Raw genomic sequence first — 57054 nt, forward strand, 5'->3', positions numbered from 1 at the left:
CGAACTGATCCCACCACGCACGCTGCCGCGCACCAGCTCGGGCAAGCTGAGCCGGGCGAAGGCGCGGAATTTGTATCTATCGGGTGAGATCAAGCCATACGCAGTGGCGGCGTAATGTGCGGGCGCCCCTGGATTGCCAAAGCAATCCAGGGAGACGCCACGGCGGGCAGCGGGCCGGCGCAGCCGGTCCCGTCTGACGGCGTGGCGGAAGGGTGGAGAGGACACCCACGACGTCATGCCGGCCTTGTGCCGGCATCCAGGGTGCCGCTGATCCGAAACGGCTGAGTTCGTGGAGGGCTGGATGCCGGCACAAGGCCGGCATGACGCTGAAGGCTGCGGCTCGCCTCACATCTCTCGTCAACCCCGAGTTGATGCGTGATCCAGCGCGCCCCGCGAGCAACCGGCTGCGATGTTCGCGGCACCATGGATCCCGGATCAAACCCGGGATGACGGACCGTTTGTGGCTACGAAGCGCCTAACATCGCTCCGCAATCAAGCCGCGCGTTGATCCCCCACGCGCCGCCGTGCCCTCGCCTTGGCGGTCAGCACGATATGCCCGCGCTTCTCCTGCACCCAACCCTGGCGTGTGAGGGCATCAAGCGTCATCGGGCAATCGCCACGTGAAATCATCAAATGCGGCCCCGCGGCGCGCGCGGAACCGAGAATGCGTTCGAGCAGCTCGGCGGTGAGCCAAGCGCCATCATCTTGCTGACCCAATGCGACCCCCCACGGGTTTAAACGGCAGCGGTGCTTATCTTGGATCAAGGCAAACAGTGACTCGGCGCCTCGCGTCAAGCGATTCCGAGGTGCCGAGTGACTGGCCGGGCGGATTCTCCGCTGAATTGATTTCACGTGGTCGCTGAACGGCGTTGAAGTGCCATCATGCTGCAACAAACGGGCTGGTTTCAGCCGATTTGTTGCAGCTCGCGCTGGTCGCACCATCGAGAGCGCACGTCGAGTCGCCCCCGGCTTAAGAGACGCGATTCGCTACCAGATCATCCACCACCGACGGGTCGGCGAGCGTCGACGTGTCGCCCAGGCTCTCCACCTCCCCCTCGGCGATCTTCCGCAGAATACGCCGCATGATCTTGCCGGATCGCGTCTTGGGCAGGCCAGGCGCGAACTGGATCGCATCTGGGCTAGCGATCGGCCCAATTTCCTTGCGTACCCACTGCCTGAGTTCGGCAGCGAGATCGTCCGAGGCTGTCTCACCCGAATTGAGCGTGACATAGGCGTAGATGCCCTGCCCCTTCACGTCATGCGGCATCCCCACCACCGCCGCCTCGGCGACCTTGGGATGGAGCACCAGCGCGCTTTCTACCTCGGCGGTGCCCATCCGGTGCCCGGAAACATTGAGCACGTCATCGACGCGCCCGGTGATCCAATAATAGCCGTCCTCGTCGCGGCGGCAGCCGTCCCCGGTGAAATACTTGCCGGGATAGGTAGTGAAATAAGTCTGGAAGAAGCGCTCGTGATCGCCCCAAACGGTGCGCATCTGCCCCGGCCAGCTTGCGGTGATGCACAGGTTGCCGCTCGCCGCACCCTCCAGCACGGCGCCATTCTCGTCCACCAGTTGCGGATAGATGCCCGGCAGCGGCTTGGTCGCCGATCCCGGCTTGAGGTCGGTCGCGCCCGGCAATGGGCAGATCAGCGCGCCCCCCGTCTCGGTCTGCCACCAGGTGTCGACGATCGGTGAGCGTCCCTCTCCCACCACGTCGTGATACCAGCGCCACGCCTCCGGATTGATCGGCTCGCCCACCGTGCCGAGCAGCTTCAGGCTGACGCGGCTGGTGGCCTTCACCGGCGCATCGCCCTCCTTCATCAGCGATCGCAAGGCGGTGGGCGCGGTGAAGACGGTGTGGACCTGGTGCCGGTCGACCACCTGCCAGATGCGGCTGGCGTCGGGCCAATTGGGCAGGCCTTCGTACATCAGCGTCGTCGCGCCGTTCGCGAGCGGGCCGTAGATCACATAGGTATGCCCGGTGACCCAGCCGACATCCGCCGCGCACCAGAAGACGTTGCCTGGCCGATAATCAAACACGAGATCGTGCGTGTAGCTCGCCCATAGCAGATAGCCGCCGGTGGTGTGCAGTACGCCCTTCGGCTTCCCCGTCGACCCCGAGGTATAGAGGATGAACAACGGGTCCTCCGCGTTCATCGGCTCGGGCGGGCAGTCGGTGGAGACGCTCTCCGCCGCCTGGTGATACCAGATGTCGCGATCGTGCATCGGCACATCGTCGCCAGTCGCCTTGATGACGATCACCTTCTCGAGGCTCGGCGCCTGCGCCGCGGCGGCATCGACATTGGCCTTCAGCGCGATACGCTTGCCGCCGCGCCGCCCGCAGTCGGCGGTGATGACCAGCTTGGAGTCGCAATCCTCGATCCGCCCGGCCAACGCATCGGGCGAGAAGCCGCCGAACACCACCGAATGGATCGCGCCGATCCGCGCGCAGGCGAGCAGCGCAAACGCCGCCTCGGGGATCATCGGCAGGTAGATGGTGACGCGGTCGCCCTTGCGCACGCCCTGCGCCTTCAGGACGTTGGCGAAGCGGCAGACTTCGCGATGTAGTTCCGCATAGGTGAAGCGTTTCGGCTCTTCCTCGGGTACATCCGGCTCCCAGATGATCGCGACCTGATCGCCGCGCTCGGCGAGATGCCGGTCCAAGCAATTGGCCGCGACGTTGAGCACGCCGTCCTTGAACCAGCTGATACCGAAATCCGCCTCGTCGAAGGACCAATCACCCGCGACCGTCGGCGCCCTCACCCATTGCAGCCGCTTGGCCTGATCGAGCCAGAAGGCATCCGGATCGCTGCCCGCCGCCGCGTACATCGCCTCATAGCCGGTCTGATCCACCTTCGCCTCGGCGGCCCATTGCGCGGGCACGGGGTAAAGCTGCTGGTCGGCCATGCATAATCTCCTTTTGCGGCCCTGATGGCCGCTGGAGAGCCGGCTTGGCAACCGTCTTGGGGCCCACCGCGACGTAGAAGCTACCCTAGTTGCGCCTGAATCCCGTCGATCACGAACTGCACCGCCAGCGCCGCCAGCAGCACGCCCAGCAGCCGCGTGATCACCGCCTCGATCTTGTGCCCCAACAGCCGCATCAGCGGCCCCGCCGCCAGCAGCGCGGCAAGCGTCAGCAGCAGGATGGTTCCCATCGCCGCCAGCACCACCAATGTCTGCTCCAGCCCGTTGCTGCGACCCATCAGCAGCATCACAGTGGCGATCGATCCCGGCCCGGCGATCATCGGCATCGCCATGGGGAAGATCGAGACGTCCTCCGCCTCTTCCTCGGTCACCTTGGCGGCGCGATCCTCGCGGCGCTGGGTACGCTTCTCGAACACCATCTCCAGCGCGATCAGGAACAGCATGATCCCGCCCGCGATGCGGAAGGAGGCCAGCTCGATCCCGAGCCCATGGAGCAGCGGCTCACCGAACAGCGCGAAGACAAGCAGGATCAGCGACGAGACGACAATCGCCCGCACCGCCATCGCGCGGCGCTGCACCGGCCCTGCCCCCGCCGTCAGCCCGGCATAGATCGGCGCGCACCCCGGCGGATCGATCACCACGAAGAAGGTGATCAGCGAGGAGACGAAGAGTTCCAGCACCGGCGCGTCAAATCGCGGCCGAGAGCGTCACGCCGTCGCGCCGCGCAGCGGAGACGACCGTGTTGCGCAACAGCACCGCGATCGTCATCGGCCCCACGCCGCCCGGCACCGGCGTCATCGCGCCCGCCACCTCGGCGCAGGCCGGGTCGATGTCGCCGACCAACCCGTCGTCGGTGCGATTGATGCCGACGTCGATCAGCGTCGCGCCGGGCTTGATCCACTCGGGCTTCACCATCTTCGCACGTCCCACCGCGGCGACGACGATGTCGGCGCGCCGGACCACGTCTGGCAGATCGCGGGTGCGCGAATGCGCCACGGTCACGGTGCAGCTATCGCCGATCAGCAGTTGCGCCATCGGCTTGCCGACGATGTTCGACCGGCCGATCACCACCGCTTGCCTGCCGGACAGATCGCCCAGCACGTCGCGCAACAGCATCAGGCAGCCAAGCGGCGTACACGGCACGAACCCTTCCAGCCCCGTCGCCAGCCGTCCAGCGTTGACGGGGTGGAAGCCATCGACGTCCTTGTCAGGATTAATGCGCGTGATGATTGCGCTTTCGTCGAGATGCCCGGGCAGCGGCAGCTGGACCAGGATGCCGTCCACCGCCGGATCAGCGTTGAGCCGGTCCACCAACGCCTCCAGCGTCTCCTGCGTCGTATCGGCCGGCAGGCGATGCTCGAAGCTTTCCATGCCCGCGGCGACGGTCGCCTTGCCCTTGGAGCGGACATAAACGGCCGAAGCGGGATCCTCGCCTACCAGCACCACCGCGAGACCCGGCTTGCGCTTGGCTATGCTCGCAACCTCAGCCGCTGCAACTGCCACACGCTCGCGCAGCCCCGCCGCGAACGCCTTTCCGTCGATGATCCGTGCCGTCATGGTGCCGTGCCATAGAGGCTGGCGGCGACCCGCGCCAGCGCAGCGGCATCGCCTTCGACGAACAGTCGTTTGAGCCGCGCCGTCTCCCCGCCGGTGATCCTCACCGACCCGCGCGACACGCCGAAGGTCTTGGCCACCAGCGCAATCAGCGACGCATTCGCCGCGCCATCCACCGGTGCGGCCGCGACGCGCGCGGAAAGATGCTCGTCCGTTCCGCCGCTTAGCGCATCGCGTCCACAGCGCGGCGTCAGCCGGACCGCGATCGCGATCCCGCCATCCGCCGCCTTCCAGGCGCTCAGATGCCGCCCATCATCACGCTAGCCTCAACATTGTTGAGGATGATCGTCAGGATCGCGATGCCGATCAGCACCACCGCCGGCGCGAAGTCGATCCCGCCGGTATTGGGCAGGATACGGCGGATCGGGCGGTACAGCGGCTCGGTCAGCCGATCAAGCCCCATGTACAGCGAGCGCACGAAATTCGACTGCATGTTCACGACGTTGAACGCCACCAGCAGCGACAGCACGAACTGGATGACGATGACCCACCAGACCACGTTCAGCAGCACCTGCAGGATCTGGACGAGGGTAAGCATCAGCAAGGGCGGTCTCCGTTCCGGTGTATCATCATAATAGCACAGTTGGGCACGAGCGCGACCCTCATCAACCCTTGCGGATCAGCGTACCCGCGCCGCGCCGCGTGAAGATTTCCAGCAGCATGCCGTGCGGCACCCGCCCATCGAGCACCACCGCCGCATCGACGCCGGCCTCGACGGCGGCGACGCAGGTTTCCAGCTTCGGGATCATCCCGCCTGAGATCGTGCCGTCCGAGCGAAGACGTGCCACGTCGATCGGCGTCAGATCAGTGACCAGTTCGCCCTGCTTGTCGAGCACGCCCGCCACGTCGGTCAGCAGGAAGAACCGTTTCGCGCCCAGCGCTGCGGCGATCGCACCGGCCATTGTGTCCGCGTTGATGTTATAGGTATGCCCGTCCGATCCGATGCCGATCGGCGCAATCACCGGAATGATTCCGTCGTGGCTCAGCGTGTCGATGATGCGGCGGTCCACCGCGACCGGCTCGCCGACAAAGCCCAGGTCCACCTTGCGCTCGATACCCTGCAACTGATCGGGCTCGCTGCGGCCGACCTTCTCGGCCCGCACCAACCCGGCGTCCTTGCCCGAAATGCCTACCGCACGCCCCCCGGCGGCTGCGATCCAAGACACGATCTGCTTGTTGATCGATCCGGCGAGAACCATCTCGGCGATATGCGCGGTTTCCTCGTCGGTGACGCGCAGCCCATCAACGAAGCGCGACTCGACGCCCAACCGCTTCAGCATCGATCCGATCTGCGGCCCGCCGCCGTGAACTACTACCGGGTTGATGCCGACCGCCTTCATCAACACCACGTCTTCGGCGAAATCGCGCTGCGCCTCCGGATCGCCCATGGCGTGCCCGCCGTATTTCACGACAAAGGTCGCACCGGCATAACGCTGGAGATACGGCAGCGCCTCGACGAGCGTTTCGGCCTTGGCGAGCAGTTCGGGCGCGGGACTGTGATCGGTCATGGTGCGCTCGCCTAGCGGTTCGCAGGCGAAAGCAAAACCACCCTCGCCACGGTTCGCGAATGTTGACAATGTTGAGGCGCTCGCACGTTTTTCTCCAACAGCCTCAACATTCGCATCATCATGGAAACGGGTATCCCACGGACGCCGGCTGTAGGACAGGCCGTCAGCGATCCAGCCGCCGCCCCAGCGCCACGAAAGCGTAGATCATCGGCGGCACCAGCACGATCGACAGCGCCACTTTGGCAATCATCTGTCCGACCATCAGTTCGCCGATCGGGAACACGCCATAAAAGGCGATCGTCACGAACAGCAACGTATCCACCACCTGCGACAGCACGCTGGCGATCGCTGCACGCAGCCACAGCAGCCGCCCGCCCTCGCGCCCCTTCAGCGCCGCGAAGATCGTTACGTTGAGCGTCTGCGACGTGCCGTAAGCGACAATCCCGCCCATCCAGATGCGCGGCGTGCCCGTCATCATCAGGTCGAACGCGGCCAGCCGCTCCGGCTCCATGGCGGACGATGCCGGCACCGCAAGTACCACCAGCGTCAGCAGCAGCGAGACAATCAGCGGAACAAAGCCGATCTGCACCAGCCGATTCGCGACATGCCGACCATGCAGTTCCGCAATCGCGCTGGACGTGACGACCAGCAGCAGAAAGGCGAAGATCCCCGCCTCCACCGCCAGCGGCCCGAGCGCGACCTGCTTGTTGCCGAGCACCCCGGCGATGCACACCATGCCCCCGTAAAAAATCGAGAAGGCGAAGAGCGAGCGCGCGATCGGCGCGGGAGCGCGTGATTCCATCCGCTTGCCGGTACATCGCGCGTGCGCAAGGGGAAAGCCGGATGTTGGCCGTGCATCATCCCACTCGAACCGTCATCCCGGCCTTGAGCCGGGATCCAAGGCTCCGCGAGCGCCATGGCTCGATCCAAAGGACAGCGTTCGTGGCGTGATGGATCCCGGCTCAAGGCCGGTATGACGCTGGATGATGAGGACGGCCGCAACCATCCACTGTCCCGCTTGTCGAACAGCCGCCGCCTTCCCTATGAAGGCACACGGAAAAAACATCCGGCGGCAAGCTCCGCCCGTAGCGGGAAGTGTCGCAGTTGAGCCGTTTTCTCATCGGCATCGCCGGTATCATCGTGATCCTCGCGCTGGCGGTGGCGCTATCCACCGATCGCCGCGCGATCCGGCCGCGAGTGGTGCTCAGTGCCTTTGCGCTTCAGGTCGGCATCGCGGTGCTCGTCCTTTACGTCGATTTCGGCAAGCGCATCCTCTCGGGCATGTCCGCCGGCGTGTCGCACCTGCTTGGTTATGCCAAGGCGGGGGTGGATTTCCTGTTCGGCCCGCTCGCGTCACCTGAGATCGGCGGCAACAGCTTTGCCATCGCCGCTTTGCCGGTGATCATCTTCTTCGCCAGCCTGGTCTCGATCCTTTATTATCTCGGCGTGATGCAGTTGATCGTCCGCTGGCTGGGCGGCGCGATCGAAAAGGTGATCGGCGTATCCAAGGTCGAGAGCCTGTGCGCCGCCGCCAACGTGTTCGTCGGACAGAGCGAATCGCCTTTGGTGATCCGCCCCTATCTGGCCGGGCTCACCCCGCCGCAGCTGTTCACGGTGATGACCAGCGGCATGGCGGGCGTGGCCGGCACCATCCTTGCAGCTTATGCCTCGATGGGCATCCGCATCGACTATCTGCTCGCGGCCAGCTTCATGGCGGCGCCGGGCGGCATCCTGATGGCGAAGATCATCATGCCGGATCGGACCGTGCCGCCCGAAGGCGAACTGCCGCTCGGCGACCTGCCCGACCCCGACCGCGAGATCGAAGTGTCGGAAGCCCGGATCGCCGGGGCGAGCATCGCCGCCTTGCCGAACGAACTCACCCCCGGCGAGCCGATGCCGCAAGCGACGCATGACGAGGAAAAGCCCGCAAACCTGATCATGGCGGCGGCGCAAGGCGCGCAGACCGGCGTGCGGCTGGCGGTCGCGGTCGGCGCGATGGTGCTGGCGTTCGTCGCGCTGGTCGCGCTCGCCAACGGCCTGCTCGGCGCGTTCGGCGGGCTGTTCGGCCGGCCCGACCTCAGCTTTCAGATGCTGCTCGGCTATGTCTTTGCGCCGGTGATGTTCCTCATCAACGTGCCCTGGGACGAAGCGCTGCGTGCGGGCGGGCTGTTCGGCCAGAAGATCGTCCTGAACGAGTTCGTCGCCTATATCGATCTCGGCCGACAGGCGGATGTGCTGTCGCCGCGCACGGTCGCGATCGTGACCTTCGCGCTGTGCGGCTTTGCCAATTTCTCGTCCATCGCGATCCAGATGGCGGTGACCGGCAACCTCGCCCCCAACCAGCGCCCGATGATCGCCAAGCTCGGCATCCGCGCGCTGCTGGCGGGTAGCCTGGCGAACCTCATGTCGGCGGCGTTGGCGGGGCTGCTGATCGTTTGAACAGGCGCGGGCGCCGCAAGTCGCGCGACCTCGCCAACCGCTGCAACCTTCCGTCACCCTGAACTTGTTTGGGGGTCCACCGCTCCGCAAGCCCAGCCACCGCTGGTGGCGCGATGGATGCTGAAACAAGTTCAGCATGGCGGCTGCGTGGCACGACTGCTTACGCCCAAGGTCAGCCATGCAGTGGATCGGTACAGCGTTCCAGAACCCGCCATGCGGGCCTATCCCGGCCGTCTCTTTCACATTGAACGGCCGAGCTTAGCACGGAGCCGCAGATTGGCGGAGGACGCTAAACAATGGCGCCAAGCGCCCGGCTTTCGAGCTCTCTTAGAGACTGCCCCGCTGCTAGATCCATTGGCACGGATGTTGCTTCCTTTGATTTGTCGTCGGGGAGAACGTCTCGACCGAGTCAAAGGGGGGCATCGTTGAACAAATATCATAGCGCCGGGAGCGGCATCGCATTGGGTGACCGCCGCGTTCTACAGTCCGGCCGTCTGCGCTGGCTGCGCAGCTTGGCCTGGATGGTCGGTCTCTTCGCCCTAGTCCTACTTGCTATCGGGCCGGGGATGACAATGGTGCGTCACATCTTACCGACCGGAACGCCGCAACTCGCATTCCTTGCTAATGTGATCAGCGGCGCGATCGCCGTGATTGTATATGCCCTGATGGTCCGTCTCGGAGAAGATCGTCACCCGGACGAACTGGCCATCAAGGTAGCGCCCGCGCAGCTCACGGCAGGGCTGACCTTGGGCGCAGCCATGTTCGGGACGGTTATGGCGATCCTGATGACCTTCAATCTCTACACGGTCGATTGGCTTGGTCCTGCGCCGGCATGGCGTGCAGGAGGACACGCCATCCAGGCGGCGCTGATCGAAGAAACGCTCGTTCGCGCTATCCTTTTCCGGTTACTGTGGCGGGCATTCGGCCCAGTGCTCGCATTCAGCGGGTCAGCGGCGGTATTTGGCGTGAGCCACATCTTCAATCCGGGCGCGACCATCGTGAGCGTGCTGTGCATCGCGCTTGAAGCGGGGATCATGCTTGGTGCGCTTTACGCGCTGACGGGGCGTCTGTGGGTTTCGATCGGCGTTCATGCCGCGTGGAATTTTACGCAGGGGTACGTGTTTGGTGCTGCGGTCTCGGGCCGGGATGCCGGACCGGCGCTGGCGCATAGCATAGCGCGGCCGGATGCCAGCGTCCTTCTGACTGGCGGAAGCTTTGGACCGGAGGCATCTCTCCCAGCATTGCTTGTCTGCGCTAGTATCGGCATCGGTACGTTGTGGCTGGCGTGGAAGCGTCACCGCCTTGAGATCGCGACCGGCTCCATCTCGGATGGGCGTATGGGGTCGGAAGCGGCGCCCACGGTAGCCGCCGCCTGAATGCGTGAGCGGATCATCGGCTTTGGCTTGCCAAACTTACCGTCTTATCCGGACGGCAGCTATCATCGGCTGCCGTCCAAAGCCGACGGTCGGCTATCCACCCATTTCCGGCCGCCCCCCCTGCCAGCGCTCCCCTCACTATCCCCGCCGCATTCGCTTGCGCACCGTGCCCGGCATCCAGCGCGACGCGAAGGCCAGCCGTCGCGCGGTCTTGCCAACCAGCGTGTGCAGCCGATCGCCATGCACGGCGGCCCATGCCGCCTCGGCGACCGTCTCGACGGGCGTGAACTCCAGCCCCGCCTCGACCACCGTTTCGCGCACGCTGCGGTTCGATCCGCCCACGGCCGCGGTCAGCAGCGGCGTGTCGATGAACCCGGGCATCAGGCTGCGCACCCGAATGCCGTCCGCCGCCCATTCGCCGTCGAGCGCCTCGGTGAGGCCGCGCACCGCGAACTTGGTTGCCGAATAAATTGCCGCCCCCGCCGTGCCGTAGATCCCGGCGGCCGACGCGGTGTTGAGCAGGCACGATCCGGGCGTGGCAGCGAGATACGGATGCGCCAGCCGCGCGCCGTACAGCACGCCCTTGAAGTTCACATCCACCGCCCGGTCGAGATCGTCGAGCGAGGCCGCGCCGAATGGCCCGCCCACCGCGACGCCGGCGTTGTTGAACAACACGTCCAGCCGCCTGCCGCTCGCCCCCGTGAACTCCGCGAGCACTTCCTCCCAATCCTCGGGCGAGCGCACGTCCATGACATGGCGGCTGGTGCGATCAGCCGGCAGCGTCGCCGCCGTGTCGAGCAGCGCGGCGGGATCTCGATCGGCGAGCCCTACGCGCCAGCCGCGCGCGGAAAATAGCTGCGCCACTGCGCGCCCGATGCCCGAACCACCGCCGGTGATCAGGATCGCCTTCATTGTCTGCCCCTCGCCTCTGCCCTTGCGCTCAACCTTCGGCGGCATCTCGCGTCCCCGCGCGATGCCAGCGGAACCACCCCGGGGCCGCAGCGTCTGCCGCCTCGGACGCGCCCTTCGACAAGCCCGAGGCGGACGGCGCGGATCACCCCATCGTCAGCACGATCTTCCCTACGTGATCGCCGGCCTCCATCCGCCGGTGCGCTTCCGCAGCCTCGGCCAGCGGGAAGGTCTTGTCGATCACGGGCTTCAGCCGCCCGGCCTCCACATGCGGCCACACCGTGCGCGCCAGTTCGTCGGCCACCATTGCCTTGAAGCTGGTGTCGCGCGCGCGCAGCGTCGATCCGGTCAGCGTCAGGCGGCGCATCATCAGCGCGAAGATCGGGATCGTCGCGGTCGGCCCGCCCTGCACCGCGATCGAGACGTGGCGGCCGTCCTCCGCCAGGCATTTGAGATTGCGCGCGACATAATCACCGCCGACCATGTCGAGCACCGCGGCAACGCCCTTGCCGCCGGTGATCTCCTTCACCCGCTCGACGAAATCCTCGGTCTTGTAGTTGATCGCATGGTCGGCGCCGAGCGCCTTGGCCGCGGCGACCTTCTCGTCCGATCCCGCCGTCACGATGATCGTCACGCCAAAGATGTTGCACAGCGAGATCGCCATCGTGCCGATGCCGCTGGTGCCGCCATGCACCAGCACGGTATCGCCTTCCATCGCAAAGGCGCGCTCGAACAGGTTCGTCCACACGGTGAACAGCGTTTCGGGGATCGCCGCGGCCTCGACCATCGAGAGCAATTCGGGCACCGGCAGGCACTGGCCTGCGGGCGCCGCCACATATTCGGCATAGCCGCCGCCCGCCACCAGCGCGCAGACCGGCTGGCCCACCATCAACTGATCGACGCCCTCGCCCAGCGCCACGACCTCACCCGACACCTCAAGGCCATAGATGGTCGGCGCGCCCGGCGGCGGCGGATAGGCACCCTTGCGCTGCATCACGTCGGGCCGGTTGACGCCGGCGGCGGCAACGCGGATCAGCACCTCGCCGGGCTGGAGCTGCGGCACCGGGCGCTCGACCAGGACCAGCACTTCCGGGCCACCCGGCGCTTCGGGATCGATCGCCTGCATCGTTGCCGGAATGTCGCTCACTATCGCCCCCTTAACCATGCCCGCGCGGCCTTATTGACTTCGTAACCTCAAGGGTCAACGATACAGGCCATGGATCTGGACGATATCCTCGGGTCCCGGCCCGACGATCCGCTGAGCGTGCTGCTGCGCGAGGATCTCGATCGCCTCTCGGTGGCGGAGCTGGAGGCGCGGATCACCGCGCTGGAGGGCGAGATCGCCCGCAGCCGCAAGAAGATCGATCATGCGGTGAATCATCGCAACGTCGCGGACGCGCTGTTCAAACGATGATGCTCGCCGCATCGGCCGCGCGCCACGCGACATGCCGATGCGGGGCTCCGATGGACTTGCCCTCAACACTGACGGGCGCGCTTCTTGATGCGGCCCGCCCCAATCACGACATTGTAGCAAAGGGCCAGGCGCCTGCCCCCAAGGCGTCACTCCATGGCCCCCTAGGAGTACCCTGAATGCCATCCTTTGCCAGCGCTCTCGAGACCACGCTGCACAAGGCGCTCGAGGCCGCGTCGTCCCGGCGCCACGAATATGCCACGCTTGAACATCTGCTGTTCGCGCTCGTCGATGACGAGCATGCCAGCCAGGTGATGACGGCGTGCGGCGTCGATCTCGGCGAGATCAAGACCACCGTCGCGCATTATCTCGATACCGAGCTGGGCGCGCTCAAGGTCGATCAGCAGACCGACCCCTCGCCCACCAGCGGCTTCCAGCGCGTCGTCCAGCGCGCAATCCTGCACGTCCAATCGTCCGGCCGCGATGAAGTGACCGGCGCGAACGTGCTCGTCGCGCTGTTCTCCGAGCGGGAAAGCTACGCCGTTTACTTCCTCCAGCAGCAGGACATGAGCCGGCTGGATGCGGTGAGCTTCATCAGCCACGGCGTCGGCAAGGGCGTGTCCACGCCTGAAACCGCGGCCAGCCCCAAGGGCGCCGAGGACAAGGAAGAGAAGAAGCCGGCGGAGAAGGGCGCCAAGGGCGAGAGCGCGCTTAAGCAATTCACCGTCGATCTCAACGAGAAGGCGAAGAACGGCAAGGTCGATCCGCTGATCGGCCGCGGCCCCGAGGTCGATCGCACGGTGCAGATCCTGTGCCGCCGGTCGAAGAACAACCCGCTCTATGTCGGCGATCCCGGCGTCGGCAAGACCGCCATCGCCGAAGGGCTCGCGCGCAAGATCGTCGAGGGCGACGTGCCCGACGTGCTCAAGCCGGCCGTCATCTACTCGCTCGACATGGGCGCGCTGCTGGCCGGCACGCGTTATCGCGGTGACTTCGAGGAGCGGCTGAAGCAAGTCGTCAACGAGCTGGAGAAGCTGCCAGACGCGGTGCTCTTCATTGATGAGATCCACACGGTAATTGGCGCTGGCGCTACGAGCGGCGGCGCGATGGACGCGTCCAATCTCCTCAAGCCAGCACTCTCGGGCGGCACGATCCGCTGCATCGGCTCGACCACGTACAAGGAGTTCCGCAACCACTTCGAGAAGGATCGCGCCTTGCTGCGCCGGTTCCAGAAGATCGACGTCAACGAGCCGACGATCGAGGACACGATCAAGATCCTCGCCGGGCTGCGCTCGGCGTTCGAGACGCATCATGACGTGAAGTACACGCCCGACGCGATCAAGTCGGCAGTGGAGCTCAGCGCGCGCTACATCAATGACCGCAAATTGCCCGACAAGGCGATCGACGTGATCGACGAAGTCGGCGCGATGCAGATGCTGGTGGCGCCGTCCAAGCGCAAGAAGACGATCACGCCCAAGGAGATCGAGCAGGTCATCGCGACCATGGCGCGCATTCCACCGAAGAGCGTGTCGACCGACGACAAGAAAGTGCTCGAAACGCTCGACACCGATCTCAAGCGTGTCGTGTTCGGTCAGAACAAGGCGATCGAGAATCTGTCGTCGGCGATCAAGCTCAGCCGTGCGGGCCTGCGCGATCCGGAGAAGCCGATCGGCAACTACCTCTTCACCGGCCCCACCGGCGTCGGCAAGACGGAAGTCGCCAAGCAGCTCGCGACGATCATGGGCATCCCGCTCCAGCGGTTCGACATGTCCGAGTATATGGAGCGCCACTCGGTGTCGCGGCTGATCGGTGCCCCCCCGGGCTATGTCGGGTTCGACCAGGGCGGTTTGCTGACAGACGCGGTCGACCAGAATCCGCATTGCGTGCTGCTGCTGGACGAAATCGAGAAGGCGCATCCGGACCTGTTCAACATCCTGTTGCAGGTGATGGATAACGGCCGCCTGACCGACCAGCACGGCAAGACGGTCGATTTCCGCAACGTCATCCTGATCATGACGACCAATGCGGGCGCAAGCGACATGGCGCGCGAGACGCTGGGCTTCGGCAATCTCTCCCGCGAGGGCGAGGACGAGCAGGCCGTGCAACGGCTGTTCACGCCGGAATTCCGCAACCGTCTCGATGCGATCGTGCCGTTCAGCTACCTGCCGACCGAAGTCGTTTCGCGAGTGGTGGACAAGTTCATCCTTCAGCTGGAGCTTCAGCTGGCGGACCGCGACGTCCACATCAAGCTGGACGACGAGGCGCGCCAGTGGCTCACCGCCAAGGGCTATGACAAGCTCTACGGTGCGCGCCCGATGGGCCGCCTGATCCAGGAGAAGATCAAGCAGCCGCTCGCCGAGGAACTGCTGTTCGGCAAGCTCGTCCACGGTGGCGAAGTCGTGGTGAAGCTGAAGGACAATGCGCTGGCGTTCGAAATCGTTGGCGCGGCGCCCAAGAAGCCCAAGCGCAAGGGCGGCAAGGCGAAGGTCGTCGCGGAGTGATCGCGAGGGGCGCTGGTCTGTTGCGAGGCCGGCGCCCTTTTTCTCGTCACCCCGGCCTTGTGCCGGGATCCCGCTTCTTCCTGACGCCGCGATAGGCAGCGGGACCCCGGATTAAGTCCGGGGTGACGGTGCTTAGGTGAGCGGATACCCGCTACGTCATCCCGGCCTTGTGCCGGAACCCAACTATCCTCGGATGCTGCGTGACACGATGGACGTCAGCGCTCGCGGCGCCATAACCCCCGGCTCAAAGCCGACGTGACGTCGGTTATCGTGGAAAGTCAGCCGCATACGTCATGCCGGGCTCGTCCCGGCATCCACCGTGCCGCCTCTCCTACGATCGTTGGATGAGCGAACGGCTGGATGCCGGGACAAGCCCGGCGTGACGATGATAATCTTAGGTGACTGGCGAGAAACTCACCCCTGCGGGGCAGCCTTGCCCTTGCTCACCCACTGCGGCCCATTCGCACGGCAAGCCGCGCTGATCACCGGAAACGACAGGTCCGTATTGCGCGCCAGCGCGGCCGGCGCGGCGGCCTGGCATTGCTGCACGGTGGCATAGCGAACCGGCTCGATGCGCGCCTCTGCGCAGCCCGACTGGTCGTCGCCGCAGCCCATGATCGCCAGCACGAAGAAAATCGGTTGCATTCCCGCCTCCACTCTGCCTATTCAACGCGTTGATCAGCCGGACTGTTCCGCCGTTAACGATCATTTGCACAGGCTGTCGCATCGACGCGGCCATTGCACCGGCACCGCATCGCGCCGACATAAGCGTCAATGCCTCCATCCGATCTGACGACGCGCAGCAGCGAGCGCCCGCTTGGCCCCACGCTGCGCCGCTTCCTTCCCTATCTCTGGCCAGCCGATGCGCCCGGCATGAAGGCGCGCGTCGCGGGGGCGATGACGCTCGTCGTCCTGTCGAAGCTGGTGCAGGTCTATGGCGCGCCCTTCGCGCTACAGGGGGCGGTCGATGGCATGGCGTCGCTGCCGCGGTCGCCCGCGACGCTCGTGATCCTGCTGGTGGCGGGCTATGCCGCCGCGCGCTTCGGCAGCACCTTGTTCGACAATCTGCGCAACACCGTATTCGAAAAGGTCGGGCAGGAAGCTACCCGCCGCCTTGCCGCGCAGGTGTTTCGCCACCTTCACGATCTGTCGCTTCGCTTCCACCTCGAACGGCGCACCGGCGCGGTCACCAAGGTGGTCGAGCGCGGCACCAAGAGCATCGATACGATGCTCTACTTCCTCCTGTTCAACATCGCGCCGACCGTGCTCGAGCTGACGCTGGTGCTCGGCATCTTCTGGGTGAAGTTCGGCTGGCCGCTGGTCGCCGCGACGCTGGCGATGGTGGTCGTCTATATCTGGTTCACGCGAAAGGTGACCGACTGGCGCGCAAGCCTTCGCGAGCGGATGAACGATCTCGACACCGGCGCGGTGGCGCATGCGGTGGATTCGCTGCTCAACTTCGAGACGGTGAAATATTTCGGCGCCGAGGACCGCGAGGCCCGGCGCTACGATGCCGCGATGCAGGCCTATGCCGGCGCGGCGGTGAAGTCCGAGAACAGCCTCGCCTGGCTCAACATCGGCCAGGCCGCGATCACCAACCTGATGCTGGGCGCCGGCATGGCGTTCGTCGTCTGGGGCTGGGCGCAGGGCCGCTTCTCGGCCGGCGACGTGGTGCTCGTCTCGACGCTCCTGTCGCAGCTGTTCCGCCCGCTCGACCTGCTCGGCATGGTCTATCGCACGATCCGCCAGGGCGTGATCGACATGGGGGCGATGTTCGATCTGGTCGACACGCCGTCCGAAGTGGTCGACGCGCCCGGCGCCACGCCGCTCGCGATCGACACCGGCCATCTCCGCTTCGAGGACGTCCGCTTCGGCTACGATCCCGAGCGTGAGATCCTGAAGGGCATCACGCTCGACATTCCTGCCGGCAGCACGGTTGCGGTAGTGGGGCCTTCGGGAGCCGGCAAGTCGACGCTCGCGCGGCTGCTGTACCGTTTCTACGATCTCACCGGCGGCCGCATCACGCTCGACGGGCAGGACATATCACGGGTGACGCAGGCGTCGCTGCGCGGCGCGATCGGCATCGTCCCGCAGGATACGGTGCTGTTCAACGACACGATCGGCTACAACATCGCCTATGGTCGCGAGGGTGCCGACGAGGCGGAGATCAAGGCGGCGGCACGCGGGGCGGCGATCGCCGGCTTCATCGAGCGCCAGCCCGACGGCTATGACACCCGCGTCGGAGAACGCGGGCTGAAGCTGTCGGGCGGCGAGAAGCAGCGCGTCGCGATCGCCCGCACCCTGCTCAAGAACCCGCCGGTGCTGATCCTTGACGAGGCGACATCGGCGCTCGACAGCCGCACCGAGGCTGACATCATGGCGACGCTGGAAGCGATCGAGCGCGGTCGAACGACGATCGTCATCGCCCACCGCCTGTCGACGATCGTCCACGCCGACAAGATCGTCGTGCTTGAGGCTGGACGCGTGGTGGAACAAGGCACGCACGACGAACTGCTGCGCGCCGGTGGCACCTATGCCGAGCTATGGACTCGCCAGGCCAGCGAGCGGCGCGAGGCGGAAGCAGAAGCGGTCGCCAACTAACCCCTCATCCCCGCGCAGGCTGGCATCCATAACCGCGGCCGAACTGGCTCCTACGAAGACCTGCGCGTCTGGATCCCCGCCTTCGCGGGGATGACACCAGATGTGGTGGAGCCGAACCGCCTCAGGCCAGCAGATCCCGGTACGCCGGATGCTTGTCGATATAGGCCTTCACGAATTGGCATTGCGGGATCACCCGCAACCCCTGGTCGCGCGCGCTGTCGAGCGCGGCTCGGATCAGCTTGGAACCGACCCCCCGCCCTTCGATCTCGCGCGGCACCACCGTATGCGTGAAGACGATCCGCTCGCCTTCCCGCTGATAGGCGGCAACGGCGCGGTGGCCATCGACGTCCAGTTCGAATTCCTGTTCGGCGCGATTGTCTCGGACGGTGTTCATGACGTGAAGATAGGAGCCGTGCTCGCGTCCGTCATCCCGCCGCACGCCGGGGTGACGAACAGGCCGCACCCGCGTAGAGCCTCAAGCCGAATGGCCGCCGATCCCGTCTCCGTCCTCCAGAAGCTGTGGGGCTATCCCGATTTCCGCGGTGTCCAGCGCCAGGTGGTCGATCGCGTCCTCGGCGGCCAGTCGACGCTCGCCGTGATGCCCACCGGCGCCGGCAAGTCGCTGACCTACCAGCTTCCCGCCACCATGCTCGACGGCACCGCGATCGTCGTTTCCCCGCTGATCGCGCTGATGCACGATCAGCTGCGCGCCGCCGAAGCGGTCGGCATCCGCGCCGCCACGCTCACCAGCGTCGACGAGAACAAGGCCGAAACCCGCGGCCGTTTCCTCGATGGCGAGTTGGACCTGCTCTACATCGCCCCCGAACGCGCCTCCACTTCCGACTTCCGCGACTTGCTCGAGCGCGGCCGCGTTGCCCTCTTCGCCATCGACGAGGCGCATTGCGTCAGCGAATGGGGGCATGATTTCCGCCCCGATTACCGCCTGCTTCGCCCGCTTCTCGATCGCTTCCCCGGCGTCCCGCGCCTCGCGCTGACCGCCACCGCCGACGAGCATACCCGCGCCGACATCCTCGATCAGCTCGGCATCCCGCATGACGGCATGATCGTCGCCGGCTTCGACCGGCCTAATATCCGGTATTCGATCAGCCCCAAGGACAATACCACCCGCCAGATCGCCGATCTGATCCGCGACACGCCGGGCGCTGGCATCGTCTATGTCCAGTCGCGCGCCGGCACCGAAAAGATGGCCGATACGCTGCGCACCGCCACCGGTCGCCCGGTACGCGCCTATCACGCCGGGCTCGACCCCGAGGTACGCCGCCGCAACCAGGCCGATTTCGTCGCTAGCGAAGACATGGTGATCTGCGCCACCGTCGCGTTCGGCATGGGCATCGACAAGCCCGACGTGCGCTTCGTCGCGCATGCTGGCCTGCCCAAGTCGATCGAAGCCTATTACCAGGAGACCGGCCGCGCCGGCCGCGACGGCGATCCAGCTGTGGCGCATCTCTTCTGGGGCGCGGAAGATTTCGCCCGCGCCCGCCAGCGCATCGGCGAGGTAGAGCCGGCGCGGCAGCCCGGCGAGCGCCAGCGCCTCAATGCGCTCGGCGCGCTCGCCGAAACCGCCGGCTGCCGTCGCCGCATCCTGCTTGCGCATTTCGGCGAGACACCGCCGGAGGCGTGCGGCAATTGCGACAATTGCCTCTCGCCCCCGGCCGCGGTCGACGCCACCGAGACGGCGCGCAAATATCTCTCCGCCGTCTTCCGCACCGGCCAGAGCTTCGGCGCGACGTACATCGAGGAAGTACTCACCGGAAAATCGAGCGAACGCAGCCTGATGAACGGCCACGAGGCGCTGTCGGTGTGGAACATCGTCGATGGTGAGGAAGTCGCGATGTTGAAGCCTGTCGGACGCGCGCTGCTGCTCCGCGACGGCTTGCGCACCAACCCGCATGGTGGCCTCGAGTTCGGCCCCGCCGCCCGTGGGCTGATCAAGGGCGAGGACACGCTCAAGCTGGTCATCCCGCCCAAGCGCGAACGCCGCCGCCGCGGCGATCAGGCGGCCAACCCCGTCAACGATCCGCTCTTTGAAGCGCTGCGCACGCGCCGCCGCGAGCTGGCGCAGGAGGCCGGCGTGCCGCCCTATGTGATCTTCCACGATTCGGTGCTGCGGGAAATGGCCGCGGTCCGCCCTACGACGCTCCACGCGCTCGGCCGCCTCACCGGTATCGGGCAGCGCAAGCTCGACGCTTATGGCGAGCCGTTCCTGCGCGTCATCCGCGAGAACTGAAAACCCCCTCATCATGGCCTCGTGCCGGCATGACGAGAAAACAGACGGCACCCCACCTGTCCTCGTCATCCCCGCGCAGGCGGGGATCCATAACCGCAACGTCCTGTAAGAGCCGCCACGCCGGCGGCCATGGATTTCCGCCTTCGCAGGAATGACGAAGGAGAAGACGAACACTGCAACCTGCGCTATCGCCCCAATATGCTCGACATCCGCCGCATCGACGACCGCGTCTCGGTCGCCCCGCAGATTGCCCCAGAGGATATTGCCGCGATCAAGGCGGCGGGCTTCGTCGCGATCGTCAACAACCGCCCCGATGGCGAGGAAAGCAGCCAGCCGACCGGCGATTCGATCCGCGCCGCCGCCGAGGATCACGGCCTCGCCTATACCGCCATTCCCGTCACGGGCGCCGGCTTCTCGATGCCGCAGGTCACCGCGATGATCGACGCGCTGGGCGCCGTGGGCGGCCCGGTGCTGGCTTATTGCCGTTCGGGCACGCGCTCGTGCAACCTGTGGGCACTGTCGCAGGCTGGCCTCGGCGCCGATCCGGAGACGTTGACCGAGCAGGCGCGCGGCGCTGGTTACGATCTCACCGGCCTGCGCCCGCTGATGGATGCGGTGGCGCCGCCGAAATGATCTGGATCCTGGCGGGCGCAGCGCTCGCCGCGGTTGTTCTTCTGGGCGCGCTCGGCTGGCGTCTGACGCGGCCGCGCGCCACCCACCGGATGGACGCTCCCGAAGAAGCGATGCAAGCTGCCGAGCAATCGCTGGCGGGCTTTGCTGCGCTGTCGGCAGTGGTCGGGCAGGATGGCCAGGCCGCGCTGGTCTTCGGCGACGGGCTGCGTGTTGCGGTGCTTAAGATCCGCGGTCACGCCATTGCGGCGCGCGAGATCGTCTGGCGCGACGTCCGCGCGACTCGCGAAGGCCTTCTCGTCGCCACCAATGATCGCCGCTTCGGCACCGTGCTGATCGCCGGCATCGACAATCTCGACGTCCGCCGACTCGCCCCGCAACTGACGCGCGGCTAGCCGACCGCCCCCAGCGCCGCCGTCATGCTGAACTCGTTTCAGCATCACCGCGCCACAAGCAACGGCATGCCAGCAGGACAGGTGGACCCTGAAACAAGTTCAGGGTGACAGCGTGGTGCGGAAAGGTGCGCCCCGCCAAACCCGCCTACCCTTCACGTCACCAGCCGCTGCAACGCCGCCAGCGTATCGGCCTCTGCCGCGGGCTTGTCCGTGCGAATCCGCGCGATCCGCGGGAAGCGCATCGCCACGCCCGATTTGTGCCGCTTCGACGCGTGGATCGAATCGAACGCCACCTCCAGCACCAGCGTCTTTTCCACCTCGCGCACCGGCCCGAAGCGGTTGAGCGTGTGCGTGCGCACGAACTTGTCGAGCTGCTTCAATTCCTCGTCGGTAATCCCCGAATAGGCCTTGCCCACCGGCAGCAGCTCGCCGTCTTCGGTCCAGCAGCCAAAGGTATAGTCGCTGTAGAAGGATGATCGCCGCCCGTTGCCGCGCTGCGCGTACATCATCACGCAATCGGCGGTCAGCGGATCGCGCTTCCACTTGTACCACAGGCCGACACGCCGCCCCGTGACATAGGGCGAATCGCGCCGCTTCAGCATCACGCCCTCGATCGCTGCATCGCGCGCGCGCGCGCGAATGCCCTCCAGCTCGGTGAAATCCTCCGCCTCGATCAGCGCCGACACATCGAACCGCTCGGGATCGAGCTTGGCCGCGAACGCCTCCAGCCGAGCGCGCCGCTCGTGCCACGGCCGCTCGCGAAGGTCCTCAGCGCGATCGAACAATATGTCGTAAAGCCGCACAAACGCCGGCGCTTCCTCCAGCATCTTCGCCGAAACGACCTTGCGCCCCAGCCGCTGCTGAAGCGCGTTGAAGCTCGCCGCTCCGCCACCATCCTCAAGCGCACCGCCCTGCGCCTCGCCTTTCACCAGCAGTTCGCCGTCCACGACGCCATGCGCGGCAAAGGCCGCCGCGACATCCGGAAAGGCGCGAGTCACATCGTCGCCGGTCCGGCTGTACAGCCGAGTCTCGCCCCCCTCCGCATTGGGCACATGGACGATCTGGACTCGGATCCCGTCCCACTTCCACTCGGCCGCATAATCGGCAAGGTCGACGCGCAGATCCTCCAGCGGATGCGCCAGCATGAAGGGGCGAAACACCGGCACGTCGGCCGCGGTCGGCTGGCTTCCGCGCCCCTCGACCCAGTCGAACAGCGACGCATAAGGCGGCTCGATCCCGTGCCACACCTCTTCCACCGCCTCGACATCGACGCCGAACGCATCCGCCAGCGCCTGCTTGGCGAGCCGCGCCGACACACCCACGCGCAAGCTGCCGGTCGCCATCTTGAGCAGCGCGAACCTTTCGTCGGCATCGAGCTGGTCCAGCATCCGCGCCAGCGCCGCCGGCGCTTCGCTGCGCGACAGGTGCATCAGCCGGTCGATCACCGCCGAGACGGACAGCGGCTCCGCTTCCACCGGCCCTTCGGGCGCGGGCCACAGCAGCGCCACCGTCTCTGCCGAATCGCCCACGAAGTCGCGGCTCATGCGGTACAGCACCGGATCGACGCGTTCCTCGATCAAGCCGCGGATCACCGCCGGCTTCACGCCCGGGATGTCGAGGTCGCCCGTCAGCGCCGCCATCGCCCAGCCGCGGTCGGGATCGGGCGTGGCGCGCAGATAATCGCCGATCAGCTTGAGCTTCGTGAGCCGCGAACGGGTGTAGATCAGCGAATCGAGTAACTGCGCAAAGGCGTGCATGGCGGGTGCAACGCTTGGCGGGTGCGATGCGCTCCGGCTACCGGGGGCCGATGAGATCCATGTTTCGCTTTATCGGCTGGTTCCTGCTCGTCGGCTGCTGCGTCGGCGGGGCGTTGCTTGGTTTTGCGTGGCGCGAGGCTCACCGCGATCCCATTGTGCGGCGCGCGACCATCGCGCTTCCGGATTGGCCCGCCGGCAAGCCGCCAGTCACCGTTGCGCTGGCGAGCGACATCCATGTCGGCGGCGGCGCGATGGATGCGGCGCGGCTCAGGCGGATGGCGGCGCGGATCGCCGCGACCCGCGCCGATCTCGTCGTGCTCGCGGGCGATTTCATCGACGGACACGAACCACGCACGGCGCGCGCCAATGCTCCCGTGCTCACCGCCGCGCTGAAGCATCTGCGTCCACCGCTCGGCACCATCGCGGTGCTTGGCAATCATGACAATGACAGCGATCCCCGCGCAGTCGCCGCGGCGCTAGCCGCCGCCGGCATCTCCGTGATCGAGAATGACGCCGTCACGCGCGGCCCGCTGGCCGTTGGCGTGGTGGGCGATTCGTACAGCAGGCATGACGATCTTCCCGCCACCTTGCGCGCCATGCGCAGCGTGCCGGGCGCCCGCCTGGTCGTCACGCACTCCCCCGACATAGCCCCGACCCTCCCCGACGATACGCCGCTGCTCCTCGCCGGTCACACGCATTGCGGCCAGGTCGTGTTTCCGCTCGTCGGGGCGCTCTGGATTCCGTCGGGACTGGGCGAACGCTACCGCTGCGGCCTGATCCGTGACGGGACGCGCACCGTGGTGGTCGGCGCCGGCCTGGGCACCAGCATGCTCCCCATCCGCCTCGGCGCGCCGCCGGACTTGTGGCTGCTGACGCTCGGCCCGCGTTGACCCATTCGCACATGGCCCATATATGGAACGTATATAGTTATAATGGAGCGTTCGGGCATGGGCATCGTGAAGATCGACGACGAACTGCATGAACAGGCGCGCCGCGCCAGCACGGTGATGTGCCGCTCGATCAATGCCCAGGCGGAATTCTGGATGAAGATCGGCATGATCGCCGAAGCCAATCCGACGCTGTCGTTCAACGAGATCGTGAGCCGCGAGTTCGCCGCCGCGCAGCTCCGGGTCGCTGCCTGACATGGTGAAGACGCCGGACGAGCTCGCGCTGATGCGCATCTCGGGCAAGCTGCTCGCCTCCGTGTTCGAAATGCTCGATGGCCAGGACCTTGCCGGCATGTCGACGCTGCAGGTCAATGACATGGTCGACCGGTTCATCACGGTGGACCTTGCTGCGCGCCCAGCAAGCAAGGGGCAGTACGGCTTCGCCTATGTCCTCAACTGCTCGATCAACCACGTCGTCTGCCACGGCGTGCCGAGCGCCGAGGAGATCATCCAGGACGGCGACATCATCAATCTGGACATCACGCTGGAAAAGAACGGCTTTATCGCCGATTCGAGCAAGACCTACATGGTCGGCAACACGCCGCCAGCCGCCAAACGGCTGGTGCGCGTCGCGCAGGAGGCGATGTGGCACGGCATCCGCCAGGTCCGCCCGGGCGCGCATGTCGGCGACATCGGCTTCGCCATCGAGCGTCACGCTAAGAAAAACGGCTATTCGGTGGTTCGCGAATTCTGCGGCCACGGGATCGGGCGCGAAATGCATGAAGAGCCGCAAGTGCTCAACTACGGCAGACCCGGCACCGGGCCGAAGCTGCGCGAAGGCATGGTCTTTACCGTCGAGCCGATGGTTAACCAGGGCAGCCGCAAGGTTTCCACCCAGGACGATGGCTGGACCGTCGTCACCCACGATCGCAAGCTGTCCGCGCAATTCGAACATACCGTTGCAGTGACCGCCAGCGGGGTGGAGGTCCTCACCTTGCGCCGCGACGAAAAGGCGCCGGCGCACGCCTGATCACGCGCCGGCCCGGCAGCTCAGTGGATCGCGTTCTTCACCTTCTTGCCGGCCACCAGCCCCAGGATCAGCAGCACGACGAAGATCGCGATGGCAACAAAGAACAGGAACTTGGCGACGCCCACAGACGCGCCGCCAACGCCGCCAAAGCCAAGCGCGCCCAGCACCAGCCCGACGACCAGAAAGATCAATGCCCATTTCGGCATGACCGTGGCTCTCTTACGCCCGGCGGCTTGCTTCAAACAGGAACCAGGCGCGCTCCTCGGCTTGATCGGTCCACTCGTCCACGACGCCGCTAGTGGCATTGTCCTTGGCGTCCTCCGCCGCTTCTTTCACCGCGCGGAAGCTCTCCACCAGCTTCAGATTGTCGTCGCGCAACTCGGCCAGCATCTCCTCCGCCGACACAAAGTCGCGATCATTGTCGACGATCGTCTGGCGGCGCGAAATGTCACCGATCGAGCGCAGCGTGACGTTGCCGGTCTTGCGCACCCGCTCTGCAATCGCGTCGGTCACGCCGAGGATCTGCGCCGCCTGTTCGTCGAGCATCAGGTGGTAATCGCGGAAGTGCGGGCCCGAAACATGCCAGTGGAAATTCTTGGTCTTGAGGTACAGCGCGTAGCAATCCGCCAGCGACGAATTCAGCGCATCGGCCACCGAGCGGGTATCGTTGCGCGGCAGGTCGGACGGGGTCTTCAGGTCGGGGGCGATGTCGGCCACGGTGGTGCGCTCCATGATGTAGGGATTTGTTGCGGTAACGGATCGACCGCAGAATCGCTCCATCGGGAATCGCGATCACGGTAAGCGGGTCGGCCTCACACCAGTTGAAGCGCCCTCAGTCCCATGATGATGCCGACCAGCGTCAGCAGCACTGCCGTTCCGATGCGGATCGTCGGTTGCGGCAGGGCGAGCCACTGGCGTTCGCCGAGCAACGCGGCCGGCCCCGCCACCGCCAGCGCGCCGATCGTCCCCCCAACGGCGGCGAGCCAGGGCAGCTCGCTTCGCACTGCCAGTCCGACGACGACAAATTGCATGCGATCGCCAAAGATCATGATGGCCAGCCCCAGCGCGCTGGTGCCGAACGCCCCGAGCCGCCACCCTTCCAACCGATCGGGCGAGCGCGATCGAAGCGTGGTGCTCAACCCCGCCAGCACCAGCGCCAGCGCGAGCAGCAACAGCCGCGCATTGGGCGTCATCATCGGCGCGATCAGCAAAGCAGCGACCACGCCGAGCGCATAATTGCCCGCCAAGGCCATGGCGGTGGCCGCGATCACCAGCCAGGGCCCGCGGAATCGATCGGCAAGGATCGCGGCAAGCCATGGCGTCTTGTCCCCCGCCTGGCAGATCGCGCCCAGCACCAGCGCGGCCATCAACGCATCCATTCGCTCGACCTCCTCGCTGCGCTATGGCCGCGGAGCCTTGAAGACCATGTTAAGCGCCGCGGCGTCGCGCGACTGCTGCGTCTTGACTTCACGGGCGCCATCCGCCAATGCCCGCCCGATGAAAGCGGCGCGCCCACGCTCGCCGCTCTTTTTTGTTTTCTAATCACAGGATTCGCGGGTCATGGCCAAGCCGACCACCGTCAAGATCAAGCTCGTCAGCTCGGCCGATACCGGCTTCTTCTACGTCACCAAGAAGAACCCGCGCACCAAGACCGAGAAGCTGAGCTTCAACAAATATGATCCCGTCGTGCGCAAGCACGTCGAGTTCAAGGAAGCGAAGATCAAGTAAGGCTGATGCCTGCGTGCGCTTCAGCGTGCGCGGGCTCTCTTACTACCAGCCGGTACGTGCCGCGCCCTGACGCCGCGTACCGCAGCTGACCGGGCCGCCGCCCGGTGCGCGCACCACACATGTCGCTGCGCCGCTGATCGTCACCTTGCCTAGCCCGGTGTTCGTCACCCGCGCGGTGTGGCGTGCATTCGCACGAGTCTCGCCTGGCCCGCCGAGCATCACGGTCAGATCGTTGACCGTCATTGCCGAGGCATCGATCATCCCGCTGCCGTCGGTGGTCAATTGCGAGCGATTGGCGCGCCCGCCCGCGGTCAGCGTGCCTGCGCCCAGTACCGACGCGCTGAACTGATCGGCCTCGACTCGCTCCACCGCCAGACTTCCCGAGCCAGCAACGGAAATCGCCACCTGCTGCGAGGTCAATCGGTTGACGCTGACGCGAGCGCCGGCCGAAATCGCCAGCGCCGTGAGTCGCGGCGTGGACAGGGTGATCACCGGGGCTGTGGCATTGTCCTTTCGAAACGCCTCGCCCCATCCGCCCGAGCCAAGCCGCACCGTCAACGTCGTACCGTTTACCGCGATCGCCACTCGCTCGATCAACTGGCGGTCGCCAGCCACCTTCGCGCGCGGCGACCCGCCAGTGACGATGCGCACCTCGAACGGGCCATCGACTCGCACCTTCTCAAAGCTGCCAACCGAGAACACGCGATCCGCCGCGACGGCCGGGACGGGTGCAAGCAGCAGGACGAGCGGCGCGAGGCGAACGATCATGCCCGCAAGCGTCACAGCATCCGCCGGGACGGCGCAAGAGGCGAGTCGAGATCAGCCGCCGCAGCGCACGTCGCCGCTGCCCATCTTGCTGATCTTGCAGCGTGCCTTGGGGCCGAGATCGACGTCGCCCGATCCCATCATCGATACGGACGCGTCGCCGTTGACCGCCGCACGCACGCTGCCCGATCCAGCGATGTCGACCTTCGCCTGCGACGCTCGCAGTCCGCCCGCGTCAACATCGCCCGATCCGGCGATCGACACGCCCAGCGACCCCGCCTCCCCGCTCGCGGCAGCACTGCCCGAGCCGGCGATCGATAGCTTAAGGGCTTCCACCGCCACGCGGCCGAGCATCAGATTGCCCGAGCCTGCAATGTCACCGTGGAAGCTGACGCCCTCAACACGATCGATCGACATGTTGCCGGAACCCGCCAGCCCCGCCGAAGCGATCCGCGGCATGGTGACATAGATTTTCGCGGCGCCCGAGTTCAGGTTGAACCCGCGTTCGCGACCGATGCGAAGTCGATCACCGTCACGTACGATCCGGATGCTTGCCAGCACCTTTTCGTCACCTTCGGCGCGAACCGAGAACCCCGAGCCGACCCGCACGTCCACGTCATCGGGCCCGCGCTGTTCCACCTTGGCAAAGTCGGCGACCGCATAGCTGCGCGACCCGCCCGAACCGCTTCCCGCCACGCCCGGCGCTTCGTCGTCGCCCGACCAACCGTTGCCGCACGCCGCAATCGGCAGCAGCAGCGCAAAAGCTAAGGCACGCATGGCATCCTCCTCCTGTGTATTGCCATACTAATACACTCGGAAGAGACCCGCAAGCTTGGTCGCGTCGGCCATAACGACGTCACCCCGGCCTTGAGCCGGGGTCCCGCTTAGTCCCTTCACCGGAAGGAAGCGGGACCCCGGATCAAGTCCGGGGTGACGATCATGCTAGAGATTGAGGACCAGCGCTTACGCCGGCACCTTGTCCTTGTTGTAGATCGCGGCGGCAGCGCGGAGGATCTCCAGGATCTTTTCCTGAGCGGCCGGCTCGTCGATCTGCTCCATCGCGGCGAGTTCGCGCGCCAGACGGCTGCACGCACCCTCGAAGATCTGCCGCTCGGAATAGCTCTGCTCGGGCTGGTCGTCGGCGCGGAACAGATCACGGACCACTTCGGCGATCGACACCAGGTCGCCCGAATTGATCTTCGCCTCATACTCCTGCGCGCGGCGCGACCACATGGTGCGCTTCACCTTGGGCTTGCCCTTCAGCGTTTCCATCGCCTCGCGCATCGTCTTGTCCGACGACAGCTTGCGCATGCCCACGCTCTCCGCCTTGTTGGTCGGCACGCGGAGCGTCATCTTTTCCTTTTCGAAGCGCAGCACGTAGAGCTCGAGCTGCATGCCGGCGATTTCCTGTTTCTGCAGCTCGATCACACGGCCAACGCCATGCTTCGGGTAAACAACATAATCACCGACATCGAAATGCAGCAGCTTGGCAGCCATAGGAACCGGATCCTCCGGGTTGGATCACGCCATCGGCACGACCGTGCGGACGATATCGCCCGCTGAGCCTGTTCATGGTGACGTGAAGGGTTAGCGACTCCAGCGGACGCGCGAGAACGATGCGTCCGTCACGGGCTTATATAGCAGCGTTGCAAGAATATTACCAGCGGCGATGTGTCAGCAGCGCTGGCGCTTTATGGTGGGTGAGCCGCGACGATCGCCGTCGCCAAGCGGGGGACGCATCGGCCCGAAACGTTTGCGGAACCTTGGACCCCGGATCAAGTCCGGGGTGACGAAGTTCGCGACATCAAACGCCGCCCGCTCAATCCCCGGTGCCGGGCTCCGGCGAGAAATATTTGTCGTACTTGCCTTCGACGCCCTTGTGCTCATCCGCGTCCGCCGGCGTCTGGTCCAGCTTGCGCGTCACATTGGGCCATTGGCCCGAGAAGGTCGCGTTCAGCTCCAGCCACTGCTCCAACCCGCTCTCGGTATCGGGCAGGATCGCCTCGGCCGGGCATTCCGGCTCGCACACGCCGCAGTCGATGCACTCGCTAGGATTGATGACGAGCATGTTCTCGCCCTCATAGAAGCAGTCGACCGGGCAGACCTCGACGCAATCCATATATTTGCAACGGATGCACGCGTCGGTGACGACATAGGTCATGGCCGGGAAAACTCCTCCATCGATCGGCAGACTGGGCGACGCAGCTAGGCGCGCGGCCTGCGGGCGTCAATTGCCGGGGCTATTGTGCGATTCACTCTCGTTTGTCGCCCCGATTTGTAGTTCGGTGTAGCAAAGCTGCGCTTCTGGCGCCGGTCCGCGCCGCCTGGGCAGCGCCTCCACCCGCACCACGCGCACCGCGCCGGCCTTGGCGAAGGTCAGGATGTTGCCGACTCGCACCAGCGCATGCGCCCGGTCGATCACCCGCCCATCGAGCCGAAGCCGCCCCTCAGCCGCCATCACCTGCGCCACGTCGCGCGTCTTGGCGAGCCGCGTGAACCACAGATAGCGGTCCAGCCGCATCGTCTCGCCCTCACCCAAGGCCAAGCTCCGCCAACGCGGCGAAGGCATTGTCCGGCCTCGGCGCCACCGCCTTGGCCGGCGGCCGCCCACGCCACGCCCAGCGCCCCTCGGGCAAGGGCCGGAAGCCCAGCTCGATCATCAGCCGGGCGATCGTCCCCGCCTCCAGACCCATCGACGTGGCAAGCGCGGGATCGGGCAAGAACGGCGCCCGTCCTTTTCGTGCATCATGAGCCGCCCGTGCGATCCGCTCGACCAGATCGATCCGCACCGCTTGCGCGCCGAGCGGCCGAAAACCGGCGGCCAGCGTCGCACCCGGCGCCCCGCGCGCCAGCACCGCCGCGCCCTCACGCGCTGCCGCCGGCACGGTCTGCCCCGCCGCCGCCAGCAACGCCTCGCGCCACGGCCGCGCCCGCGCCTTCAGCAGCCGCGGATCGAACAGGTCAAGCGCGCCGATCGTCACCCCAGCCTTGCGCAGCGCCAACCGATCGGGCGGCGTCAGCGCCTCAACCGCGGCGCGCACGGCCAAGCGTTGCGCGATCCCGCCGCCACCCACGATCGCCCCTGCGACACTGCGCAGTGCCGGAGTCGCCGCCGGATCGCGCGCCATCTCGGCCAGCCGCGCGATCACCGGCAGCTGTGCGCCGATCGCATCGTCCACCCAGCGCTGCACCCGCTCGTTCGCCGCGCGGCGCAGCGGCGGATCGAGGCAGTCGAGCGCATCGTCCAGCGCCGCCACCGGCCGCCCGACCGACCGCCCGCGCGTGAGCCGCGCAACGGCATGGCCTTGCCACGTCACCACACCGCCGCTCGTCAGCGCAAAGGCGTCATTCTCTGCCAAGACCAGCGCATTGCCGCGCGCCGCACGCTCTTTCGCCAGCCTTTTCTCCGCAGTGGAGAGCAACAGCCGCTTGTCCGCCGCCCTTGCCTCGGCTGCGACAACGAAGCGGAATCCCTCGAGCCGCCCGATCGCATGCGTGTCGATCGTCACTTCGCCTTCCGCGCCGATCTCCACCGGCAGCGCGCCCGCGCCCGCACCGATCTGCTTCATCAGCGCGCTGGTGCGCTTGTCGACGAAACGCTGCGTCAGGCTGGTGTGGAGCGCGTCGGACAGCCGCTCCTCCACCGCCTGGGTCCGCGCCTGCCAATGTGCCGGGTCCGCCAGCCAATCGCCGCGCTGGGCGATATAGGCCCAGGTGCGGATCGCCGACACGCGCCCGGCGATCGTCTCCACATCGCCATCCACCCGGTCGAGCCGCGCCACTTCGTCGGCGAACCACTGATGCGGCAGATAGCCGTCGGACAGATAACCAAACACACGCGCCACGAACCGCGCATGCGGCTCCACCCCCAACTTCTGAAAATCGGGGATCCCGCACGTCGCCCACAGCCGCGCGACCTGCCCCTTGGCCCGCGCGCGGATCGCCGGATCCTCCGCCAGCCGCCGCAGCACGGCGAGATCAACCGACTCGGGCGCCGCCCGGAGAGTCTCGTGGCTCGGCGGCGCGGATAGCGACCCGATCAGCGCATCCACGCTCGACAGATCGGGGTCGCCCTCGCGCCAATACAGCCAGTCGAGCGTCGGAAAGCGATGCCCTTCGATCGCCAGCACTTCCTCCGGCAGGAACGCGTCCGGCCCTTCTTCGGAAACGCCGCCGAATGTGCCATCACGCTGGTGCCGCCCCGCGCGCCCGGCGATCTGGGCCATCTCCGCCACCGTCAGCCGCCGCCGTCGCTTGCCGTCGAACTTGTGCAGGCCCGCGAAAGCGACATGCGCCACGTCCATGTTGAGGCCCATGCCGATCGCATCCGTGGCGACGAGATAATCCACCTCGCCCGCCTGGAACATCGCCACCTGCGCGTTGCGGGTGCGTGGTGACAGCGCCCCCATCACCACTGCCGCCCCGCCACGCAACCGCCGCAGCATCTCGGCGACGGCATAGACTTCCTCGGCGCTGAACGCGACGATCGCCGATCGCCGGGGCAAGCGGCTGATCTTCTTCGCGCCGGCATAGGAGAGGTCCGAAAACCGCGGCCGCTCCACGATCTCCACGCCCGGCACCAGCGACCGCACCACCGGCTTCAGCGCCGCCGAGCCGAGGATCATCGTTTCCTCCCGTCCGCGCGCATGAAGCAGCCGATCGGTGAAGACATGCCCGCGCTCGGCATCCGCGCCCAATTGCGCCTCGTCCAGCGCCACGAAGGCGACATCACGATCCACCGGCATCGACTCAGCAGTGCACAGGAACCAGCGCGCGTCCTTGGGAACGATCCGCTCCTCCCCGGTGATCAGCGCCACCCGCTCCGGCCCCTTCATCGCCACGACGCGGTCGTACACCTCGCGCGCCAGCAAGCGCAGCGGAAAGCCGATCATGCCGCTGGAATGCGCCACCATCCGCTCGACGGCGAGGTGGGTCTTGCCGGTGTTGGTCGGCCCCAGAACCGCAGTGACGCGGCGGTTGTCATCGCGAGACATGATTGGCTGAACATCGGGCCCAACCGCCCCCAAATCAACAGCTTGAATCAACCCTTCCAATTCACCGCATCAGCCGAACGGCTCATCGAAAGCCGAGTCATTGAAGCGCCGGGTTAATTTGACTTTAGCACCTTGCCCCCACAACGCTCCCACCTGCGCCGGGGGTGGTCGGCGACGTTGATGCGTTTGGGGGCGCTTCTCTCGCCGTGTTCTTGCGCGAGCAGCCTGGATTGGAACTGGCCGGCGGTGCCGGCGCGCGCAGCTTCGGCCGTGCCGTGGCGCCTGTGCCCGTCGTCACCTGGCAGGATCGCCTGCGCGCCACGCTCCACCAGACCGATTGGGTGCCCGATCTCGGCGCCCGCATCGGCAGCCTCACCTGGTGGCGCGGCCTTGCCACCTGCACCGGCCTGATTGCCGCCGCCACGCTCACCGCGCCGGGTGTCAAGCCGATCCCCGGCTTCGTCGCCACCGGCATGACCGGCGCGGAGCGCGAGGAAGCGCGCACGCTCTCGATCGCGCCACTCGGCCTCGGCGCTTCCACCGGCCGACGCATGGCGGCGAACGATCTCGTTCGCCCGCTCGCCGAGACGCCCGAGCGCCCGGTGATCGAGCTCACCGCCACGCTCGGCAGCGGAGACAGCTTCGGCGCCGCGCTCCAGCGCGCCGGGGTCGGCCGTGCCGATGCCGCGCGCGCCGCCGATCTGGTCGCGGGCGAAGTGAACCTCGCCGATCTCAAACCCGGCACCGTGCTCGATCTCACGCTCGGTCGCCGCCACGACCGTCGCACCGCGCGCCCGCTCGATCGGCTCGCGTTCCGCGCCCGCTTCGATCTCAACCTCGCACTCCACCGCGAGGGCGAAGGCTTGACGATCGAGCGCCGCCCGATCGCGATCGACCATACGCCGCTGCGCATCCAGGGTCTCGTCGGCTCCAGCCTGTATCGCTCGGCCCGCGCCGCCGGTGCCCCCGCGAAGCTGGTCGAGGCATACATCAAGGCGATCGCCGCGCGCACCTCGATTGGCGGCATCGGCGCCGACGACCGGTTCGACATCATCGCCGATCACGCCCGCGCCGCCACCGGTGAGGTGCAAGTCGGCCAGCTCCAATATGCCGGCCTCGACCAAGGCAAGAAAAAGCTTCGCCTCGTCCGCTGGGAAGAGGGCGACGGCAATGGCGGCCAGTTTTGGGACGCCAATGGCCAGTCCAAGCGTAGCGGCTTCATGGGCATGCCGGTCGCTGGGCGTATCTCCTCCACCTTCGGCATGCGGCGTCACCCGCTGCTCGGCTTCCTGCGCATGCACAAGGGCCTCGACCTCGCCGCGCCGAGCGGCACGCCGGTCTATGCGCCGATCGACGGGCGCGTGGTGCTGGCCGGGCGCAACCGCGGCTACGGCAATTTCATCAAGCTCAACCACGCCAGTGGCATTTCGAGCGGCTACGGCCATTTGAGCCGCTTCGCCGTGCGCGCGGGCCAGCAGGTCTCGCGCGGCCAGGTGATCGGCTATGTCGGCTCCACTGGCATGTCGACCGGCCCGCACCTCCACTGGGAAGTTTGGAAAAACGGCCAGAACGTGAATCCGCGCTCCATCTCACTGTCCAGCGTCGCCACGCTCTCGGGCGAAAAGCTGCGCGCGTTCAAGGCGAAGATCGCCAACCTGCTGGCGGTTCCTGCGGCGCGTTGAGCAGCGCCACCCCTTCCTCCCCCGGAGGGGGAGGGGGTACCAGCGAAGCTGGTGGAGGGGTAATTTCCTCAAAAGATACCGCCTGCGTGCGGAACCCTACCCCTTCACCGCCCGCGGCGGTCCCCCTCCCTTTCCAGGGAAGAACAGGCAGCATCCCGCGACCTTCGCCCGGCCCGCCACGCTCATCTCCCGCCGACCTGATCAACAGCCCGTCACCCTGAACTCGTTTCAGGGTCCACCGCTCCGCAGGCGCCGCGGCTCGCGGTACATGGATGCTGAAACAAGTTCAGCATGACGCAGCATCTGTAGAGCATCGCGCCGCACATCCGCAGCCCACCTTTCCTCCCGCCCCAATCCCGCCTACCCCGCACCGGCCATGGAAATCGCCGCGAATCCTCCTCTGACCGGCGCTCGCCCTGCCAACGATCGGGCGGAACTGTCCGCCCTCGCGCGCCTTGCCGGGCCGCTGGTCGGCGCGAATCTGCTCCAGATGGCGGTCAGCGCGGTGGACGTGATCTTTGTCGCGCGGCTCGGCACCGTCGATCTCGCCGCCGCGACGCTCGGCGTCTTCATGTTCAACCTCAGCATGTATGCGCTGATCGGCCTCACCAGCGCCGCCGCGCCGCTGATCGCCGCCGAGCTCGGCCGCCGCAAACATGCCGTGCGGGAGGTGCGGCGCAGCGTCCGCATGGCGCTATGGGTCGGCGCTGCCGGCGCGCTGCCGGTGCTGCTGATCCTCGCGCATGGTGAAACGTTGCTGCTTCTGGCCGGGCAGGATCCCGAAGTGTCGCGACGGGCGGGGCGCTTCCTCGACATCATCCTGATCGCCATCATTCCCGGCACCGCTGCGGGGATCATGCGCACTGCTGCCGCGGCGCTCGGTCGCCCCGGTTGGGCATTCGTGGTAACCGGTCTGGCGCTGGCGGTCAGCATCCTCACCAATTGGATGCTGGTGTTCGGCAATCTCGGCGCGCCCGCCCTCGGGCTCGAAGGCTCCGCGCTCGCCAGCGTGATCAGCCTCACCGCCATGGCGCTGGCCTATGCCGCCATCTTCCGCTTCGACCAACGGCTGCGCCGCTATCGCCTGTTCGGCCGCTGGTGGGTCACCGAATGGTCGCGCTTCCGTGAGATCATCCGTCTTGGCGTGCCGATCATGCTGACCTGGATCTTCGAAGGCGCATTGTTCGGTGGCGCGGCGGTCTTGATGGGGCTGATCGGCGTCAACGAAGTCGCGGCCCATGCGGTCGCGCTCAACATCGCCGCCATCGCCTTTCAGGTGCCGTTCGGTATCGCCCAGGCCGCCACGATCCGCGTCGGCATGGCCTATGGCGCGCGCGACCGCGACTGGATCGCCCGTGCCGGCCGCGTCGCGCTGATCCTCGGCATCGGCTTCATGGGGCTGACCGCCGCAGCAATTTGGGCCACCCCGCGGCTGTTCGTCAGCGCCTATGTCGATGTGGACGCGCCGCAGAACGCGGTCGTGGTTGGCTTGGCGGTGCAATATCTTGCCCTCGCCGCGATGTTCCAGCTCGTCGATGGCGCTCAGGCGGTGGCGGCGGGCGTGTTGCGCGGGCTTCAGGACACGCGCGTGCCGATGCTCATTGCCTTGTTCGGCTATTGGGTAATCGGCTTCGGAACCTCGATCCTGCTCGGCTTCCAGGCGGGCTGGGCGGGCGTCGGCATCTGGACCGGTCTTGCCGTCGGTCTGCTCGCGGTTTCGATCCTGCTGATGTGGCGCTGGTACGCCCGCGAACGGCTCGGCCTGCTGCCACGCACGGCCTGACGAACGGTTCCGATTTTTTCCGCCGGCGCCCGTTGACGGTGCGTGGAGCGAGCCACATATGCCGAGCGCTGGCACTCGACTTGGGCGAGTGCCAAGAAACTGTCACACACCGCTCAAAAGAGGGTAACAGCCATGAACTTCCGTCCGCTGCACGATCGCGTGCTCGTACGCCGCGTCGAGGCCGAGGAAAAGACCGCCGGCGGGATCATCATCCCGGACACCGCCAAGGAAAAGCCGCAGGAGGGCGAAGTCGTCGCCGCCGGTTCCGGCACCAAGGCTGAGGACGGCAAGATCACTCCGCTCGACGTCAAGGCGGGCGACCGCATCCTGTTCGGCAAGTGGTCGGGCACCGAGGTCAAGGTCAACGGCGAAGACCTGCTGATCATGAAGGAAAGCGACATTCTCGGCATCCTCGCCTGACGCGAGTGGCTCGGCATCCGAGCCTGAGAAACCCCGCTTTCGTCTCAACTTCCTCAACATTCGTTCATTTGAAAGGGTAGCCACATGGCAGCCAAGGACGTGAAATTCGGCCGTGACGCACGCGAGCGCATCCTGCGCGGCGTCGACATCCTCGCCGATGCAGTAAAGGTCACGCTGGGGCCGAAGGGCCGCAACGTCGTCATCGACAAGAGCTTCGGCGCACCGCGCATCACCAAGGACGGCGTCACCGTCGCCAAGGAGATCGAGCTCAAGGACAAGTTCGAGAACATGGGCGCCCAGATGGTGCGCGAAGTGGCCTCGAAGACCAACGACATCGCCGGTGATGGCACCACCACCGCGACCGTTCTCGCCCAGGCGATCGTTCGCGAGGGCATGAAGTCGGTCGCAGCCGGCATGAACCCGATGGATCTGAAGCGCGGCATCGACATCGCCGTCGCCAAGGTCGTCGAGGACGTGAAGGCCCGTTCGAAGCCGGTCGCCGGTTCGAGCGAGATCGCCCAGGTCGGCATCATCTCCGCCAACGGTGACCGCGAAGTCGGCGAGAAGATCGCGGAAGCGATGGAGAAGGTCGGCAAGGAAGGCGTGATCACCGTCGAAGAGGCGAAGGGTCTCGAATTCGAGCTCGACGTCGTCGAGGGCATGCAGTTCGACCGCGGCTATCTGTCGCCGTACTTCATCACCAACCCCGAGAAGATGGCGGTCGAGCTCAACGATCCGTACATCCTGATCCACGAGAAGAAGCTGTCGAACCTGCAGGCGATGCTTCCGATCCTCGAGGCGGTGGTGCAGTCGGGTCGCCCGCTGCTGATCATCGCCGAGGACATCGAGGGTGAGGCTCTGGCCACGCTCGTCGTCAACAAGCTGCGCGGTGGCCTGAAGGTCGCAGCGGTCAAGGCACCGGGCTTCGGCGATCGTCGCAAGGCGATGCTCGAGGACATCGCCGTCCTCACCAAGGGCGAAGTCATCAGCGAAGATCTCGGCATCAAGCTCGAGACCGTCACGCTCGGCATGCTCGGCACCGCCAAGCGCGTGTCGATCGACAAGGACAACACCACCATCGTCGATGGCGCCGGTGATGCCGAATCGATCAAGGCCCGCACCGAGGCGATCCGTCAGCAGATCGAGGTCACGACCTCGGACTACGACCGTGAGAAGTTGCAGGAGCGTCTCGCCAAGCTCGCCGGCGGCGTCGCCGTGATCAAGGTCGGTGGTGCGACCGAGGTCGAGGTGAAGGAGCGCAAGGACCGCGTCGACGACGCGCTGCACGCGACCCGCGCTGCGGTGGAAGAGGGCATCGTCCCGGGCGGCGGCACCGCGCTGCTGTACGCGACCAAGGCGCTCGCTGGCGTGACCGGCGCGAACGAGGACCAGACGCGCGGCGTGGACATCGTCCGCAAGTCGCTGACCGCTCTCGTGCGCCAGATCTCGCAGAACGCCGGCCATGACGGCGCGGTTGTCTCGGGCAAGCTGCTCGACCAGGACGACACGTCGTTCGGCTTCAACGCCTCGACTGACACCTACGAGAACCTGGTCGCGGCCGGCGTGATCGACCCGACCAAGGTCGTCCGCACCGCACTGCAGAACGCCGCCTCGGTGGCCGGTCTCCTGATCACCACCGAAGCGACCGTTTCGGAAGTGCCGGAAGACAAGCCCGCCATGCCGGCAATGCCCGGCGGCGGCATGGGCGGCATGGACTTCTGATTTCGGACGGGCGCAGCCACGGCTGCGCCCGACACGAAATCAGAACGGCCAGCCAGCCGGCGTAAGCCGGACTGGTATGACGTCCAGCAGCGGCTCCGCCGCTGCCCGTTCGAAACAAGGAAGGGCCGGGTGCACCACGCACCCGGCCCTTCTTTTGTTGGCGCGGAGAATGTATATCGCCGCCATGGCAAGCGTCGCGCTCGACCCCGCCTATCGCCGCATCACCGTCGAGGAATTCCTCGCGATGAATCTCGGCGATGCGAAAGCGGAACTGGAAGACGGTCTCATCTACATGATGACCGGCGGCACCTCGCAACATGCAATGATTGCCGGAAACATCTACTTCGCGTTGCGCTCGCGTCTCAATGGAACGGGATGCCGTCCGTTCAATTCGGATCTGGGCGTCCGCACGGCGGAGCAGAACGTGCGCTTCCCCGATGTAAGCGTCTATTGTCGCGATCCTGACGAGGTGATTGATCCTCGCGCACAATTGATCGGCGATCCTACCGTGGTGTTCGAAGTGCTTTCGCCATCGACGGCGCATCACGACCAGAACACGAAACTCGCGGAATATCGGAGCATTCCGGGTCTTCAAGCTGTCGTTTTTGTCGATCCCACCGATGACCGCGTCCGGCTGGTCGCGCGAACCGGGCCGGAGAATTGGGCGGACGATTGGCTCAAGCCTGGTGAAGACCTCCACCTATCCGCGCTCGGCCTCACCATCCCCCACGCCGAAATCTTCGCCCGCGATTAAGCCTGCTCCCGCTCCGCCAGCAGCGCACTCTTGGGCCGCGAGCGGAGCGCCACCACCAACACCCCGGCCAGCGCAAGCAGCGCCCCCGCCGCCATCCGCGCATCGACCCGATCGCCCGTCAGCGCGACACCAAAGGCGATCGTGAACAGCGGCGTCATCAGCGTCAGCGGCGCGAGCAAATTCGCCTCATATTTCCGGATCAGCCCGTAATAGCTGGTATGCCCCAGCACCGAGACGACCAGCGCCGCAAACAGCACCGCGGCCACGAACGGCCAGCCAACCGCCGCCGCGCTCGCCCATTGCCCCGTCTCGAACAGTGCGGAGGCGAGCGTCAGCGGCACGAACGACACCAGCCCCACCCACGCCTGGAAGCGCAACGGCGAGACGTCTTCCACCTGCTTCATCAACACCGCGCCGAGCGATCCGGTGAACGCCGCCGCGACCACGAACCACAGCCCGGCAGACAGGTCGAGCCCCTCAGGGTTCCACACCACCAGCACCACGCCAGCGAGCGTCAGCGCGATGCCAAGCCCGCGCCGCCAATGGATCCGCTCGCCCAGCATCACCACCGACAGCAGGGTCGTGAACGGCACGCCAATCTGGATCACCACCGCCGCGGCGGAGGGCGATGCAGTCTGCAAGCCGACGAACAGCAAGGCGAAATTGCCCGCCCCCATCAGCAATCCGATTATCACGATCCGCCAGCGCGGCCGCGGCATCGGCAGCAGCCACGGCAGCGTCGCCGCGATCACCACGGCAAAGCGGACCGCGGCGAAGAACAAAGGCGGCACCGCCCAATTGCCCACCACGATCTTGCTCAGGACGTTGCTGTAGCCCCACACCAGGCAGACGAAGACCAGCAGCAGGAAATCGCGAATCTTCATGTCGCATCCCGTGGCAGAGGCGCCCGCCCGATGCCAGCGCCCATCGCGGCAACGGCCGCTGCGCGCAACATGCTTGGCGCATCGCTCCCCCGCCCCTATCTGCCGCGGTCATGGTAGCCCCGATCCTAGCGTACGAAGACCTCGGCCTCATCCAGGGCGCCGGCTGGCTGTTCCGCAACCTCAATTTCTACGTCGGCCCGCGCGATCGGCTCGCGCTGATCGGCCGCAACGGCGCCGGCAAGACGACGCTGCTGAAGCTGATCGCCGGCACGATCGACAGCGACGAGGGCCGCCGCACGATCGTGCCCGGTACGCGTGTCGTGCTGCTGGAGCAGGATCCCAATCTCGCCGGCTTCCAGACGCTGGCCGATTACGTCCTCTCCGGCGACGACGCCCCACAGCATTACGAAGCGGAGGCGATCGCCGACCAGCTCGGCATCGATCTGTCCCGCGAAGCCGCGACCGCTAGCGGAGGCGAGCGCCGCCGCGCCGCGATTGTCCGCGCGCTGGCGCAGGATCCGGACGTATTGCTGCTCGACGAGCCGACCAATCACCTCGATATCGGCGCGATCGAATGGCTCGAAGAATGGCTCGGCCGGTTCCGCGGGGCGTTCGTCGTCATCAGCCACGACCGCACCTTCCTCACCCGCCTGACCAAGCAAACCCTGTGGCTCGATCGTGGCAATCTGCGGCGCGCCGAGGTCGGGTTCGGCGGATTCGATGCCTGGACCGAACAGGTCTATGCCGAGGAGCAGCGCGCCGCGGAGCGCCTCGACGCGCGGCTCAAGCTGGAGGAACATTGGCTGCTGCGCGGCGTCACCGGCCGCCGCCGCCGCAACCAGGGGCGCCTGACCAAGCTCAAGGAAATGCGCGCCGAACGCGCCGCGATGATCGGCCCTCAGGGCGGCGCCGCGCTCGCGGTCGGCAGTGACGACAACAAGACCAAGGTGGTGATCGACGCCAAGCACGTCACCAAGGCCTATGACGGCCGCACCATCATCGGCGATCTCACCCTGCGCGTCACGCGCGGTGACCGGATCGGCATCGTCGGCCGCAACGGCGCGGGCAAGACGACGCTGCTGCGCATGCTGACCGGCGAACTCGCGCCCGACAGCGGCGAGGTAAAGCTGTCCAAGACGCTCGACGGCATCGTCATCGATCAGCAGCGCAAGCTGATGGCGCCGGACAAGACGGTGCGCGAGGTGCTGGCCGACGGCGGCGACTGGATCGACGTGATGGGCTCGAAGAAGCACATCCACGGCTATCTCAAAGAATTCCTGTTCGATCCCTCGCTGACCGAAGCGAAGATCGCCTCGCTCTCGGGCGGCGAACGCTCTCGGCTGCTGCTCGCCCGAGAGTTCGCCCGCCCGTCCAACCTGCTGGTGCTGGACGAGCCGACCAACGATCTTGATCTCGAAACGCTCGATCTGCTGCAGGAAGTGATCGCCGATTACGAGGGCACGGTGCTGATCGTCAGCCACGATCGCGACTTCCTCGATCGCACGGTGACCGTGACGCTCGGCCTCGACGGCTCCGGCAAGGTCGATGTGGTCGCCGGCGGCTATGAGGATTGGGAGCGCCAACGCGCACCGCGGATCGAGGCCAAGAAAGCCGCTTCCAAGCCTGCCGCCGCGCCTGCGCCGGTACAGGCCCGGACCAAGCTCAGCTACAAGGACCAGCGCGATTACGACCAGCTGCCCGCCCGCATCGAAGCGCTCGACAAGGCGATTGCCCGCGATGAGGCGCTGCTGGCCGATCCCAACCTCTACACCCGCGATCCGGCCGGTTTCGATAAATTGATGAAGGCGATCGCCGCCGCGCGCGAGGAAAAGGATGCCGCCGAACTACGCTGGCTGGAACTCGCCGAGACGGCCGAAGCGCTGGGCTGACCGCGACGTAAATCCCATCCCAAGCGCGGCTTGGCTGGGAATTTACGTGTGATGGATCACACCGCCTTCCCCGCCCTCCCCGCAAGATCCAGCACATATTGCCACGCCACGCGCCCCGATCGACTCCCCCGCTTGGTCGCCCAAAGCAGCGCATCCTGCGCATCGAATCGCAGATCGTAACGCGCCGCATAGCCGCGCACGATGTCGAGATAGAGTGGCTGGTCCACGACATGAAAGCCTAGGCTCAGCCCGAAGCGATCCGCCAATGCGAGATGATCGTCCACCGCGTCGCGCGGATTGATCGCGCTTTCCTGCTCCTTGATGTCGCGCGGGATCAGGTGCCGCCGGTTCGATGTCACCACCAGCCGGGCATTCGCTGGCCGCGCTTCGGCCCCGCCCTCCAGCAGCGAACGCAACGTCCGCGCATCCGCCGCGGCGTCGAAGCCGAGATCATCGAGGAACAGCACAAACGCCCGCGGCACGTCCGCAATCACGTCGAACAACGCCGGCAGGCTGTCGAGCCGATCCGCCGCCACTTCGATCAGCGCCAGCGCGCCGCCCGCCGCCTGAACCGCGCCGACACATGCCTTCACCAGCGCCGACTTGCCTGTGCCCCGCGCGCCCCACAACAGGCTGTCCTGCGCCGCGTGCCCGGCCGCGAGCCGTTCGAGGTTGGCGAGCAGCGCGGCGCGCTGTGCCTCCACCCCATGCAGCAGGTCGATCGGTAGTGGCGCAAACGCTCGCGCCGCAACCAGTCCGCCGTCGCGCCAGACATAGGCCGCGTGCGCGAGCGGATCGGCGCTCGGCGGCGGCGGTGGCGCAAGCCGCTCCAGGGCGGCGGCGATACGAGCCAGATCATCCATGGAGCCAGCAGCTACGGGGAGCCGCCCGCCCGCGCAATCGCAAGCCTGTTTCGTCGCTCTCGCCTCGTCAAGCGCAGCAGGCTCAGCCGCAACCTACCCGCCAAGCGCCTTCAGCAGCGCCGTGGCGGGGCGCCGATCCTGGAACGCCGGATCGCGCAGCGCCAGTCCGATCGACCGCCTCGCCTCGGCTGTGCGCCCCGCTTCGGCAAGCGCCTGCGCCAGGTGCCAACGAATGCCGGCATGCGCAGGTGCCAGCGTCGCCGCTTTCTCCAGCAACTGAAGCGCCGCCGCCGTCTCCCCGCGCTCGTACAGCGCCCAGCCATAAGCATCCGACACCGCTGGATTCATCGGCAGCAGCCCATAAGCCGCGCGCGCATAGGCGGCCCCGGTCGCCGGATCGCCAGCGCCGGTATAGGCATAACCAAGCTGCGCCAGCAGCAACGCGTCGCGGTTCCCGCCGGGGGCTCGCAGCACTTCCAACGTGTCGGCGGCTGCCTCCCAATCCCGCACGCCCAGTTGCAGATTGGCGAGCGCCCGACGCGCGACCATGCTCTGCGGGCTTTGCGATAGATAAAGCGCCAGCGCCTCGGCGCCCTGCGTGCGCTGCCCCGTGCGGACTGCGGCTTCCACAAGGCGCAGCATAACCGGCGCGTCGAAGCGCAGATCGGCCGCTCGGCGATATCGCGCCAGCGCCGGTCCGAACTCGCCCGTTGCGGCATAAGCGTCACCGGCCAGCAACTGCGCCCCCGGCGCGCCGGGCGAGGCATCGGCGACCGCCCCCGCCTGGCGCAACGCCCCCGCTCCATCCCCGGCATCGATCAGGCCGCGGACATAAGCGACCGCCGCTGCGGGATCGTCTGGCGCCTTGGCCACGATATTGGCCAGCGCCGCCGGCCCTGCATCGCTGGCAAATGGCCGCGGATCGCCAAGCATCGGCCGTGCCGCGCGGTCGAGCAGGCGGGCCGCCCAATCGCGCTCGCCCGTCGCCTCGAAGGCCCGTCCCGCCAGCATCAGCGTGTAGCTGTCCGCATCCGCCCGCACCGCCATCGGCCGAAGCGCCTCCAGCGCGGCGCGCGCATCGCCCGATCGCAGCAACGAGGCGCCGAGCAGGCGGCGCGCGACGAGGTTCATCGGCTGCCGATCGATCAGTTCGCCGAAGCTGATCACCGCTTGCTCATAGCTGCCGTCGGCATAAGCGATGAGCCCCGCCAACAGCACCACGCCCGGCACGTTGAACCCGGCATCTCCGGTTCGCCCGATCAACGTGCGTGCTAGCTCACGCTTGCCGGCCCGCGCCGCCAATACGGCCTGGAGGTATAGCGCTTGCGGGCTGTTCGGTCGTGCCGCCAGCGCGCGGCGGCTGGCCTCCAGCATGATGCCATATTGCCCGAGGTCGCCGGCGGTCGCGGCATATTCGATCAGCGCGGGATGATAGTAAGCGTCGCGCTCCAGCGCCTTGTTGAACCACGGCATTGCGGCCCGCAGCCCATAGCGACTGCGCACCACTTCCCCGGCCAGCACAATCGCATCGAGATTGGCGGGGTCGAGCGCCAGCGCGCGCCGCGCCGCCACATCCGCGCCAAGCACATCGCCAGAATCGAAGCGAATGCGACCAAGATCACCGAAAGCGCCTCCATCGCGCGGGTCGCGATCGACCAGGCGTTCCAGCAACACCACCGCGCCGGGCACGTCCCCCTTCGCCGCCAGCGCACGCGCGCGCACCCGTTCGGCGGGTCCGGCATAGCGGGGAGCCGCGCGCGCCGCTTCGGCAAGCGCGCGATCAGCATCGCCCTGCAACAGATAGGCTTCGGCAAACAGCTGATGCAACCGATCCGCCGGCATGCCAGCCGCAACCGCGCGGGTCAGCGCCCCCTCGGCCGCCACACCCCGGCCCATCAGCAGGTCCACGCGGCCGAGCACCGCATTGGCCGCTGCCGCATCCGCGCCAGTGACGGCGACCAAAGCATGATTACGGGCCGCGCTGTAATTGCCACGCTTGAGTGCCGCGAGGCTTTCGGCAAGCGCCGCGCGCGGATCGGGTGCGGCTGCCCGGCGAGCAAGAACAACGATCCCGCCCAGCACCAGCGCCAGCACGGCCAGCGTCAGCGCGATCCGGATCGCGCGTGCGCTCGGCCGGGGCGAGCCACCCGCTTGCCCGCGCCGTCGCTTGCTTCGCAGCAACGGATAGCGATGCGGCTTATCAAGCATGCAGGCCGTAGCTCTTGAGCAGGTCATACAGCGTCGGCCGGCTCACGCCGAGCAGCCGCGCGGTCTGTGAGATATTGCCGTCCGCCCGCGCCAACGCCTGGCGGATCGCGCGCCGGTCCGCCGTTTCTCGCACCGCGCGCAGGTTGATCGGCATCGTGTCGGGATCCGTCAGGTCGAGATCGGCCGCGGTCACCGCCTTGCCATCGGCCATGATCACCGCCCGCTTCACGCGGTTTTCCAGCTCGCGCACATTGCCCGGCCAGTCATGCGCATCGATGGCAGCGCGAGCGTCGGACGATAGGCCGGTCACCGCCGGGTTCATCGCTGCGGCGTAGCGGGTGACGAAATGCTTGGCGAGCAGCGCCGCATCCCCTGGCCGCTCCGCCAGCGCTGGGATGCGCACCACGATCTCGGCCAATCGATAATAAAGGTCTTCGCGGAACGAGCCGTCGGCGACCATCGCGTCCACGTCACGATGCGTGGCGCACACGATCCGTGTGTCCACCGGGATCGCGCGCCGCCCCCCGATCCGCTCGATCACCCGCTCCTGCAGGAAACGCAGCAGCTTCACTTGCAGCGGCAGCGGCACGTCGCCGATCTCGTCCAGGAACAGCGTGCCGCCCCCTGCCTGCTCGATCTTGCCCGGCGTGGTCTTCACCGCCCCGGTAAACGCGCCCTTCTCATGCCCGAACAACTCGCTTTCGAGCAGCGTTTCGGGGATCGCGGCGCAGTTGATCGCGACAAACGCGCCGCCAGAGCGCGGCGAGGCATCGTGCAGCCCACGCGCCAGCAATTCCTTGCCCGTACCGCTTGCCCCCAGCAGCATCACCGATACGTCAGCCGGCGCGACCCGCTCGACCGTGCGCATCACCTTGATCATCTCGGGCGCCGCGGTGATTAGCCCGCCCAGCGCCGGTGCCGCGCCGCTCGCCGCCAGCCGGCGGTTCTCCACCTCCAGATCATGGACGTGGAAAGCCCGCTCGACGATCAGCCCCAGCGCATCGATGTCGATCGGCTTCTGGTAAAAGTCCCATGCGCCATCGGCGATCGCCTGCAGCGCGCTTTCCCGCGCGCCATGCCCGGAGGCAACGATCACCTTGGTCGAAGGCTTCAACTGCAGGATCTCGGCGAGCAGCGCGAAGCCCTCGCTGGTTCCGTCGGGATCGGGCGGCAGGCCAAGGTCCAGCGTCACCACCGCCGGCTCCTCCGCGCGCAATGCCTCGATGGCGCCAGCCCGATCGCCCGCGACGATCACGTCATAGCCGTCATAGGCCCAGCGCAATTGCCGTTGCAGCCCCGGATCGTCCTCCACGATCAACAGCTTGCGTGCGCCCGTCATGCCGCCATCCCCATCTCGCCCGCGTTCGGCCGGGCGAGCGGCAGCGCGACTTGAAAGCACGTGCCCTCCCCTTCGCGACTGGTGACGCTGACCGCACCGCCCATCGCCTCGGCCAATTGGCGCGCCTCGAACGCCCCCAGCCCGAACCCGCCCGGCTTGCCCGAGACGAACGGCCGGAACAGCTGGTCGCGCACAAAGCCAGGGCTCATCCCGCGTCCCGTGTCGGTCACCGCAATTACCCCCCGCCCGTCTGCCATGCTGACGTGCAGCGACACCTCGGCCGCGCTCGCACTCGCCTCGATCGCATTTTGCACCAGATGGCTGACCAAGGTCTCCAGCGCCGCCGGATCGGCCATCGCGCGCACCTCACGGTCGCCTGTCGCTACCACCGGATGCTGCGCTCGGCGCCCCGCCGCGATCCGCTCTGCCAGCGCAAGCAGCGGCACCGGTCGCACCGCTTCGCCGCGGCTGCCATGATGCTGCGACAGCCTTGCCAGCAAGCCGTTCATCCGATTGGACGAGTCGGTCAGTGTCGCCACCATGTCGGCGCGAAAGGCCGGATTGTCGGCGTGCCGCTCGGCATTGCGCGCCACCAAGGTGAGTTGGCTCACCAGATTCTTCAGGTCGTGCATGATGAACGCAAACCGGCGGTTGAATTCGTCGAAGCGCTGCGCATCGGACAGCGCGGCATGCGCGCGCGCCTCCGCCAGATAGCTCGCCGCCTGCCGCCCAGCCACGCCAAGCAGGTCGAAATCCTCCCAGTCGAGCGCCCGATCGACCAACGGCCGCCCCAGCACAATCGCGCCGGCAAGCCGACCGAAGTGAAGCAGCGGCACAACCGCCCAAGCATCGGTGCAGTCGCGCAGCCATGCTGAAGTGCTGGCCTGATCCGCGGTGTCGGCCGCTTCCCCGCGCACCGCATCCAACTCGATGATCCGGCCGGAGACGGAAAGGTGCGCGAACAGCGCCTCGTCGGGCCGCTCGGCGCGCGGCGCATCCGGCCAGTTCCACGCCGTTCCGGTATCAAGCGCCGCCCCGTCCGCCACCAGCAACAGCCCGCTGGGGGAACTGGTCAGGTCGGCGATCGCCTTTACCACCCGTTCTTCCAGCGAAGCCGCACCCGGCGTACCCAGCGTTTCGGTGAAGCGCAGCCACTCGCTGCGGTAATCATAGCGGTGGCTGAACAGATGCTTGGCGATCACCACCTTCGCCCAGGCGCGCGTCCACGGCGTCGACACCAGGGTCAGCAGCGCCGCCGTCGTGCCGAAGATCAGCGCGGTCTGCACGACCCGGGCATAGCTGCCCCCCACTGACCCGACGATCGCCGTCGCCAGCGCGGTCACCGCCACGTACAGCCCGATCGCTACCACCGCGAGCGAGATCAGCGCCACGGTGCGCGACACCTGCACCTTGCGCTCATCCCCCTTCTGCACGGCCAGCCCGAGCAGCGGCGCGAGCACCACGGTCACCGCGCCGCGCATGTCGATCAGCCCTGCCGGCCAGTAAGCCGCGAACCAGATCGTGCCGTACAGCGCCAGATCGACCGCCCACATCAGCACCATCGCGACCGCCACGATGCGCACGCCCGCCCGCACGCGCCACAAGGCGCCGAACCGCAAGCGATAGACCAGGATCAGCGCCGCAACGGTCATCAGCATCTGCAACAGCGCACGCGTCTTGGCGAAAGCCCCGCTGGTCGCCGGATCGTCAACCATCGCAGCGGCAACTGCCAGCCCGCCGATGATCACCACCACTATCGCGACCGCGGCATAGACCATGTGCAGCGATGGCCAGGCGGGATCGGCCCGATCACGCCTGGCGAGCGCATATAAGAACCCCAGCCACGCCAGATTACGCCCGCATTCGCCCAGCCGCGTCGCCACATCGCGCGCGTCCAGCCCGGCCACCGCCAATGCCCACAACGCCGTCGCAAACAGCGCCACCACGAACGGCACGCGCGGCAGCGCACCGCCGCCATGCCGTTGCGACAGCGCCAGGGTGCTGAACAGCAACGCCGCCAGCGCATGCGTCCACAAGGTAATCGGCGCCGCGATCATCGCGCCCCCGACGGCCAGAGCACAACCCGCAGCGTCTGAAGGAGGATCAGCAGGTCAAGGAACGGCGAATAGTTCTTGGCGTAGTAAAGGTCATATTCCAGCTTGTGGCGCGCATCCTCGATCGACGCGCCATAAGGGTAGTTGATCTGCGCCCAGCCGGTGATCCCCGGCTTCACCATATGCCGCTCGGCATAATAAGGCAGATGCTGTTCCAGCTCGGTGACGAACTGCGGCCGCTCGGGGCGCGGGCCGACGAAGCTCATTTCGCCCTTCAGCACGCTCCAGCATTGCGGCAGTTCGTCGATCCGAACCTTGCGGATAAACCGGCCGATGCGCGTGATCCGCGGGTCGCGCTCCGCCGCCCACACCGCTTGCCCGGCGACTTCGGCATCCTGCCGCATCGATCTGAGCTTCGGAATGTCGAACGGCTCGTTGTACAGTCCCACCCGCCGCTGACGGTAAAACGCCGGGCCGCGGCTCTCCAGCTTGATCGCGATCGCCGTCAGCGCGATCACCGGCGCCGCAACCAGCAACAGCGCCGCGCTGACGACAATATCGAACCCGCGCTTTGCGATGGCCGACAGCATCCGGCCCGAGGCGAAACCGTCCGAGAAGATCAACCAGGAAGGGTTGACGCTCGCCAGGTCGATCCGCCCCGTCTCGCGCTCCAGAAATGTCGAATATTCGCTGACATGGACGCCCGTGGTCTTGATCCGCAGCAGGTCCTTGAGCGGCAATGCATTGCGCCGCTCCTCGATCGCCAGCACTACCTCCAGCGCCTCGCGCTCAACCACGAACGCGGCCAGGTTCGGGATATCGGCGCGCGCGACCGCACCATCCACCGCAATCGCCGGCTCTCCCATCGCGACATAGCCCGCGATCAGGAAGCTCGCGCCGTTCGCCCGCTCCAGCGTACCGAGCCGCGCCGCGCGACTGCCCGCGCCAAGCACGATGATGCGCCGCCGAAAGCGCTCGCCCCCCAGCATGCGCCCGAACAACAGCCGCACCGCGACCAGACCGACGATCGAGAACAGCATCGCGTAGAACAGGCTCGATCGCCAGAAGGTGACCGAGGGAAAGAAGAAGAACAGCAGGCTGAGGAAGATCACCCCCAGCGACACCGCTACCATCAGCCGCATCACCGCCTGCCGCACCGATACGAGCACATCGGCCTGATAAGCGCCCACCGCCACCATCGCGATTTCGAGCGGGACCGCAAAGGTCGCCAGCTGCGGCAGGCGCGTCCAGATCGGCTCGGGCGCCATGTCGATCTGCCAGGCGCGCAGCTGCCAGCCCAGTTCTGCCGCAACGAGCAGGATCACGACATCGATCAGCCCAAGCAACGCAACCGCGTTGGGCACATAATGTTTGAAGATCCTGATCATTGCCTGCGCCCGTCCATCCGCCCTTCAGGATCCGATCCATTGTAAGGGAATCCGACAGGAACCGTGTCGCAGCAAATGGCAAAGAAAGGCTGAACGCTGCCGATGGGACGCGCGCCGGCTTGCTCCCTTCGTTCCGAGCGAAGCCGGGGGACTGGCCATCAGCCACACCGCGCGTCGCACGCGCCTCAACCCTCGACACGAACGAGAGCGGAGGTTCCTGCCGATATGGATCGATTCCGCGTTTAATGCATTTAGCCGCGGGGCATCTTCCACTTTCCAACACGCGGCCAGATCGCCCATCGGGTCGCGCCCATCATCTGTGAGGAGCTACTGCGCATGACGTCGATCGTCCCCGTGATCCTGTCCGGCGGGTCGGGCACGCGGTTGTGGCCAATGTCGACGCCGGAGCGCCCCAAGCAGATGCTCCCGCTCACGGCCGAACAGACGATGCTTCAGCTAACTGCCGCGCGTGCCTGCGGCGAGCGTTACGATGCGCCGATCGTCGTCGCCAACGCGCGCCACACCGACATGATCGAGGAACAGCTGGCCGCGATCGGCTGCCGCCCGCAGGCGCTGATCCTCGAACCCATGGGCCGCAACACCGCCCCCGCCATCGCACTTGCCGCACTGTGCGCCACCAATGCAAGCGCGCCCCTGCTGGTGATGCCATCGGACCACGTCATTGAGGATGTCGAGGCGTTTCGCGCCGCCATTGAGTCCGCGCTGCCGATGGTTGAGGAGGGCTGGCTGGTGACGTTCGGCATCACCCCCGACGCGCCGGAAACCGGCTATGGTTATATCAAGATCGGTGAGCCGATCGCACCGGGTGTCAACCGCGTCGACCGCTTCGTTGAAAAGCCGCCGCGTGCGACTGCCGAAGAGATGCTGGCGAGCGGCGGCTACGCCTGGAACGGCGGGATCTTCCTGTTCCGCGCCGATTATTTCCTCGATGCACTGGCGCAGCACGAGCCGGCGATGCTGGAGGCAGTACGCCGCTCGGTCGCAGAGGGCGAGCGCTCAGGCACCCATATCCGCCCTTCGACCCGCGCCTTCGCCGAAGCCACCAGCCAGTCGATCGACTATGCTGTGATGGAGAAGTCGGATCGCGTCGCCGTGGTGCCCGTCACCATGGGGTGGAACGATGTCGGCAGCTGGGATGCGCTTCACGCGATCAGCACTGCCGACGCCTCGGGCAACGCGATCCGCGGCGAGGTGATCGCGCTGGACACCAACAATTGCCTTGTCCGCAGCGACGGCTTGCGGATCGCCATGGTCGGCGTCAGCGACCTGATCGTGGTCGCCTCCGGCAACGACGTCCTGATCCTCCCCCGCGGCCGCAGCCAGGAGGTCAAGACGTTGCTCGAAGCGATCAAGGGCACGCAATAAAGCGCTCATCGATCCGGACGTAAACTCCAAACGCGTCCGTCACCCTGAACTTGTTTCAGGGTCCACCCGTCCACGCTGGCGACCGATCCTTGGGAAAGGTGGATGCTGAAACAAGTTCAGCATGACGGCAAGAAGGTCATGATGCGCACATCACGGTGGCGGCCGAAGCGCTTGGAATATACGTATGGCGGGCTCAACAGCGCAGCTCGTCCGGCCGCCGATCCCATCGGCGAGACTTAGTACCTTGGCCGCCTCTGCAGTTTCAGGCCTGCTCGCGCTCCAGCAGCGCCGCGGCATCCAGCCCGAGCAGATCGATATACGCCCGGATTCGCGGCCATTGCTGGCTCACGAAGGCCTCGCGCTCGGCGACGCACAGCCGCTCCGCGGCGCCCGGCAGAACGAACATGCCCACCCCGCGCCGCACCTCGACATAGCCTTCGTCCTGGAACGACTGATATGCCTTGGCGACGGTCAGCGGGTTCGCGCCATGTTCGGCCGCCAGCGCGCGAACCGAGGGCAGTTGATCGCCAGCCCGATAATCGCCGCGCAGAATCCCTGCAGCGATCGTGCCGCGCAATCGGATATAGACCGGGCTGTCTTCGCTGTTCAGCGCTGTCATGCTGCCTTAATACAGCAAAGGGCAGCAAAAGCCAATCCTAACCGCCCTTAATCGAGGATGTGCATCCACAAGGGCTCGCCCGCCAGACTCTGCGAACCACGTAGCCGCTCGAGCGCGGCGCCGATGTTCGACTCGGGCGCCTCATGCGTCACGATCACCACCAGCGCCGTGCCATCGGCAGACGCAGCGCGCTGGATCAGGCTCTCGATCGATACATTGGCGTCCCGCATTGCCGCCGCGATCTCGGCCAGCACGCCCACCCGGTCGGCAACGGCAAAGCGCAGATACGCCCGCCCGCGCCGGTCACCCGCCGGTGCCGCCGACGCTTCGGTCAGCGCAGCCACCGGCATCGCATAGGGCGGACCATATTCACCGCGCGCGATGTCGATCAGGTCGGCGACCACGGCGCTCGCAGTCGGCCCATCACCAGCGCCCGCACCCTGGAACAGCAGCCGCCCGACAAAATTGCCGTCCGCCACCACCGCGTTGGTCGATCCGGTGACATGCGCCAAGGGGTGACCGTTCGACACCAGATGCGCGTGCACGCGCTGGAACAGCCCGCCCGCGCCCGCCTCCGCCATGCCGACCAGCCGTATGCGATAGCCAAGCGCCGCCGCCTCCGCGATGTCGGCTGCGGTGACGTGGCGGATGCCGCTGATCGCGGCATCACCGAACGCAGGCCGCGTCCCGAACGCGACGGAGGAGAGGATCGACAATTTGTGCGCGGCATCCACGCCATCGATGTCGAACGACGGATCTGCCTCGGCATAACCAAGCGCCTGCGCCTCGGCGAGCACGTCGGCGAAATCGCGCCCCTCCGCCTCCATCTTGCTCAGGATGAAATTGCAGGTACCGTTCAGGATTCCGTAGACGCGCTCGATCGCATTGGCCGCCGCGCCCTCGCGTAGTCCCTTGATCACCGGGATCCCGCCGGCCACCGCCGCTTCGAACTTGAGTGGCACCTTGGCCGCTTCCGCCGCTTCCGCCAACTCCAGCCCGTGATAGGCGAGCATCGCCTTGTTCGCGGTCACGAAGCCCTTGCCGCCCGCCAGTGTCGCCCGCGCCAGCGCCAGCGCGGGCCCGTCCGCACCGCCGACCAGTTCAACCACGACGTCCGCATCGCAACGTGCCAGCGCCGTGGTGTCGTCGACCCACTCGAACCCGCTGATGTCGACGCCGCGATCCTTGGTGCGGTCGCGCGCGGACACGGCGACGATCTCGATCGGCCGCCCCGCCCGGCGCGCGATCAGGTCACGATTCGCTTCCAGCACGCGAATAACGCCGCCGCCCACCGTCCCGAGCCCCGCCAGTGCCACCCGCAATGCAGTCGTCATCATAACCCCCTCGTCGAACCTTGCGACCTAGGGGCTCGCAGCGAGCGTGTCGACCGCGCAACTTGTGCGAAAACAATGCACGGAACGGACTAATCGACATCGTCTCACCCTTTTGGGGGATGCGCCGCCATCCAGGTTGAGCGACAACATAGCTGCGACCCAAGCTCGTGAAGTTCACGGGCACCTGCCCGGCGCTCCCCCCAGAGCGCCGGGCACTTCTTTTTGGTCACGCCGCCTTGGCGAACACCAGCTCCTCGGGCTCATTGCCCGCCATCGGCAAGCGCGCTGTCGATCGCTGCACAGCGGCCGCACGACGACTGGGAAAGGCTATTCGCGACACCAGCACGACCAATCCAAGCGCCAGATAGGTCACGATCACTCCGATCGGCTGAATCACGAACGTCGCGCCCAGTGCCAGGCGCAGCCACAAGGGGTTGAAGCCGAAATCCTCGCCCAGCGCATTGCAGATGCCCAGCAGATTGTCCTTGGGGGCGGCGAGCGGCGTGCTGTTGGTCGTCATGATCTATCGGCTCCGGTCGGGAACGGCGCATCGCCGTTCGATTGCCCAAGCCAGTGCAGCAACCATGCCAGATAGGATTGCGCTGGAGAAACAACCTCTTACCCGCAAGCTCAACGACAGCCCGTGCGCCATGGTGGCAAATCGCGCCAGATAGTGGCGCCGCACACACCAATGTTGCTGCTTGGCCGATCGCGCAACCGCCGTGTAACAGCGACGCCATGAGCGCGCCCTCCAAGCCGATCGCCGAACTCACGCTGCGCAGCATCCTGCTCGGCGGGTTGATCACCCTCTTGTTCACCGCCGCCAACGTGTACCTCGGCCTGAAGGTCGGGCTGACTTTCGCAACATCGATCCCGGCGGCGGTGATCTCCATGGCGATCCTGCGCCACTTCAGCGGCTCCTCGATTCTCGAAAACAACATCGTCCAGACGATCGCGAGCGCGGCCGGCACGCTGGCGGCGATCATCTTCGTGCTCCCCGGGCTCGTCATCATCGGCTGGTGGCAGGGCTTCCCGTTCCATCTCACCGCCGGCATCACCGCATTGGGCGGCGTGCTCGGTGTCATGTTCTCCGTCCCGCTGCGCCGCGCACTCGTGGTCGAAAGCGACCTGCCCTATCCCGAAGGGCGCGCCGCGGCCGAGGTGCTGGAGGTCGGCGCTGGATCGCGCGAGGGCGCGGCGGAAAGCGCCGCCGGGCTGCGCCTGCTCGTCAGCAGCGGCATCGCCTCGGCCGGCTTCGCGATCCTCACGCAGATGCGCCTCGCCGTCGCCGAGGCCGGCACCTGGTTCCGCGTCGGCAGCGGCGCGACCGGCATTGCCGGCGGGCTGTCCTTCGCGCTGTTCGGCGTCGGCCATCTTGTCGGCCTGTCGGTCGGCCTCGCCCAGCTCGTTGGTCTCATCACCGCCTGGTTCATCCTCCTGCCGCTGCTCACCGCCGCGCGGCCGATGCCGGGTGAGGTCGAGGCCTGGGCCGGCACCGTCTTCAGCCAGGACGTGCGCTTCTTCGGCGCGGGCGTTATCGGCGTCGCGGCGGTGTGGACGCTGGTGCGGATCGCGCGCCCGGTGATCGGCGGGATCGCCTCCGCGCTTGCCGCGAGCCGCGCGCGCCACGCCGGCGAAGTGCTGGCGCTTGAGGAGCAGGACCTGCCGATCGGCGTCGTCGCGGGCGTGTCGCTCGCGCTACTGCTGCCGATCGCGTGGCTGTTGTGGAGCGTGGCCAGCACCGGCCCGATCGCCGGCTCGGCCGCCGTGCTGGTCGCTGGCGCACTGGTCTTCGTGGTCGTGATCGGGCTGATGATCGCCACCGTCACCGGCTATATGGCGGGCCTGATCGGCGCGTCCAACTCGCCCGTCTCGGGCATCGGCATCCTGTCGATTCTCGCCGCGTCTTTGCTGCTCGTCGGGCTGTTCGGGCGCGACCTGCCGCCGGACACCACCGCCGCGCTGGTTGCCTATGCGCTGATCGTCACCGGCCTCGTTTTCGGCATCGCGACCATCGCCAACGACAATCTGCAGGATCTGAAGACCGGCCAACTCGTCGGCGCCACCCCATGGAAACAGCAGGTGGCCTTGGTGATCGGCGTCATCTTCGGCTCGATCGTGGTGCCGCCCGTGCTCGATCTGCTCAACACCGCCTTTGGCTTCGCGGGCGCACCGGGCGCCGGGCCGAACGCGCTCGCCGCACCACAGGCGGGGCTGATCTCCTCGCTCGCCAAGGGCGTGCTCGGCGGCGATCTGAACTGGTCGATGCTGCGCTGGGGCGCGCTCGCCGGCCTGGGCTTCGTCGCGCTGGACGAGGCGCTCGGTAAGGCGGGGCGGATGCGCCTGCCGCCGCTCGCCGTCGGCATCGCCATCTATCTGCCGATGGCAGTCATCCTGCCGGTGGTGCTCGGCGCGCTGATCGGCGCGGCTTATGATCGCTGGGCCGATCGCACCGCCGATCCCGAACGCGCCCGCCGCATGGGCACGCTCACCGCCACCGGCATGATCGTCGGCGAAAGCCTGTGGGGCGTCGGCTTCGCGGGCATCGTCGCCGCCACCGGCAGCGATGCGCCGCTCGCCATCGTCGGCGAAGGCTTCGCACCCGTCGCCCTGATCGGCGGCACCGCGCTGTTCGCGGGCCTGATCGGCTGGCTCTACCGCGGCACCCGCCGCGCCGTCACATCAATGCCAGCAGCTTAGAAATTTCGACGAACGCAAAGCCGACCGAGCTGTCCGCGATGCCATAAGGCATGAACAATTTGTCGCCGTGCCGCATCGCCCCGCAGGTATAAACAACGTTCGGCACATAGCCTTCACGATCCTGATCGGCCGCGGCAAGGATCGGCTCGCGCGTCCGGCCGAGCACCTTGGAAGGATCGTTCTTGTCGAGCAGCGCCGCGCCGATCGAATATTTCCGCATCGCTCCGACGCCATGCGTCAGCAGCAGCCAGCCCTCGTCCACCTCGATCGGCGGGCCGCAATTGCCGATCTGCACCAGTTCCCAGGGGAAGGCGGGCGTCAGGATCAGCTCGCCATCATCCCAATGGTCGAGCCGGTCCGAACGCAGCAGATACAGGTTCTCGCCGTCCTGCCGCCCGATTGATAGATATTCGCCGTTCACCGGGCGCGGGAACAAGGCAATGCCCTTGTTGCGCGCGGCCGAGCCGGTCATCGGCACCAGATCGAACGCCCGGAAATCGCGCGTGCGCATCAACTCGGACTGGATCCTGGAGCCGTTATAGGCGGTATAGGTGCCCAGCCACTCGGTCGACCCGTCGTCATGGGTGAAGTGGACGAGGCGCAGATCCTCCAGCCCCTTGGCCTGCGCCTCGGTGATCGGGAAGATTACGGTGCCCGACAGCGTTGAATCGCGGTTGCGATGCACCGTCACCGGCCCGGTCGGCATTTCGGGGCCGTCGATGCCATGCGCGTCGGCAGCGGTGGCGAACGGCGGCTCCGGCGCCAGCTTCAGCTGGTTGTCGGCGGTGATGATGCCTTCACGGAAAGCGACCGAGGAAATGTGTCCCTCGCCAACCGCGCGGCAGCTCAGCACGATGCGCTGCGACCCCGGCGGCATGCCGGACTGGTCGAAATGCGGCACCGCGCTGGGATTGGTCAGCGCCGCCGCGGCATAGCTATATTCGTGGCAGAAGTAGGCGCCGATCAACTGACGCTTTTCCTCGTCGATATCGCCGTTCAGCCCGTGGATCTCGGCAATCTCTTGGTAGCGGGTCATGAACACGCGCCGCGTCTGCCAGTGGCGCGCCTCGAAATCCTTGAGCACCACGGCAAGCTGCTCGCCCGCCTCCTCGGCCGACATCGCGAGCACCGCGTCGATCATGCGCTGCGATCGGCTTTGCCCCTGCCCGTTGATCGCAGCGCTCGAGATATGGAACGGCCGCACGACAACGCGCGACGGATCGGCGGTCAGCCGCAGCCGGTGATTGAACAGGTCCAAGGAGAAGGCCTCGCGTTGCGGTCCGTTTTATCGACGCGCCAGAGCGGGTTATGCGACAGCGCGCCCCGTTCCTGCCACGCCTTGTGCAGACTTTGAAAGCCCCGAAATCGCGCAGCTCGACAATTGCAGCGCCAGGATCGATTCGGCGCCCTGGTTGCGATTGAGCCCGGTCGGCATCAGCCCGTCAAAACAGCCGCCATCCTGAACCGTGGCAAGCGGCAGATCGAGATCGTTCAGGCCGAGGTACCAGCCATAGGCCCGCTCCGCCTCGGCACGCCACTTCTCGTCGCCGGTCGCCGCATAAGCGGCAACGCACGCTTCAACCGTGGCTTGCGCCTCCAGCGGCTGCTGATCGAACGGCAGCGGCGGCGCGTAAGGGCGCCCAAAGCTTTCCGAGCCCACCGCGCGGAAACGCCCCTCGGGGCTCTTCTGCTGCTCGATGATCCATTCAAGCGTCTCGAGCCCGGTCTCCACCACATCGCGGCGAGCCAGCGCCTGCCCGGCGCGGATCAGAGCCTCGGGCAGGCGGGCGTTGTCATAGGCCAGCACTACCTCGAACCACACCCAATCGGGCCGGCGCGCGGTGTCTAGCAACGCTTTGTGTTCGTCTGGGAAACGGGTGAGGATCGAATGCGCCAGCTGATGCCCCGGCGATGCTTCCAGCATCGCCGCAGCGCCTAGCATCGCGAAGCTCTGCGCACGTGGACTGCCCAGCTCAAAGGCCAGGCTTGCCGTCATGTCGAACATCATCGTCGCCCAGTCGCGATGCTTGCGGCTGCGCGCGTCGCGGGCGGTGACGCCCAGCGACCATAGCGCGCGACCGTTCGAATCCTCCGACCCCGTCTCCTCGCACCAGGTGCGATCGAAGTTCATGAAGTTGCGGAAGCGGCGCTTGTCCGGGTTCCAGGCATATTGCACGAACGAGGCATAGACCGTGGTCCATTTGTCGCGTGTTGCGTCGTCCAGATCCTCCATCGCGCTCATCAGGATCAGCGCGCGGGCATTGTCGTCGATGCAATAGCCATGGCGGCGATCCGGCACCGAATAGATCG

54 protein-coding genes (2 of these 54 cut by a window edge) are annotated in these 57054 nt (G+C 66.7%); 21 read left to right on the forward strand and 33 right to left on the reverse strand.

From position 1 onward, the window contains the following. A protein-coding gene (locus SPHI_RS09870) for a fatty acyl-AMP ligase (protein WP_076744765.1) crosses the window boundary here: on the forward strand, positions 1-115 show its final stretch. The gene continues 1613 nt to the left of window position 1, outside the view; only the last 115 of its 1728 coding nucleotides appear in the window; its start codon lies off the left edge, out of view; it ends in the stop codon at positions 113-115. 377 nt (positions 116-492) lie between these two features. On the opposite strand, the gene SPHI_RS09875 is transcribed toward SPHI_RS09870, so the two are convergent. The 8 genes from SPHI_RS09875 to SPHI_RS09910 all read right to left on the reverse strand — a co-directional run bounded on the left by SPHI_RS09875 (position 493) and on the right by SPHI_RS09910 (position 6850). Continuing rightward, positions 493-795, reverse strand: coding sequence for a hypothetical protein (locus SPHI_RS09875; protein WP_144036181.1), 303 nt, complete (start codon positions 793-795; stop codon positions 493-495). Positions 796-970: 175 nt separating this feature from the next. Beyond that, positions 971-2908, reverse strand: coding sequence for an acetate--CoA ligase (gene acs, locus SPHI_RS09880; RefSeq protein ID WP_076744767.1), 1938 nt, complete (start codon positions 2906-2908; stop codon positions 971-973). 80 nt (positions 2909-2988) lie between these two features. Beyond that, positions 2989-3606: a MarC family protein gene (locus SPHI_RS09885; protein ID WP_076744768.1), complete on the reverse strand. Its 618-nt coding sequence runs from the start codon at positions 3604-3606 to the stop codon at positions 2989-2991. 7 nt (positions 3607-3613) lie between these two features. After that, positions 3614-4483, reverse strand: coding sequence for a bifunctional methylenetetrahydrofolate dehydrogenase/methenyltetrahydrofolate cyclohydrolase FolD (gene folD, locus SPHI_RS09890; protein WP_076744769.1), 870 nt, complete (start codon positions 4481-4483; stop codon positions 3614-3616). After that, positions 4480-4782, reverse strand: a complete 303-nt coding sequence (locus SPHI_RS09895) for a DUF167 domain-containing protein (RefSeq protein WP_076744770.1) — start codon at positions 4780-4782, stop codon at positions 4480-4482. Before SPHI_RS09895 ends, folD begins: the two co-directional genes overlap by 4 nt. Continuing rightward, positions 4779-5078, reverse strand: a complete 300-nt coding sequence (locus tag SPHI_RS09900; protein ID WP_076744831.1) for a YggT family protein — start codon at positions 5076-5078, stop codon at positions 4779-4781. Before SPHI_RS09900 ends, SPHI_RS09895 begins: the two co-directional genes overlap by 4 nt. Positions 5079-5145: 67 nt before the next feature. Next, positions 5146-6048 (reverse strand): acetylglutamate kinase, encoded by a 903-nt coding sequence (argB, locus tag SPHI_RS09905; protein WP_076744771.1) that lies wholly within the window; start codon positions 6046-6048, stop codon positions 5146-5148. A 163-nt stretch (positions 6049-6211) separates the two neighbouring features. Further along, positions 6212-6850: a queuosine precursor transporter gene (locus SPHI_RS09910; protein ID WP_076744772.1), complete on the reverse strand. Its 639-nt coding sequence runs from the start codon at positions 6848-6850 to the stop codon at positions 6212-6214. 302 nt (positions 6851-7152) lie between these two features. Between SPHI_RS09910 and SPHI_RS09915 the strand changes: the two genes are divergently transcribed. Both SPHI_RS09915 and SPHI_RS09920 read left to right on the forward strand, forming a co-directional pair. Next, positions 7153-8487, forward strand: a complete 1335-nt coding sequence (locus SPHI_RS09915; protein WP_076744832.1) for a NupC/NupG family nucleoside CNT transporter — start codon at positions 7153-7155, stop codon at positions 8485-8487. Between the two features lie 425 nt (positions 8488-8912). Beyond that, a complete protein-coding gene (locus SPHI_RS09920) occupies positions 8913-9863 on the forward strand; it encodes a CPBP family intramembrane glutamic endopeptidase (protein ID WP_198927856.1) in 951 nt (316 codons plus the stop codon). A gap of 138 nt (positions 9864-10001) precedes the next feature. Here the strand turns inward: SPHI_RS09920 and SPHI_RS09925 are convergent, their stop codons facing one another. Then, the gene (locus SPHI_RS09925) at positions 10002-10775 is read right to left on the reverse strand and encodes an SDR family oxidoreductase (RefSeq protein ID WP_076744774.1); all 774 of its coding nucleotides are present in this window, start codon (positions 10773-10775) and stop codon (positions 10002-10004) included. A 142-nt stretch (positions 10776-10917) separates the two neighbouring features. Further along, on the reverse strand, positions 10918-11898 hold the full coding sequence (locus SPHI_RS09930) for an NAD(P)H-quinone oxidoreductase (protein ID WP_076744775.1): 981 nt from the start codon (positions 11896-11898) through the stop codon (positions 10918-10920). A 90-nt stretch (positions 11899-11988) separates the two neighbouring features. Here SPHI_RS09930 and SPHI_RS09935 point away from each other — a divergent pair, with 90 nt between their 5' ends. Both SPHI_RS09935 and clpA read left to right on the forward strand, forming a co-directional pair. Next, the gene (locus SPHI_RS09935; protein ID WP_076744776.1) at positions 11989-12186 is read left to right on the forward strand and encodes a DUF1192 domain-containing protein; all 198 of its coding nucleotides are present in this window, start codon (positions 11989-11991) and stop codon (positions 12184-12186) included. 176 nt (positions 12187-12362) lie between these two features. Continuing rightward, positions 12363-14684 carry an ATP-dependent Clp protease ATP-binding subunit ClpA gene (gene clpA / locus SPHI_RS09940; protein WP_076744777.1) on the forward strand — a complete coding sequence of 774 codons (2322 nt, stop codon included), beginning with the start codon at positions 12363-12365 and terminating at the stop codon, positions 14682-14684. 414 nt (positions 14685-15098) lie between these two features. On the opposite strand, the gene SPHI_RS09945 is transcribed toward clpA, so the two are convergent. Next, the gene (locus SPHI_RS09945) at positions 15099-15329 is read right to left on the reverse strand and encodes a hypothetical protein (protein WP_076744778.1); all 231 of its coding nucleotides are present in this window, start codon (positions 15327-15329) and stop codon (positions 15099-15101) included. Positions 15330-15458: 129 nt separating this feature from the next. Between SPHI_RS09945 and SPHI_RS09950 the strand changes: the two genes are divergently transcribed. Then, positions 15459-17285, forward strand: coding sequence for an ABCB family ABC transporter ATP-binding protein/permease (locus SPHI_RS09950; RefSeq protein WP_076744779.1), 1827 nt, complete (start codon positions 15459-15461; stop codon positions 17283-17285). 121 nt (positions 17286-17406) lie between these two features. Here the strand turns inward: SPHI_RS09950 and SPHI_RS09955 are convergent, their stop codons facing one another. Then, complete coding sequence (locus SPHI_RS09955) at positions 17407-17679, reverse strand: GNAT family N-acetyltransferase (protein ID WP_076744780.1); 273 nt, start codon at positions 17677-17679, stop codon at positions 17407-17409. Positions 17680-17769: 90 nt separating this feature from the next. Here SPHI_RS09955 and recQ point away from each other — a divergent pair, with 90 nt between their 5' ends. From recQ to SPHI_RS09970, 3 genes are all read left to right on the forward strand, one after another. Next, positions 17770-19533 carry a DNA helicase RecQ gene (recQ, locus tag SPHI_RS09960; protein ID WP_076744781.1) on the forward strand — a complete coding sequence of 588 codons (1764 nt, stop codon included), beginning with the start codon at positions 17770-17772 and terminating at the stop codon, positions 19531-19533. 198 nt (positions 19534-19731) lie between these two features. After that, complete coding sequence (locus SPHI_RS09965; protein ID WP_076744833.1) at positions 19732-20166, forward strand: TIGR01244 family sulfur transferase; 435 nt, start codon at positions 19732-19734, stop codon at positions 20164-20166. Beyond that, entirely contained in the window at positions 20163-20558 is a 396-nt protein-coding gene (locus SPHI_RS09970; RefSeq protein ID WP_076744782.1) for a hypothetical protein, read from the forward strand. The genes SPHI_RS09965 and SPHI_RS09970 overlap by 4 nt, the downstream gene beginning before the upstream one ends. A gap of 152 nt (positions 20559-20710) precedes the next feature. Here the strand turns inward: SPHI_RS09970 and SPHI_RS09975 are convergent, their stop codons facing one another. Further along, entirely contained in the window at positions 20711-22315 is a 1605-nt protein-coding gene (locus tag SPHI_RS09975; RefSeq protein ID WP_076744783.1) for a cisplatin damage response ATP-dependent DNA ligase, read from the reverse strand. Between the two features lie 59 nt (positions 22316-22374). Between SPHI_RS09975 and SPHI_RS09980 the strand changes: the two genes are divergently transcribed. Genes SPHI_RS09980 through map form a run of 3 tightly spaced genes read left to right on the forward strand, consistent with a single transcriptional unit; the run spans position 22375 to position 24232 of the window. After that, complete coding sequence (locus SPHI_RS09980) at positions 22375-23205, forward strand: metallophosphoesterase (RefSeq protein ID WP_076744784.1); 831 nt, start codon at positions 22375-22377, stop codon at positions 23203-23205. 57 nt (positions 23206-23262) lie between these two features. Then, positions 23263-23457, forward strand: a complete 195-nt coding sequence (locus SPHI_RS09985; RefSeq protein ID WP_076744785.1) for a ParD-like family protein — start codon at positions 23263-23265, stop codon at positions 23455-23457. A gap of 1 nt (position 23458) precedes the next feature. Next, complete coding sequence (gene map / locus SPHI_RS09990) at positions 23459-24232, forward strand: type I methionyl aminopeptidase (RefSeq protein WP_076744786.1); 774 nt, start codon at positions 23459-23461, stop codon at positions 24230-24232. Between the two features lie 20 nt (positions 24233-24252). Here map and SPHI_RS09995 read toward each other — a convergent pair whose 3' ends face one another. From SPHI_RS09995 to SPHI_RS10005, 3 genes are all read right to left on the reverse strand, one after another. After that, positions 24253-24438: a DUF1328 family protein gene (locus SPHI_RS09995; protein WP_076744787.1), complete on the reverse strand. Its 186-nt coding sequence runs from the start codon at positions 24436-24438 to the stop codon at positions 24253-24255. A gap of 13 nt (positions 24439-24451) precedes the next feature. Continuing rightward, entirely contained in the window at positions 24452-24949 is a 498-nt protein-coding gene (locus SPHI_RS10000; protein WP_233130855.1) for a Dps family protein, read from the reverse strand. A 95-nt stretch (positions 24950-25044) separates the two neighbouring features. Beyond that, positions 25045-25611: a TMEM165/GDT1 family protein gene (locus SPHI_RS10005; RefSeq protein ID WP_076744789.1), complete on the reverse strand. Its 567-nt coding sequence runs from the start codon at positions 25609-25611 to the stop codon at positions 25045-25047. A 181-nt stretch (positions 25612-25792) separates the two neighbouring features. Here SPHI_RS10005 and rpmG point away from each other — a divergent pair, with 181 nt between their 5' ends. Continuing rightward, positions 25793-25960 carry a 50S ribosomal protein L33 gene (gene rpmG, locus SPHI_RS10010; protein WP_007407030.1) on the forward strand — a complete coding sequence of 56 codons (168 nt, stop codon included), beginning with the start codon at positions 25793-25795 and terminating at the stop codon, positions 25958-25960. A 42-nt stretch (positions 25961-26002) separates the two neighbouring features. Here the strand turns inward: rpmG and SPHI_RS10015 are convergent, their stop codons facing one another. The 6 genes from SPHI_RS10015 to SPHI_RS10040 form a co-directional block, all read right to left on the reverse strand. Beyond that, on the reverse strand, positions 26003-26728 hold the full coding sequence (locus SPHI_RS10015) for a GIN domain-containing protein (protein WP_076744834.1): 726 nt from the start codon (positions 26726-26728) through the stop codon (positions 26003-26005). A 51-nt stretch (positions 26729-26779) separates the two neighbouring features. Continuing rightward, a complete protein-coding gene (locus SPHI_RS10020; protein WP_076744790.1) occupies positions 26780-27502 on the reverse strand; it encodes a head GIN domain-containing protein in 723 nt (240 codons plus the stop codon). A 186-nt stretch (positions 27503-27688) separates the two neighbouring features. Then, entirely contained in the window at positions 27689-28222 is a 534-nt protein-coding gene (locus SPHI_RS10025; protein ID WP_076744791.1) for a CarD family transcriptional regulator, read from the reverse strand. A gap of 322 nt (positions 28223-28544) precedes the next feature. Beyond that, positions 28545-28886, reverse strand: coding sequence for a ferredoxin FdxA (gene fdxA, locus SPHI_RS10030; protein WP_076744792.1), 342 nt, complete (start codon positions 28884-28886; stop codon positions 28545-28547). Between the two features lie 66 nt (positions 28887-28952). Beyond that, a complete protein-coding gene (locus SPHI_RS10035) occupies positions 28953-29246 on the reverse strand; it encodes an RNA-binding S4 domain-containing protein (protein WP_076744835.1) in 294 nt (97 codons plus the stop codon). Between the two features lie 10 nt (positions 29247-29256). Next, on the reverse strand, positions 29257-31719 hold the full coding sequence (locus SPHI_RS10040) for a helicase-related protein (protein ID WP_076744793.1): 2463 nt from the start codon (positions 31717-31719) through the stop codon (positions 29257-29259). Positions 31720-31949: 230 nt separating this feature from the next. On the opposite strand from SPHI_RS10040, the gene SPHI_RS10045 reads away from it, so the two are divergent. The 5 genes from SPHI_RS10045 (at position 31950) to SPHI_RS10065 (ending at position 38080) form a co-directional block, all read left to right on the forward strand. Next, positions 31950-33401 carry a M23 family metallopeptidase gene (locus SPHI_RS10045; protein WP_332888914.1) on the forward strand — a complete coding sequence of 484 codons (1452 nt, stop codon included), beginning with the start codon at positions 31950-31952 and terminating at the stop codon, positions 33399-33401. A gap of 376 nt (positions 33402-33777) precedes the next feature. After that, a complete protein-coding gene (locus SPHI_RS10050; protein WP_076744795.1) occupies positions 33778-35184 on the forward strand; it encodes an MATE family efflux transporter in 1407 nt (468 codons plus the stop codon). Positions 35185-35316: 132 nt separating this feature from the next. After that, complete coding sequence (gene groES / locus SPHI_RS10055) at positions 35317-35604, forward strand: co-chaperone GroES (RefSeq protein ID WP_076744796.1); 288 nt, start codon at positions 35317-35319, stop codon at positions 35602-35604. Positions 35605-35688: 84 nt separating this feature from the next. Then, on the forward strand, positions 35689-37326 hold the full coding sequence (gene groL, locus SPHI_RS10060; protein ID WP_076744797.1) for a chaperonin GroEL: 1638 nt from the start codon (positions 35689-35691) through the stop codon (positions 37324-37326). A gap of 76 nt (positions 37327-37402) precedes the next feature. After that, the gene (locus SPHI_RS10065) at positions 37403-38080 is read left to right on the forward strand and encodes a Uma2 family endonuclease (RefSeq protein WP_233130858.1); all 678 of its coding nucleotides are present in this window, start codon (positions 37403-37405) and stop codon (positions 38078-38080) included. Here SPHI_RS10065 and SPHI_RS10070 read toward each other — a convergent pair. Continuing rightward, entirely contained in the window at positions 38077-38964 is an 888-nt protein-coding gene (locus SPHI_RS10070; protein ID WP_076744798.1) for a DMT family transporter, read from the reverse strand. The two genes, SPHI_RS10065 and SPHI_RS10070, sit on opposite strands and share 4 nt — an antisense overlap. Positions 38965-39074: 110 nt before the next feature. On the opposite strand from SPHI_RS10070, the gene SPHI_RS10075 reads away from it, so the two are divergent. Continuing rightward, the gene (locus SPHI_RS10075; RefSeq protein ID WP_076744799.1) at positions 39075-40853 is read left to right on the forward strand and encodes an ABC-F family ATP-binding cassette domain-containing protein; all 1779 of its coding nucleotides are present in this window, start codon (positions 39075-39077) and stop codon (positions 40851-40853) included. Between the two features lie 56 nt (positions 40854-40909). Here SPHI_RS10075 and SPHI_RS10080 read toward each other — a convergent pair whose 3' ends face one another. The 5 genes from SPHI_RS10080 to SPHI_RS10100 all read right to left on the reverse strand — a co-directional run bounded on the left by SPHI_RS10080 (position 40910) and on the right by SPHI_RS10100 (position 48705). Beyond that, the gene (locus tag SPHI_RS10080; RefSeq protein ID WP_076744800.1) at positions 40910-41716 is read right to left on the reverse strand and encodes an ATP-binding protein; all 807 of its coding nucleotides are present in this window, start codon (positions 41714-41716) and stop codon (positions 40910-40912) included. Between the two features lie 93 nt (positions 41717-41809). Further along, positions 41810-43924 carry a tetratricopeptide repeat protein gene (locus SPHI_RS10085; protein ID WP_096348749.1) on the reverse strand — a complete coding sequence of 705 codons (2115 nt, stop codon included), beginning with the start codon at positions 43922-43924 and terminating at the stop codon, positions 41810-41812. After that, complete coding sequence (prsR, locus tag SPHI_RS10090) at positions 43917-45263, reverse strand: PEP-CTERM-box response regulator transcription factor (protein ID WP_076744801.1); 1347 nt, start codon at positions 45261-45263, stop codon at positions 43917-43919. The genes SPHI_RS10085 and prsR overlap by 8 nt, the downstream gene beginning before the upstream one ends. Next, complete coding sequence (gene prsK, locus SPHI_RS10095; protein ID WP_076744802.1) at positions 45260-47320, reverse strand: XrtA/PEP-CTERM system histidine kinase PrsK; 2061 nt, start codon at positions 47318-47320, stop codon at positions 45260-45262. The genes prsR and prsK overlap by 4 nt, the downstream gene beginning before the upstream one ends. Beyond that, entirely contained in the window at positions 47317-48705 is a 1389-nt protein-coding gene (locus tag SPHI_RS10100) for a TIGR03013 family XrtA/PEP-CTERM system glycosyltransferase (RefSeq protein WP_076744803.1), read from the reverse strand. Before SPHI_RS10100 ends, prsK begins: the two co-directional genes overlap by 4 nt. A gap of 336 nt (positions 48706-49041) precedes the next feature. Between SPHI_RS10100 and SPHI_RS10105 the strand changes: the two genes are divergently transcribed. Next, positions 49042-50091: a mannose-1-phosphate guanylyltransferase/mannose-6-phosphate isomerase gene (locus SPHI_RS10105; protein ID WP_076744804.1), complete on the forward strand. Its 1050-nt coding sequence runs from the start codon at positions 49042-49044 to the stop codon at positions 50089-50091. Positions 50092-50353: 262 nt separating this feature from the next. Here the strand turns inward: SPHI_RS10105 and SPHI_RS10110 are convergent, their stop codons facing one another. The 3 genes from SPHI_RS10110 to SPHI_RS10120 form a co-directional block, all read right to left on the reverse strand. Continuing rightward, positions 50354-50710: a GntR family transcriptional regulator gene (locus tag SPHI_RS10110; RefSeq protein ID WP_076744805.1), complete on the reverse strand. Its 357-nt coding sequence runs from the start codon at positions 50708-50710 to the stop codon at positions 50354-50356. A gap of 47 nt (positions 50711-50757) precedes the next feature. Continuing rightward, positions 50758-52044, reverse strand: coding sequence for a homoserine dehydrogenase (locus SPHI_RS10115; RefSeq protein ID WP_076744838.1), 1287 nt, complete (start codon positions 52042-52044; stop codon positions 50758-50760). Positions 52045-52270: 226 nt separating this feature from the next. Further along, positions 52271-52564, reverse strand: coding sequence for a PspC domain-containing protein (locus SPHI_RS10120; protein ID WP_076744806.1), 294 nt, complete (start codon positions 52562-52564; stop codon positions 52271-52273). A gap of 218 nt (positions 52565-52782) precedes the next feature. Here SPHI_RS10120 and SPHI_RS10125 point away from each other — a divergent pair, with 218 nt between their 5' ends. Then, positions 52783-54744, forward strand: coding sequence for an OPT family oligopeptide transporter (locus SPHI_RS10125; RefSeq protein ID WP_076744807.1), 1962 nt, complete (start codon positions 52783-52785; stop codon positions 54742-54744). Here SPHI_RS10125 and SPHI_RS10130 read toward each other — a convergent pair. Together SPHI_RS10130 and SPHI_RS10135 are read right to left on the reverse strand one after the other, a co-directional pair. Then, a complete protein-coding gene (locus SPHI_RS10130; RefSeq protein ID WP_076744808.1) occupies positions 54722-56002 on the reverse strand; it encodes a glycoside hydrolase family 130 protein in 1281 nt (426 codons plus the stop codon). The genes SPHI_RS10125 and SPHI_RS10130 overlap by 23 nt on opposite strands. 48 nt (positions 56003-56050) lie before the next feature. Next, positions 56051-57054, reverse strand: partial view of a glycosyltransferase family 4 protein gene (locus SPHI_RS10135; protein WP_076744809.1) — the 3' end only. Its footprint extends 1264 nt past the window's final position; only the last 1004 of its 2268 coding nucleotides appear in the window; its start codon lies off the right edge, out of view; the stop codon is at positions 56051-56053.

It is taken from the genome of Sphingomonas jeddahensis, assembly GCF_001981525.1.
GTDB lineage: Bacteria > Pseudomonadota > Alphaproteobacteria > Sphingomonadales > Sphingomonadaceae > Sphingomonas > Sphingomonas jeddahensis.

Coding starts and splice junctions, on each gene's coding strand:
- groL (WP_076744797.1), top strand. CDS start 35,689: ATGGCAGCCAAGGACGTGAAATTCGGCCGTGACGCACGCGAGCGCATC.
- prsR (WP_076744801.1), bottom strand. CDS start 45,263: ATGACGGGCGCACGCAAGCTGTTGATCGTGGAGGACGATCCGGGGCTG.
- rpmG (WP_007407030.1), top strand. CDS start 25,793: ATGGCCAAGCCGACCACCGTCAAGATCAAGCTCGTCAGCTCGGCCGAT.
- SPHI_RS09935 (WP_076744776.1), top strand. CDS start 11,989: ATGGATCTGGACGATATCCTCGGGTCCCGGCCCGACGATCCGCTGAGC.
- SPHI_RS09965 (WP_076744833.1), top strand. CDS start 19,732: ATGCTCGACATCCGCCGCATCGACGACCGCGTCTCGGTCGCCCCGCAG.
- SPHI_RS09950 (WP_076744779.1), top strand. CDS start 15,459: ATGCCTCCATCCGATCTGACGACGCGCAGCAGCGAGCGCCCGCTTGGC.
- SPHI_RS09985 (WP_076744785.1), top strand. CDS start 23,263: ATGGGCATCGTGAAGATCGACGACGAACTGCATGAACAGGCGCGCCGC.
- SPHI_RS10100 (WP_076744803.1), bottom strand. CDS start 48,705: ATGATCAGGATCTTCAAACATTATGTGCCCAACGCGGTTGCGTTGCTT.
- SPHI_RS10035 (WP_076744835.1), bottom strand. CDS start 29,246: ATGCGGCTGGACCGCTATCTGTGGTTCACGCGGCTCGCCAAGACGCGC.
- SPHI_RS10040 (WP_076744793.1), bottom strand. CDS start 31,719: ATGTCTCGCGATGACAACCGCCGCGTCACTGCGGTTCTGGGGCCGACC.
- SPHI_RS09975 (WP_076744783.1), bottom strand. CDS start 22,315: ATGCACGCCTTTGCGCAGTTACTCGATTCGCTGATCTACACCCGTTCG.
- SPHI_RS10125 (WP_076744807.1), top strand. CDS start 52,783: ATGAGCGCGCCCTCCAAGCCGATCGCCGAACTCACGCTGCGCAGCATC.
- prsK (WP_076744802.1), bottom strand. CDS start 47,320: ATGATCGCGGCGCCGATTACCTTGTGGACGCATGCGCTGGCGGCGTTG.
- SPHI_RS10015 (WP_076744834.1), bottom strand. CDS start 26,728: ATGATCGTTCGCCTCGCGCCGCTCGTCCTGCTGCTTGCACCCGTCCCG.
- SPHI_RS09910 (WP_076744772.1), bottom strand. CDS start 6,850: ATGGAATCACGCGCTCCCGCGCCGATCGCGCGCTCGCTCTTCGCCTTC.
- SPHI_RS10070 (WP_076744798.1), bottom strand. CDS start 38,964: ATGAAGATTCGCGATTTCCTGCTGCTGGTCTTCGTCTGCCTGGTGTGG.
- SPHI_RS09970 (WP_076744782.1), top strand. CDS start 20,163: ATGATCTGGATCCTGGCGGGCGCAGCGCTCGCCGCGGTTGTTCTTCTG.
- SPHI_RS10110 (WP_076744805.1), bottom strand. CDS start 50,710: ATGACAGCGCTGAACAGCGAAGACAGCCCGGTCTATATCCGATTGCGC.
- SPHI_RS09995 (WP_076744787.1), bottom strand. CDS start 24,438: ATGCCGAAATGGGCATTGATCTTTCTGGTCGTCGGGCTGGTGCTGGGC.
- SPHI_RS10025 (WP_076744791.1), bottom strand. CDS start 28,222: ATGGCTGCCAAGCTGCTGCATTTCGATGTCGGTGATTATGTTGTTTAC.
- folD (WP_076744769.1), bottom strand. CDS start 4,483: ATGACGGCACGGATCATCGACGGAAAGGCGTTCGCGGCGGGGCTGCGC.
- acs (WP_076744767.1), bottom strand. CDS start 2,908: ATGGCCGACCAGCAGCTTTACCCCGTGCCCGCGCAATGGGCCGCCGAG.
- groES (WP_076744796.1), top strand. CDS start 35,317: ATGAACTTCCGTCCGCTGCACGATCGCGTGCTCGTACGCCGCGTCGAG.
- SPHI_RS10120 (WP_076744806.1), bottom strand. CDS start 52,564: ATGACGACCAACAGCACGCCGCTCGCCGCCCCCAAGGACAATCTGCTG.
- SPHI_RS09945 (WP_076744778.1), bottom strand. CDS start 15,329: ATGCAACCGATTTTCTTCGTGCTGGCGATCATGGGCTGCGGCGACGAC.
- SPHI_RS10085 (WP_096348749.1), bottom strand. CDS start 43,924: ATGCTTGATAAGCCGCATCGCTATCCGTTGCTGCGAAGCAAGCGACGG.
- SPHI_RS10075 (WP_076744799.1), top strand. CDS start 39,075: ATGGTAGCCCCGATCCTAGCGTACGAAGACCTCGGCCTCATCCAGGGC.
- SPHI_RS10050 (WP_076744795.1), top strand. CDS start 33,778: ATGGAAATCGCCGCGAATCCTCCTCTGACCGGCGCTCGCCCTGCCAAC.
- SPHI_RS10105 (WP_076744804.1), top strand. CDS start 49,042: ATGACGTCGATCGTCCCCGTGATCCTGTCCGGCGGGTCGGGCACGCGG.
- SPHI_RS10020 (WP_076744790.1), bottom strand. CDS start 27,502: ATGCGTGCCTTAGCTTTTGCGCTGCTGCTGCCGATTGCGGCGTGCGGC.
- SPHI_RS10005 (WP_076744789.1), bottom strand. CDS start 25,611: ATGGATGCGTTGATGGCCGCGCTGGTGCTGGGCGCGATCTGCCAGGCG.
- SPHI_RS10080 (WP_076744800.1), bottom strand. CDS start 41,716: ATGGATGATCTGGCTCGTATCGCCGCCGCCCTGGAGCGGCTTGCGCCA.
- SPHI_RS09900 (WP_076744831.1), bottom strand. CDS start 5,078: ATGCTTACCCTCGTCCAGATCCTGCAGGTGCTGCTGAACGTGGTCTGG.
- map (WP_076744786.1), top strand. CDS start 23,459: ATGGTGAAGACGCCGGACGAGCTCGCGCTGATGCGCATCTCGGGCAAG.
- SPHI_RS10115 (WP_076744838.1), bottom strand. CDS start 52,044: ATGACGACTGCATTGCGGGTGGCACTGGCGGGGCTCGGGACGGTGGGC.
- SPHI_RS10065 (WP_233130858.1), top strand. CDS start 37,403: ATGACGTCCAGCAGCGGCTCCGCCGCTGCCCGTTCGAAACAAGGAAGG.
- SPHI_RS09925 (WP_076744774.1), bottom strand. CDS start 10,775: ATGAAGGCGATCCTGATCACCGGCGGTGGTTCGGGCATCGGGCGCGCA.
- clpA (WP_076744777.1), top strand. CDS start 12,363: ATGCCATCCTTTGCCAGCGCTCTCGAGACCACGCTGCACAAGGCGCTC.
- SPHI_RS09930 (WP_076744775.1), bottom strand. CDS start 11,898: ATGCAGGCGATCGATCCCGAAGCGCCGGGTGGCCCGGAAGTGCTGGTC.
- fdxA (WP_076744792.1), bottom strand. CDS start 28,886: ATGACCTATGTCGTCACCGACGCGTGCATCCGTTGCAAATATATGGAT.
- SPHI_RS09980 (WP_076744784.1), top strand. CDS start 22,375: ATGTTTCGCTTTATCGGCTGGTTCCTGCTCGTCGGCTGCTGCGTCGGC.
- SPHI_RS09955 (WP_076744780.1), bottom strand. CDS start 17,679: ATGAACACCGTCCGAGACAATCGCGCCGAACAGGAATTCGAACTGGAC.
- recQ (WP_076744781.1), top strand. CDS start 17,770: ATGGCCGCCGATCCCGTCTCCGTCCTCCAGAAGCTGTGGGGCTATCCC.
- argB (WP_076744771.1), bottom strand. CDS start 6,048: ATGACCGATCACAGTCCCGCGCCCGAACTGCTCGCCAAGGCCGAAACG.